The 56729-nt window shown below is 68.5% G+C and carries 52 protein-coding genes (2 of these 52 cut by a window edge); 22 read left to right on the top strand and 30 right to left on the bottom strand.

Features of this window, described 5'->3' with window-relative positions; all coding sequences use genetic code 11:
* Nucleotides 1–1327, bottom strand: partial view of a preprotein translocase subunit SecA gene (secA, locus tag ACIOVG_RS00800; protein WP_400868103.1) — the 5' end (the start) only. 1484 nt of this gene lie to the left of the window's left edge; only the first 1327 of its 2811 coding nucleotides appear in the window; it begins with the start codon at nucleotides 1325–1327; its stop codon lies beyond the left edge, outside the window.
* A 183-nt stretch (nucleotides 1328–1510) separates the two neighbouring features.
* Here secA and ACIOVG_RS00805 point away from each other — a divergent pair, with 183 nt between their 5' ends.
* Nucleotides 1511–2107 (top strand): PadR family transcriptional regulator, encoded by a 597-nt coding sequence (locus tag ACIOVG_RS00805; protein ID WP_400868105.1) that lies wholly within the window; start codon nucleotides 1511–1513, stop codon nucleotides 2105–2107.
* Between the two features lie 71 nt (nucleotides 2108–2178).
* Nucleotides 2179–3504, top strand: coding sequence for a hypothetical protein (locus ACIOVG_RS00810; protein ID WP_400868107.1), 1326 nt, complete (start codon nucleotides 2179–2181; stop codon nucleotides 3502–3504).
* A 67-nt stretch (nucleotides 3505–3571) separates the two neighbouring features.
* On the opposite strand, the gene hpf is transcribed toward ACIOVG_RS00810, so the two are convergent.
* From hpf to mtrA, 5 genes are all read right to left on the bottom strand, one after another.
* Entirely contained in the window at nucleotides 3572–4228 is a 657-nt protein-coding gene (gene hpf / locus ACIOVG_RS00815; protein ID WP_400868108.1) for a ribosome hibernation-promoting factor, HPF/YfiA family, read from the bottom strand.
* A 94-nt stretch (nucleotides 4229–4322) separates the two neighbouring features.
* A complete protein-coding gene (locus tag ACIOVG_RS00820; protein WP_400868110.1) occupies nucleotides 4323–5009 on the bottom strand; it encodes a ComF family protein in 687 nt (228 codons plus the stop codon).
* Between the two features lie 105 nt (nucleotides 5010–5114).
* Nucleotides 5115–6851 (bottom strand): GerMN domain-containing protein, encoded by a 1737-nt coding sequence (locus ACIOVG_RS00825; protein ID WP_400868112.1) that lies wholly within the window; start codon nucleotides 6849–6851, stop codon nucleotides 5115–5117.
* Nucleotides 6848–8533 (bottom strand): MtrAB system histidine kinase MtrB, encoded by a 1686-nt coding sequence (mtrB, locus tag ACIOVG_RS00830; protein WP_400868114.1) that lies wholly within the window; start codon nucleotides 8531–8533, stop codon nucleotides 6848–6850. The genes ACIOVG_RS00825 and mtrB overlap by 4 nt, the downstream gene beginning before the upstream one ends.
* Nucleotides 8534–8539: 6 nt before the next feature.
* Complete coding sequence (gene mtrA / locus ACIOVG_RS00835; protein WP_141872467.1) at nucleotides 8540–9220, bottom strand: MtrAB system response regulator MtrA; 681 nt, start codon at nucleotides 9218–9220, stop codon at nucleotides 8540–8542.
* Nucleotides 9221–9317: 97 nt separating this feature from the next.
* Here mtrA and ACIOVG_RS00840 point away from each other — a divergent pair, with 97 nt between their 5' ends.
* The 5 genes from ACIOVG_RS00840 (at nucleotide 9318) to ACIOVG_RS00860 (ending at nucleotide 14919) form a co-directional block, all read left to right on the top strand.
* Nucleotides 9318–10769 carry a glycerophosphoryl diester phosphodiesterase membrane domain-containing protein gene (locus tag ACIOVG_RS00840; RefSeq protein ID WP_400868117.1) on the top strand — a complete coding sequence of 484 codons (1452 nt, stop codon included), beginning with the start codon at nucleotides 9318–9320 and terminating at the stop codon, nucleotides 10767–10769.
* A complete protein-coding gene (locus tag ACIOVG_RS00845) occupies nucleotides 10766–11404 on the top strand; it encodes a DUF4129 domain-containing protein (RefSeq protein WP_400868119.1) in 639 nt (212 codons plus the stop codon). Before ACIOVG_RS00840 ends, ACIOVG_RS00845 begins: the two co-directional genes overlap by 4 nt.
* Entirely contained in the window at nucleotides 11401–12588 is a 1188-nt protein-coding gene (locus tag ACIOVG_RS00850; RefSeq protein WP_400868121.1) for a DUF4350 domain-containing protein, read from the top strand. The genes ACIOVG_RS00845 and ACIOVG_RS00850 overlap by 4 nt, the downstream gene beginning before the upstream one ends.
* Before the next feature lie 98 nt (nucleotides 12589–12686).
* Complete coding sequence (locus ACIOVG_RS00855) at nucleotides 12687–13610, top strand: AAA family ATPase (protein ID WP_400872627.1); 924 nt, start codon at nucleotides 12687–12689, stop codon at nucleotides 13608–13610.
* A 1-nt stretch (nucleotide 13611) separates the two neighbouring features.
* Nucleotides 13612–14919 (top strand): DUF58 domain-containing protein, encoded by a 1308-nt coding sequence (locus ACIOVG_RS00860; protein WP_400868123.1) that lies wholly within the window; start codon nucleotides 13612–13614, stop codon nucleotides 14917–14919.
* 28 nt (nucleotides 14920–14947) lie between these two features.
* On the opposite strand, the gene ACIOVG_RS00865 is transcribed toward ACIOVG_RS00860, so the two are convergent.
* Nucleotides 14948–15940 carry a stage II sporulation protein M gene (locus ACIOVG_RS00865; protein ID WP_400868125.1) on the bottom strand — a complete coding sequence of 331 codons (993 nt, stop codon included), beginning with the start codon at nucleotides 15938–15940 and terminating at the stop codon, nucleotides 14948–14950.
* A gap of 16 nt (nucleotides 15941–15956) precedes the next feature.
* Between ACIOVG_RS00865 and ACIOVG_RS00870 the strand changes: the two genes are divergently transcribed.
* Nucleotides 15957–16766, top strand: a complete 810-nt coding sequence (locus tag ACIOVG_RS00870) for an RDD family protein (RefSeq protein WP_400868127.1) — start codon at nucleotides 15957–15959, stop codon at nucleotides 16764–16766.
* Between the two features lie 34 nt (nucleotides 16767–16800).
* Here ACIOVG_RS00870 and ACIOVG_RS00875 read toward each other — a convergent pair whose 3' ends face one another.
* The 4 genes from ACIOVG_RS00875 to ACIOVG_RS00890 form a co-directional block, all read right to left on the bottom strand.
* On the bottom strand, nucleotides 16801–18015 hold the full coding sequence (locus ACIOVG_RS00875) for an ABC transporter permease (protein ID WP_400868129.1): 1215 nt from the start codon (nucleotides 18013–18015) through the stop codon (nucleotides 16801–16803).
* Nucleotides 18012–18818: an ABC transporter ATP-binding protein gene (locus ACIOVG_RS00880; RefSeq protein WP_400868131.1), complete on the bottom strand. Its 807-nt coding sequence runs from the start codon at nucleotides 18816–18818 to the stop codon at nucleotides 18012–18014. Before ACIOVG_RS00880 ends, ACIOVG_RS00875 begins: the two co-directional genes overlap by 4 nt.
* Nucleotides 18815–19741: an efflux RND transporter periplasmic adaptor subunit gene (locus ACIOVG_RS00885; RefSeq protein WP_400868133.1), complete on the bottom strand. Its 927-nt coding sequence runs from the start codon at nucleotides 19739–19741 to the stop codon at nucleotides 18815–18817. Before ACIOVG_RS00885 ends, ACIOVG_RS00880 begins: the two co-directional genes overlap by 4 nt.
* A 98-nt stretch (nucleotides 19742–19839) precedes the next feature.
* The gene (locus ACIOVG_RS00890; protein WP_400868135.1) at nucleotides 19840–20046 is read right to left on the bottom strand and encodes a DUF3499 family protein; all 207 of its coding nucleotides are present in this window, start codon (nucleotides 20044–20046) and stop codon (nucleotides 19840–19842) included.
* 80 nt (nucleotides 20047–20126) lie between these two features.
* Here ACIOVG_RS00890 and ACIOVG_RS00895 point away from each other — a divergent pair, with 80 nt between their 5' ends.
* The gene (locus ACIOVG_RS00895) at nucleotides 20127–20552 is read left to right on the top strand and encodes a hypothetical protein (RefSeq protein ID WP_400868137.1); all 426 of its coding nucleotides are present in this window, start codon (nucleotides 20127–20129) and stop codon (nucleotides 20550–20552) included.
* 25 nt (nucleotides 20553–20577) lie between these two features.
* Here the strand turns inward: ACIOVG_RS00895 and ACIOVG_RS00900 are convergent, their stop codons facing one another.
* From ACIOVG_RS00900 to manA, 4 genes are all read right to left on the bottom strand, one after another.
* Nucleotides 20578–21960: a DUF5719 family protein gene (locus ACIOVG_RS00900; RefSeq protein ID WP_400868139.1), complete on the bottom strand. Its 1383-nt coding sequence runs from the start codon at nucleotides 21958–21960 to the stop codon at nucleotides 20578–20580.
* Nucleotides 21957–25124: a glycosyltransferase gene (locus ACIOVG_RS00905; protein ID WP_400868141.1), complete on the bottom strand. Its 3168-nt coding sequence runs from the start codon at nucleotides 25122–25124 to the stop codon at nucleotides 21957–21959. The genes ACIOVG_RS00900 and ACIOVG_RS00905 overlap by 4 nt, the downstream gene beginning before the upstream one ends.
* Before the next feature lie 114 nt (nucleotides 25125–25238).
* Nucleotides 25239–25556, bottom strand: a complete 318-nt coding sequence (locus ACIOVG_RS00910; protein WP_400868143.1) for a WhiB family transcriptional regulator — start codon at nucleotides 25554–25556, stop codon at nucleotides 25239–25241.
* Nucleotides 25557–25740: 184 nt separating this feature from the next.
* Complete coding sequence (gene manA, locus ACIOVG_RS00915; RefSeq protein ID WP_400868145.1) at nucleotides 25741–26871, bottom strand: mannose-6-phosphate isomerase, class I; 1131 nt, start codon at nucleotides 26869–26871, stop codon at nucleotides 25741–25743.
* A 68-nt stretch (nucleotides 26872–26939) separates the two neighbouring features.
* Between manA and ACIOVG_RS00920 the strand changes: the two genes are divergently transcribed.
* Complete coding sequence (locus ACIOVG_RS00920; RefSeq protein ID WP_400868147.1) at nucleotides 26940–28355, top strand: O-antigen ligase family protein; 1416 nt, start codon at nucleotides 26940–26942, stop codon at nucleotides 28353–28355.
* Nucleotides 28352–29650: an O-antigen ligase family protein gene (locus tag ACIOVG_RS00925; protein WP_400868149.1), complete on the top strand. Its 1299-nt coding sequence runs from the start codon at nucleotides 28352–28354 to the stop codon at nucleotides 29648–29650. Before ACIOVG_RS00920 ends, ACIOVG_RS00925 begins: the two co-directional genes overlap by 4 nt.
* A 27-nt stretch (nucleotides 29651–29677) precedes the next feature.
* Here ACIOVG_RS00925 and galE read toward each other — a convergent pair whose 3' ends face one another.
* On the bottom strand, nucleotides 29678–30667 hold the full coding sequence (galE, locus tag ACIOVG_RS00930; protein WP_400868151.1) for a UDP-glucose 4-epimerase GalE: 990 nt from the start codon (nucleotides 30665–30667) through the stop codon (nucleotides 29678–29680).
* Between the two features lie 166 nt (nucleotides 30668–30833).
* Here galE and ACIOVG_RS00935 point away from each other — a divergent pair, with 166 nt between their 5' ends.
* Genes ACIOVG_RS00935 through ACIOVG_RS00945 form a run of 3 tightly spaced genes read left to right on the top strand, consistent with a single transcriptional unit; the run spans nucleotide 30834 to nucleotide 34287 of the window.
* Nucleotides 30834–32744, top strand: a complete 1911-nt coding sequence (locus ACIOVG_RS00935) for a glycosyltransferase (RefSeq protein WP_400868152.1) — start codon at nucleotides 30834–30836, stop codon at nucleotides 32742–32744.
* Nucleotides 32741–33703 (top strand): glycosyltransferase family 2 protein, encoded by a 963-nt coding sequence (locus ACIOVG_RS00940; protein WP_400868153.1) that lies wholly within the window; start codon nucleotides 32741–32743, stop codon nucleotides 33701–33703. Before ACIOVG_RS00935 ends, ACIOVG_RS00940 begins: the two co-directional genes overlap by 4 nt.
* A gap of 2 nt (nucleotides 33704–33705) precedes the next feature.
* Nucleotides 33706–34287, top strand: coding sequence for a hypothetical protein (locus ACIOVG_RS00945; RefSeq protein WP_400868154.1), 582 nt, complete (start codon nucleotides 33706–33708; stop codon nucleotides 34285–34287).
* Nucleotides 34288–34328: 41 nt separating this feature from the next.
* Here ACIOVG_RS00945 and ACIOVG_RS00950 read toward each other — a convergent pair whose 3' ends face one another.
* The 6 genes from ACIOVG_RS00950 to ACIOVG_RS00975 are packed head-to-tail and all read right to left on the bottom strand — an operon-like array spanning nucleotide 34329 to nucleotide 40522.
* Nucleotides 34329–35063 (bottom strand): ABC transporter ATP-binding protein, encoded by a 735-nt coding sequence (locus ACIOVG_RS00950; RefSeq protein WP_400868156.1) that lies wholly within the window; start codon nucleotides 35061–35063, stop codon nucleotides 34329–34331.
* Nucleotides 35063–35881 (bottom strand): ABC transporter permease, encoded by an 819-nt coding sequence (locus tag ACIOVG_RS00955; RefSeq protein ID WP_400868158.1) that lies wholly within the window; start codon nucleotides 35879–35881, stop codon nucleotides 35063–35065. The genes ACIOVG_RS00950 and ACIOVG_RS00955 overlap by 1 nt, the downstream gene beginning before the upstream one ends.
* A gap of 10 nt (nucleotides 35882–35891) precedes the next feature.
* The gene (gene glf, locus ACIOVG_RS00960) at nucleotides 35892–37028 is read right to left on the bottom strand and encodes a UDP-galactopyranose mutase (RefSeq protein WP_400868160.1); all 1137 of its coding nucleotides are present in this window, start codon (nucleotides 37026–37028) and stop codon (nucleotides 35892–35894) included.
* An 11-nt stretch (nucleotides 37029–37039) separates the two neighbouring features.
* Nucleotides 37040–38332 (bottom strand): lipopolysaccharide biosynthesis protein, encoded by a 1293-nt coding sequence (locus ACIOVG_RS00965; RefSeq protein WP_400868162.1) that lies wholly within the window; start codon nucleotides 38330–38332, stop codon nucleotides 37040–37042.
* Entirely contained in the window at nucleotides 38329–39222 is an 894-nt protein-coding gene (locus tag ACIOVG_RS00970; RefSeq protein ID WP_400868164.1) for a glycosyltransferase, read from the bottom strand. The genes ACIOVG_RS00965 and ACIOVG_RS00970 overlap by 4 nt, the downstream gene beginning before the upstream one ends.
* A gap of 49 nt (nucleotides 39223–39271) precedes the next feature.
* Complete coding sequence (locus ACIOVG_RS00975; protein WP_400868166.1) at nucleotides 39272–40522, bottom strand: glycosyltransferase; 1251 nt, start codon at nucleotides 40520–40522, stop codon at nucleotides 39272–39274.
* On the opposite strand from ACIOVG_RS00975, the gene ACIOVG_RS00980 reads away from it, so the two are divergent.
* Nucleotides 40424–41404: a glycosyltransferase family 2 protein gene (locus ACIOVG_RS00980; protein ID WP_400868168.1), complete on the top strand. Its 981-nt coding sequence runs from the start codon at nucleotides 40424–40426 to the stop codon at nucleotides 41402–41404. The genes ACIOVG_RS00975 and ACIOVG_RS00980 overlap by 99 nt on opposite strands.
* Nucleotides 41401–42300: a glycosyltransferase family A protein gene (locus tag ACIOVG_RS00985; RefSeq protein WP_400868170.1), complete on the top strand. Its 900-nt coding sequence runs from the start codon at nucleotides 41401–41403 to the stop codon at nucleotides 42298–42300. The genes ACIOVG_RS00980 and ACIOVG_RS00985 overlap by 4 nt, the downstream gene beginning before the upstream one ends.
* Here ACIOVG_RS00985 and ACIOVG_RS00990 read toward each other — a convergent pair.
* Genes ACIOVG_RS00990 through ACIOVG_RS01000 form a run of 3 tightly spaced genes read right to left on the bottom strand, consistent with a single transcriptional unit; the run spans nucleotide 42247 to nucleotide 45313 of the window.
* The gene (locus tag ACIOVG_RS00990) at nucleotides 42247–42645 is read right to left on the bottom strand and encodes a DUF2304 domain-containing protein (protein WP_400868172.1); all 399 of its coding nucleotides are present in this window, start codon (nucleotides 42643–42645) and stop codon (nucleotides 42247–42249) included. The genes ACIOVG_RS00985 and ACIOVG_RS00990 overlap by 54 nt on opposite strands.
* Nucleotides 42642–43364 carry a glycosyltransferase family 2 protein gene (locus tag ACIOVG_RS00995; protein ID WP_400868174.1) on the bottom strand — a complete coding sequence of 241 codons (723 nt, stop codon included), beginning with the start codon at nucleotides 43362–43364 and terminating at the stop codon, nucleotides 42642–42644. Before ACIOVG_RS00995 ends, ACIOVG_RS00990 begins: the two co-directional genes overlap by 4 nt.
* 26 nt (nucleotides 43365–43390) lie before the next feature.
* On the bottom strand, nucleotides 43391–45313 hold the full coding sequence (locus tag ACIOVG_RS01000; protein WP_400868176.1) for a DUF6541 family protein: 1923 nt from the start codon (nucleotides 45311–45313) through the stop codon (nucleotides 43391–43393).
* A gap of 109 nt (nucleotides 45314–45422) precedes the next feature.
* Between ACIOVG_RS01000 and rfbA the strand changes: the two genes are divergently transcribed.
* From rfbA to ACIOVG_RS01030, 6 genes are all read left to right on the top strand, one after another.
* The gene (gene rfbA, locus ACIOVG_RS01005; RefSeq protein WP_400868178.1) at nucleotides 45423–46295 is read left to right on the top strand and encodes a glucose-1-phosphate thymidylyltransferase RfbA; all 873 of its coding nucleotides are present in this window, start codon (nucleotides 45423–45425) and stop codon (nucleotides 46293–46295) included.
* A complete protein-coding gene (gene rfbB / locus ACIOVG_RS01010; RefSeq protein ID WP_400868180.1) occupies nucleotides 46292–47290 on the top strand; it encodes a dTDP-glucose 4,6-dehydratase in 999 nt (332 codons plus the stop codon). Before rfbA ends, rfbB begins: the two co-directional genes overlap by 4 nt.
* Nucleotides 47287–48699: a sugar nucleotide-binding protein gene (locus ACIOVG_RS01015; RefSeq protein ID WP_400868182.1), complete on the top strand. Its 1413-nt coding sequence runs from the start codon at nucleotides 47287–47289 to the stop codon at nucleotides 48697–48699. Before rfbB ends, ACIOVG_RS01015 begins: the two co-directional genes overlap by 4 nt.
* Before the next feature lie 87 nt (nucleotides 48700–48786).
* A complete protein-coding gene (locus tag ACIOVG_RS01020; RefSeq protein ID WP_400868184.1) occupies nucleotides 48787–49578 on the top strand; it encodes an NAD-dependent epimerase/dehydratase family protein in 792 nt (263 codons plus the stop codon).
* Complete coding sequence (locus ACIOVG_RS01025) at nucleotides 49575–50285, top strand: 2-C-methyl-D-erythritol 4-phosphate cytidylyltransferase (RefSeq protein WP_400868186.1); 711 nt, start codon at nucleotides 49575–49577, stop codon at nucleotides 50283–50285. Before ACIOVG_RS01020 ends, ACIOVG_RS01025 begins: the two co-directional genes overlap by 4 nt.
* A 1-nt stretch (nucleotide 50286) precedes the next feature.
* Nucleotides 50287–52164 carry a glycosyltransferase family 2 protein gene (locus ACIOVG_RS01030; protein WP_400868188.1) on the top strand — a complete coding sequence of 626 codons (1878 nt, stop codon included), beginning with the start codon at nucleotides 50287–50289 and terminating at the stop codon, nucleotides 52162–52164.
* 21 nt (nucleotides 52165–52185) lie between these two features.
* On the opposite strand, the gene ACIOVG_RS01035 is transcribed toward ACIOVG_RS01030, so the two are convergent.
* From ACIOVG_RS01035 to ACIOVG_RS01055, 5 genes are all read right to left on the bottom strand, one after another.
* Nucleotides 52186–52428: a DUF6752 domain-containing protein gene (locus ACIOVG_RS01035; protein WP_400868190.1), complete on the bottom strand. Its 243-nt coding sequence runs from the start codon at nucleotides 52426–52428 to the stop codon at nucleotides 52186–52188.
* A 4-nt stretch (nucleotides 52429–52432) separates the two neighbouring features.
* The gene (locus ACIOVG_RS01040; RefSeq protein ID WP_400868192.1) at nucleotides 52433–54034 is read right to left on the bottom strand and encodes a class I SAM-dependent methyltransferase; all 1602 of its coding nucleotides are present in this window, start codon (nucleotides 54032–54034) and stop codon (nucleotides 52433–52435) included.
* On the bottom strand, nucleotides 54031–54750 hold the full coding sequence (locus ACIOVG_RS01045) for an ABC transporter ATP-binding protein (protein ID WP_400868194.1): 720 nt from the start codon (nucleotides 54748–54750) through the stop codon (nucleotides 54031–54033). The genes ACIOVG_RS01040 and ACIOVG_RS01045 overlap by 4 nt, the downstream gene beginning before the upstream one ends.
* A 29-nt stretch (nucleotides 54751–54779) precedes the next feature.
* Nucleotides 54780–55673: an ABC transporter permease gene (locus tag ACIOVG_RS01050; RefSeq protein WP_400868195.1), complete on the bottom strand. Its 894-nt coding sequence runs from the start codon at nucleotides 55671–55673 to the stop codon at nucleotides 54780–54782.
* A 115-nt stretch (nucleotides 55674–55788) separates the two neighbouring features.
* Nucleotides 55789–56729 carry the 3' end of a hypothetical protein gene (locus ACIOVG_RS01055; RefSeq protein WP_400868197.1) on the bottom strand. The gene runs 1834 nt beyond the window's last position, so the window shows 941 of its 2775 coding nt (coding positions 1835–2775); the start codon falls outside the window, past its right edge — the gene reads right to left on this strand; it ends in the stop codon at nucleotides 55789–55791.

Consider the following 56729-nt stretch of genomic DNA (forward strand, 5'->3'; position numbering starts at 1 on the left):
TCTCGACACTGACGGTTCCGACCAGCACCGGCTGGCCGGCGGCGTGACGCTCGACGATGTCCTCGACCACCTGGGCGAACTTGGCGGTCTCGTTCTTGTAGACGAGGTCGGACTGGTCCTTGCGGATCATCGGCTTGTTCGTCGGGATCGGGATCACGCCGAGCTTGTAGGTCGACATGAACTCGGCGGCCTCGGTCTCGGCAGTACCCGTCATGCCGGCGAGCTTGTCGTAGAGACGGAAGTAGTTCTGGAGCGTGACCGTCGCCAGCGTCTGGTTCTCCGCCTTGACCGGCACGCCTTCCTTGGCCTCGATGGCCTGGTGGATGCCCTCGTTGTATCGACGTCCGACCAGGATGCGTCCGGTGTGCTCGTCGACGATCATGACCTCGTCGTTCATCACGACGTAGTCGGTGTCCTTCTTGAACAGGGCGAGCGCCTTGATCGAGTTGTTCAGGAACGAGATCAGCGGGGTGTTCGCGGACTCGTAGAGGTTGTCGATGCCGAGATAGTCCTCGACCTTCTCGATGCCGGGCTCGAGGACGCCGACGGTGCGCTTCTTCTCGTCGACCTCGTAGTCCTCACCGGCCTCGAGCGTCCGGGCGATCTTCGCGAACTCCGCGAACCAGCGGTTGGCCTCGCCCGACGACGGGCCGGAGATGATCAGCGGCGTGCGCGCCTCGTCGATGAGGATCGAGTCGACCTCGTCCACGATCGCGAAGAAGTGCTCGCGCTGCACGAGGTCTTCCTTGCGCCACGCCATGTTGTCGCGCAGGTAGTCGAAGCCGAACTCGTTGTTCGTGCCGTACGTGATGTCGGCGGCATACTGCTCACGGCGCACCGCCGGGGTCTGGCCCGAGACGATGATGCCGGTCGTCATGCCCAGCGCACGGAACACGCGGCCCATGAGCTCTGCCTGGTAGCTGGCGAGGAAGTCGTTGACCGTGATGACATGGACGCCCTTGCCGGCGATCGCATTCAGGTAGGCGGGGAAGGTCGCCACGAGCGTCTTACCCTCACCGGTCTTCATCTCGGCGATGTTCCCGAGGTGGAGCGCGGCGCCGCCCATGATCTGCACGTCGTATGCGCGCATGCCGAGCGTGCGCTTGGCCGCCTCGCGGACGGCGGCGAAGGCCTCCGGCATCAGCTGATCGAGCGACTCCCCCTTCTCGAACCGGGCGCGCAACTCTGTGGTCTCGTTGCGAAGCTCGTCGTCGGTGAGCTTGGAGATGTCCTCTTCCAGCGCTCCCACGGCCTTGACCACCTGGTTCAAGCGACGGATGATCCGTCCCTCACCGGCGCGCAGCAGCTTCTCAAGAGGATTGGCCACGGATGTCATCTCCCTGTTGGTGGGTCGAAAGCCGGCGGACGTGCAGACGATCGCCAGGCATATGTTGTCATGTTACCGGCCCGTGACCTGCACGTCGCCTGCACGCAGCCTCTCCGACCACCGCTGGATGCATTTCGAGTATGCATATACTCGGTATCGCATTCGTCTCGACGGGAGTTCATCATGTCCGTGCGCCAGAGCCTGCTCGCCATCCTGGATCAGGGCCCCTGCTACGGCTATCAGCTGAAGCACGAATACGACCGACGGACGGGAGCGACATCGTCGCTCAACGTGGGGCAGATCTACAACACGCTCGAACGCCTCGAACGGGACGGCCTCGTCCGCCGCGGTGAGGCCGACGAGCGGGGGCACGTGTACTGGCAGATCACGGAGGGCGGCTCCCTCGAGGTCGCCCGCTGGCTGGCCTCTCCGGTCGTGCGCAGCACCACGTCGCGAGATGAACTCGCCGTCAAGCTCGCCGTCGCCGCGACACTCCCCGGAGTCGACGTCACCGCGGTCATCCGCACGCAGCGCGCCGCATCCCTCGCGCAGCTGCGTTCCCTGCAGCAGACCAGTTACAGCGGCGAGAGGGCGGGCGGGCCGGAAGAGCTCGCCTGGTCGCTGGTGATGGACTCGATGCTCTATGCAGCGGAGGCCGAGACCCGATGGCTCGATCACGTCGAGCAGCGGCTGTCGCAGCATCCGGGAACCGCCGTCTCCCTCGCGCTCGCGACGGAGCGCCCGAAGCGGGGCCGACCGACGCGCGTCGGCGCGGCGTGATGCGCATCTCCGGCGTTCGCCTGGAGCGGATGCTCAGCCATCGCGGCACTCTCGGAAAGTAGGATCAGCACATGGCTGGAATTTGGGGCAGACGCAAGCGCGAACAGGAAGCACTCGCCGCTCAGGACGCCGATCTCGCGCGGCGCGCGGAGCAGGCACTGGTCGCAGCGGACGAGCGCATCCGGACCACGTCGGATGAGCTCTCGTTCGCCGAGGCCGAGCTCGGCGAATCGCTGACCGCGGATCTGCGCAAGGCCCTCGCCGCCGTGCGCACGCACCTGCGTGAGGCGTTCCAGATGCACCAGCTGAACCACGACGAGATCCCCGACACGCCTGAAGAGCTGCGCACGCGCAACGCGCGCATCATCCAGCTGTGCGATTGGGCGCAGGATCTTCTGGATGAGAAGACGGACGTGCTGGCCGCATCTGTCGCGAAGGTGCGCCGCGCGCCCGAGATCATCGCGCAGGTGCGCGCGGAGGCCGAATCGCTCAGCGCGCGGATCCCCCAGACCAAAGCGGCGGTCGAGCGCCTCTCCAGCCGGTACGCGGATTCCGCGATGACGCAGATCGCAGCGAGCGCGGAGGAAGCCGAGCAGCTCATCGCCTTCGCCGTTCACGGCGCCTCCGTGTCGGAGCGCCGGCGGGCGGCGAAGCAGAACGAAGAGGCGAACGTCGCGCTGGAGACAGCCACGGAAGCCACGCGACGCGCCTCCGCGCTCCTCGATGCGGTCGAGGACTTCGAGATCGAGGCGCTGCGCGCGGAGTCGACCCTCGCCGAGGTCGTGGCCGACTCCCGTGGCGACCTGATCGCGGCGCGCACCGCCCCGCAGGTGCCTGCTGTCACGTCGGCCGTGTCCGCCCTGCAGTCCGCGCTGGCGGCGCTCGCCCCATCCGGCGCGCGGAACGACCCGTTCGCCGAGCTCTCGCAGCTCCGCGATGCCAACACCGCTCTCGACGATGCGATCGCGACGGCCAAGCATCGCGCCGCCAACCCTCTGCCGTCCGTGCAGCAGGTGCAGCACGCGATCGATGACGCGGACCGGCAGCTGGGGGTCGCACGCGGTCTGATCGCCGGCCACCGCGGGTGGATCGGCGCGGATGCGCGCACGCGCCTCGCGGAGGCCGAACGGCTGCGCATCGACCTGACCGACATGCTCCCGGCCGAGGAGACCCGCGAGGCGGCACTCGCCGCTGCCCGCCGTGTCGCTCACCTCGCCTCGGAGGCCCTCCAGCTGGCCCAACGCGACATCGACTCCTCGCGCCCCCAGGACGACGGCTGGGGCGGCGGAGGCGGCTGGGGCGGCGGCGGACGACGCGGCGGAGGCGGCGGCGACATCGCGTCCGGCATCCTCGGCGGTCTCGTGATCGGCAGCCTGCTCGACGGCATCTTCGACTGACGCCCGGACATCACAGCGGCCCGGTTCCCCTCGGAACCGGGCCGCTGTCTCGTTCTCAGGTCTCAGCTCAGGATGCGAGGGCTTCCGCCGGCGGCGCCTGGGTGCTCAACGCGATCACGCCGTAGTCCCAGCCCTTGCGCCGGTACACGACGCTCGGGTGATCGCTGCGGACGTCGACGAACAGGAAGAAGTCGTGTCCGACGAGCTCCATACGGTCGACCGCCTCCTCGACGGTCATCCATTCCGCCTCGAAGCTCTTGGTGCGGATGACGACCGGCGAGTAGACCTCGTCCTCGGTGTTCTGCACAGGGACGTTGCCCGTCGCGACAGCGTGGAGGACCTCCACCGATGCCGGCTGCACGTCGATTCCCTCCAGGGCGCCACTGCCCTTCTCGAAATGCGCACCACGCGGGTGCTGTCGACCGTCGACTCGCTTCTCCTTGGCGCGTCGCAGTTGCTCCGACATCTTGTCGACCGCCAGGTCGAGAGCGACGAACTTATCGCCGTCCGTCGCCTCCGCTCGCACCACCGGTCCCTTGCCGACGAGGGTGAGCTCGACGGTCTCATCCGGAACATGGCCGTTGCGATACACGCGGTGCGTGACTTTCACATCCAGGCGTTGCGCTCGTCCGGCGAACGTCTGGATCTTGGCGATCTTCTCTTCGACAACGGTGCGGAATCGGTCAGTGATACCCACCCCGACGCCAACGATGCTCGTTTCCATTGCTGCCTCCTTGTCCCGGTCCTCCCGGCCAAGGGCGGACCGTGGTCGCCTTGTGACCCCTAACCGTAGTCCGCCCGCGGACGGATGTCACGGGTCATTTCCTCCGTGTCGTCGATGAGTCCTCGATGAGTTTTCGGTGACGCGGCGTGGCGGCGAGCGCGACGGCGGAGAGCACGTCGAATCCGGCGTCCGTGAGGGTGCCCGCTGCTTCATCGAGGGTCGATCCCGTCGTGATGACGTCGTCGAAGAGGACGATCCGTTCCCCTCGACCCCGACGAGTCGCGTGCATGCTGCCGCGCACGTTGTCGCGGCGGGAACGGGCATCGAGGCCCCGTTGATCGGAGCGTCGCGCGGCGATGGCGAGCAGACGGTGCGGGGTGGCGCCTGCGCGGTGGACGAGCAGCTCAGGCACGCGATATCCGCGCCGGCGGAACGCGGCAGGACTGGTGGGCACCGCGACGACCAGCGCATCGGGAGGAGAGACCGCGGCGAGCACCGTGCCCAGCGCGCCGCCGAGCGGGCGGGCGAGCGACGACTCGCCCTCGCCCTTGAGCCTGCGGATGCACCGTGCTGCCACTCCCTCGAAGGAAAGAGCCGCGCGCACGGCGAGACCCCGTGGGGTGCGGATGTCGACCGGACGCGGCAGGAGCTGAGCGCGGCACTGGCCGCACAACAGCTCCCCCGGCTCGTCGCAGCCCGCACACGACGCGGAGAGCAGGAGGGCAGCCGTCTCAGCGCCGATGCTCCGCAACATCGGTCCGTAGGTCGCGAGGGAACGCATACCCCGATCATCGTGGCCGGACGAGGGAACAGGGACAGGGGTGACCGCTCATCGAGGACAACCGGTCACCCGTTCCAGCGGTGCAGGTGGAGTGATCGCCGCAGGTCACTCCCCGGCGCGCGTCGCCAGCACGCGGACGCCCGAGGCGATCTCGCGCCACGCCGATCCGGCATGGGCGAAGAGGGTCGACTCCGCGTCCAGCACACGCACCCCGGTGATCGCGCTGGAGCCTGCCAGCGCGACGGCGTCCGCCGGTGCCGACTCGGCCGTCCCGGGCCCGCCGACCATCTGGGTGAGCAGCGGCGCTCCCTCACCGGGGATCAGCACCCCCAGGCGCGTGGACCCCAGCCACACCAGGTCATCGGCCGCACCATCGATCCTCGTCAGCTGTTTGACGGGACCGAGTTCGATCGGCACGCCGTCCTCCCTGACGATCGCTGCGACGACAACCCAATGCTGACCGCCCACCGTCACGACCGCCGCGATACGCGAACCGTCTGACGAGACCCGTATCGCCGAGATCGCCGATGCATTGGGCCAGGCTTTGGCGACGGCGTTGGGAGTCACATCGCTCCCCCACGCCTGCACGGCGGTCGGGTCGGCGGACGGCACGGTCCACGTGTATCCGAACGGGTCGATGGACGGCGGCACACTCCTGGCCGGGATGTCGAGCTCGTCCATCCGGCCGTTCCCGGCGAGGTAGATCCGCCCGTCTGCGAGCTGCACTGCTGCACGCGAGGAGTCGGCGGCGACGTCGATGGCGGTGATCTCCTGCGAGAGCCCGAGGATCTCCTCGCTGATTCCCGGGATCGGTGCTATCTGGTCGCCGACGATCGCGCCGAACGCATCATCGGTCAGGACGAGCGGACTGGAGTCGATGGGATCCTCGGTCAGCTTCACGATGCCCGCGTTGAGCGGACGGCCGTCCAGGGTGAATTGCACCTGTGAGACGTGCACCCCAGAGGCTTCGAACGTCTCCTGGAGCTGCGTGCGCATCCGGGCCAGCGTGGTCTGGTTCAGGCGGGTGGCCGGACCGGTCAGCGCGACCTCAGCCACCTGTGCGGGACCGATGGGCACCGCATCCTCCGCGAGCTGCACGTCGGCGGGGAAGGCCGATTGCACCGACTGCTCCAGCCACGGGCTGGGGGCACCGCTGATGAGGGCCTGCGTGACCGTCGTGGCGATGCTGGTGCGACGCGGGAACCAGCGCACGTCCGGCACGAGATGCGACCAATCCTGATCGAAGTACTGCAGCGGATAGCCGTCGAACACCAGGGAGAACCGCGATTCGTCGATCACGATGCCATCCGGCGCTTTCGCGATGCGCCATTCCCCGTCATCGAGGCGCTTCACGGTGAACGTCACGGTGGACGCGCCGACGGACTCCGAGTAGGCACCGAACTCGTCGACGTTCGCGACGAGGTCGAACTGCACCGTCACATCGCCCGTCGTCTCGTCCTCGGAGTCCGTCGAATCCTCGGAATCGCCGTCGGGGATGGTCGAGGTGATGGTCCGGGATCCGACCGCGGCGTCGATCGACACCCCCACCCCTGGTCGCCAGGTCGGCTGCAGCTCCGGAGTGAGGAACGTGCGCGCGATGCTCCAGTTCTCCGCGGGCGTGATCGCCGCCTCCAGGAAGCCCTCGACGATCTCCTGCGGACTCGCGCCCGGCGCCGGCCCCGAGGCGATGAACAGGATGTCGTTGTCCTCCGGCGCCTCGCCCAGCTCGAGTCCGACGTTCACGTCGCCGCTCATCGGCAGCCCGGCGCATGCGGGGAGCAACAGCGCCGCCATCGCCAGGGCGATGGCCCTCAGCACCCGCTTCTCCCGACGACGGGTCATGATTCATCCTCCCGGTCGAGAAGCTCTCTGGCGAGGTCGGCGAGGGAGATGGGCTGCGTGGCATCTCCGACCTCGGCCAGCGGTTCCTGCGGTTCGAGCGAGATCGGGCTCGCCCCCTCCAACACGGTGCCGTGACGCGGCAGCGTGAGCACGAAGTTGGTCCCGTCGCCGAGCTTGGACCAGACTCCGAGCGTCCCGCCGTGCAGCGTCGCGTCGCCGAGAGCGATCGACAGCCCCAGTCCGGTTCCGCCGATCGTGCGCTGCCGCGACGGGTCCGCGCGCCAGAATCTGTCGAACACGCGCTCCGCGTCGCCCGGCTCCATCCCCATGCCGAAATCGCGCACGCCCGCGGCCACGGCGTGCTGGTTGCTGTCGACCGTGATGACGATCGGTCGGCCCTCGCCGTGCTCGATCGCGTTGCCGATCAGATTGCGCAGCACCCTGCGCACGCGTCGCGGATCCATGTCGACCGGCGAGTAACCGCCGGGCGCGACCAGCCGCAGCTCGGTGCCGCGCCCCTCGGCGAGCGGACGCATCTGTTCGATGACGTCCTCTGCGACATGGGCGAGACTCGTCGCCTCCAGCTCCAGCTGCACGGACCCCGCGTCGTAACGGCTGATCTCGAGCAGGTCCGAGAGCAGGATGTCGAATCGCTGCACCTGGGTGTACAACAGCTCCGCCGTGCGAGCGGTGGTCGGATCGAATTCCTCCCGCTGGTCGTTCAGCATGTCTGCGGCGAGCCGGATGGTCGTCAGCGGTGTGCGCAGCTCGTGGGAGACATCGGAGACGAATCGCTGCTGCACCATCGACAGCTCGCCGAGCTCCTTGATCTGGGCCTCGATGCTGTCGGCCATGGCGTTGAAGGATCTGCCGAGCGTGGCCAGCTCGTCCTCTCCGTGCACTTCCAGCCGCACCCCCAGGTCGCCCGAGGCCAGTCGGGCGCTCGTCTCGGCCGCCTGGATGATCGGCGTCGACACGGTTCTCAGCACGATCCACGAGATCGCCGCCACGATCGCCACCAGGCCGATGCCGGCGATCCACAGTGTGCGCTGCACGAAGACGAGGGTCTGGTCGGCGTCATCGAGGCCATATGCGAGGTAGATCTCGAAACGTCCGGCCTGCGGCACCTGCAGCTGCTGCCCGACGACGATGCCCGGGACCTCCCTCCCCCCGTCGCTCGTCAGCGCGATCGACTGCCACGCCTGGAGGTAGTCGAATTCGGTCACCCTGTTTCGCAGCCCGTCGCTCAGCTGATTCGCGGTGAGGCCGCCGAGAGTGAATCCGTTGACTCCGCGGGCGTTCGGGCCCTTGTCTACGCGGAATCCCGCGAGCTGCTCAGCACTCGAATTACGGGCCAGCCCTTCCGTGATGCTCCGCCAGAGGTCTTGCAAGGCGGCAGGATCATCGCCGACCTCGGCGACGTCGAGCTTGCTCTGCGCATCATCGATGGCCCGCCTGGCATCTTCGAGCACGACGTTCTTGCGCGACACGAACAGGTCGTTCTGGATCACCAGGGCCATCGTCACGCAGGTGATGAAGATCGCCAACGACGTCGCGAGCAGCGTGATGGTCAGGGTGCGGAACCGCAGCGAACGACGCCAGAGCGCCGAGAGGACCGTCGGCCAACTGCGCCAGTCGCGCAGAACGGCGACCGCCGTGGTGGTCGTCGTCGTCACGGCCATCGTCGTCTAGCCGACGCTCCCGGCCCGGTAGCCGACGCCCCGCACCGTCATCACGATCTTCGGATTGTCCGGGTCGAGCTCCACCTTGGCGCGGAGCCGCTGCACATGCACGTTCACGAGGCGGGTGTCTGCCTTGTAGTGATAGCCCCACACCTGCTCCAACAGCATCTCCCGGGAGAAGACCTGCTGCGGCTTCGACGCGAGCGCGACGAGCAGCTGGAACTCGAGCGGGGTGAGCGCGATCGGCGCGGTTCCCCTGCGCACCTCGTGCGCATCGACGTCGACGGTCAGGTCACCCACCCGGAGCTGCTCGATCGTGGCCTGAGGGGTGGGGCGCAACCGGGTGCGGATCCGCGCGACCAGCTCCTTCGGATTGAAGGGCTTGACCATGTAGTCGTCGGCTCCGACCTCCAGACCGCGCACCACGTCGGCGGTGTCGCTTCTGGCCGTGAGCATGAGGATGGGGACGCCGGACTCCGCGCGGATACGGGTGCAGATCTCGATGCCGTCCATCCCCGGAAGCATGAGGTCGAGCAGAACGAGGTCAGGGCGCTGCGCGCGCCACTCGTCGACGGCACGTGCTCCGTCGGCGCAGAACACCGGTTCGAAACCCTCCGTGCGCAGCACGATGCCGATCATCTCGGCGAGCGCGGTGTCGTCGTCGACCACAAGAATGCGTGAGGTCATAACTGTTACCTTATGGCACCCAGTCCCGGGGTCCCCAGGTCTGCGCACCAGGCGAGGGGATATGACACGATGGGAGCGCACGACGGAGGGAATGCCTGTGAGCGGTCAGATGTGGACCCCTGCCCCGAAGAAGGGCATCATCCCCCTTCATCCGTTGACATTCGGAATGCTGCTGGGCAAGGCCTTCGCAGCCCTCCGACACAACCCGAAGGTGCTGTTCGGCTTCGCGGTCGTCATCCAGCTGATCGTCGTGCTGGCGACGGCGGGGGTCATGGGCGTCGTCCTGTTCACCAGCTTCGCCCGGTTGGAGACGGTCCCGGTCGGCTCGCCCGACTTCGACGCGGTACTGGCGGGAACCATCGCGATCAACATCGTGGCCGGCCTCGTGGTCGGTCTCGCCTCGATCGCCTTCACCGCGATCATGCAGGGCGTCGTCGCCGCGGACATCGGCTACGCGGCGATCGGCGTGAAGGCGACGCTGCGGATGCTGTGGAAGAAGATGACACCCGCCTTCTGGCGCCTCGCCGGCTTCTCGTCGTTGTCGGTGATCGCCGTGTTCGGGCTCATCGCGGTCGTCGCAGTGATCATCGGCGCGTTCATCGCCGGCGGCCTCGGCGGGAGTGCCGAACTCATCGGTGTGCTGGTGGTCGTCGTGATCCTGATCGCGCTCGCCTGCGTCCCGCTCGTAGTGTGGCTGTCGACCAAGCTCCTCCTCGTCCCCTCAGTCGTGGTGCTCGAGGGCGCGCGTTTCCGCGAGGCGCTCGTGCGTTCGTGGCGTCTGACCCGCGGCCGGTTCTGGGTCGCCTGGGGTGTGACATTCCTGATCAGCGCGATCATGGGTCTCGCCATGCAGGTCGTGAGCGTGCCCGTCACCCTGCTCAGCTCTCTGCTCGGATCGGTCGTCGCGCCGACGGGCGCCGCGGAGCCCAGTGCGATCGTCGGCTACGTGTTCACATTGATCGCACCCCAGATCCTCCTCCTCGTCCTCCAGGCGATCACACTCGTCGTGCAGAGCACCGGCTCCGCGCTGGTCTACCTCGACTGCCGGATGAGATATGAGGGTCTGGACCAGACGCTCATCTCCCATGTGGAGCGGCGCGATCTCGGGTGGACCGACGAGCAGCTCGGAGACCCCTACGTCGTCGACCCGAGCAGGGCCGTTTCGCACCTGCCACCGCCGCGACAGGTCCCCGAGCACGTGATGATGTCGACCGGCTATGCGACGGCGCCGCAATACGGGGCCGCCGCCTATCCCGGCCAGGTCCAGCCGGCTCCATCCGCACCGCCGTATGCGGGGCAGCCGCACCCCGGGCAGCCGTACTCCGGCCAGCCGTACCCGGGGCAGCCGTACTCCGGCCAGCCCGCTCCCCCGCTGACGTCGGCCTCGCCGGCGGCGGCTCCTCCCGCTTTCGCACCGCCCCCGCCGCCGATCGCGTCCGCACCCGTCCGGCCCCCGGCCACATCCCCGGCGCCGAGCGAGAGCCCGTGGGCTCCTCCGACCGACGGCAGCTGGACGGCTCCCGGTGGCGACGGTGACGGTTCGGCATGATCCGATCCTTCGACGTCTACGTCCCCGACGGCGACGAGGCGCGGCGCCGGGCCGAGGAGGAACTCTCGAATCCCCGCTACGCCGACGCGAAGCCGACCTGGTTCGACCTCCTCGCCCGCGACATCGGACGCTTCCTCCGCGACCTGTTCACCTCGGACAACGGTGCGAACGTCGGTCCTGCCGCACTCATCGTCGTCAGCGTGATCATCGTCGCGGCGCTGATCGTCGCCCTCATCATCTGGGGCAGACCGCGCAGTGCCAGAAGCATCCGCGCCGCGCGCGGCGATCTCCTGGGCGCCGCTGACGATCGGAGCGCCGCGCAACTGCGCTCGGATGCCGACCGCAGCGCACGCGACGGCGACTGGGACACCGCGACGATCCTGCGGTTCCGCGCTCTCGCACGCGGACTGCTCGAACGCGACCTGATCGACCCGGCTCCCGGAGCGACGGCGCAGGCCATCGCCCGCGCGGCGAGCACGGTGTTCGCCGACGAGAGCGCGGCGATGCGGCGTGCGGCGGTGTCGTTCGACGACGTCCGGTATCTGCGGCATCCCGCGACCGCCGAGAGCTACCGCGAACTGGCCGACACGGATGACCGATTGCGCGCACGCCGACCCGAGGCGGTGCTCGCATGACCCTCGCCGCAGACCAGACCGTCGCGCCGTCCACCGCCGTACGCCGTCCCCCGCGCTGGCGCACGTTGATCGGCTGGCTGATCGTCGCCGCACTGGTCATCGGCGTCGCCTTCATCGCCCTGCGTGTGAGTGCGAGCGCACCCGGCAGGCACGGAGGCCTGGACCCCGAGGGACGCAACGATGCCGGAGCTCTCGCGCTGGCGGAGATCCTGCGCGATCAGGGCGTCGATGTGATCGTGACTCGTTCGCGAGCGGAGGCCCGCGCGGCGATCGACGATGACACGACGCTGGTGATGGCGAATCCGTACACTCTCAGCGACGACGGTCTGACCGCGCTCATGGAGCCCGCTGACCGGGTGGTGTTCCTGTCGACCGGAAGCCGACTGCTCAGCCTGCTGCGCATCGGCGAGGATGCCCCGGGAACCTCACCCGCCGTCGCGGCGGAGTGCGAGGTCCCGGAGTTCGCCCGTGTCGGCGCCATCCGGCCCGACCGGCTCTTCACCCCTGCGGACGGCGTCGCGGCCTGTTTCGGAGAGACCACCGGTGCCGCGGTGCTCGTGGACGATCGGACGAACACGCGCCACGTCGTGGTGGAGGGCTCGAAGCTCTTCAGCAACGCCTATCTCGCCGAGGACGGCAACGCGGCCCTGGCGCTCGCCCTCCTCGCTCAGACCGATCGGGTCGTCTGGTACGTCCCGACGTTCGCGGACTCCGACATCGAGGGGCAGTCGGAGGACACCCTCGGCTCGCTCACGCCCGACTGGCTCACGCCGGTGATCCTGCTGCTGCTCCTCGCCGGCGTCGCCGCCGCGATCTGGCGAGGTCAGCGCTTCGGCCCGCTCGTCTCCGAGACCCTCCCCGTCACCGTGCGAGCCTCGGAGACGATGCATGGGCGCGCACGGCTGACGGCGAAGGCGGCCGATTCGGCACACGCCGCGGAGGCCCTCCGCGACGGAGCCCAGCGCCGACTCGCGCGTCGGCTCGGACTGGCCGCGCACGCGCCGTCGGACGAGGTCGCTGACGCGGCATCGGATCGCCTGCGCATCCCGCGCGGAACGCTCCAGGTGCTGCTCACCGGTCCTCTCCCCACCGACGACGCCGCGCTGATCGACCTCGCGCGACGACTCGCCGAGCTCGAGACCGCCGTCGACGCCACCACCCACACGACCAGGGACGACGGATGACATCATCCGACGCCGCACCCACCCATCCCGACGGAAGCCGAGGGCATCACGTGACCGCTGAGAACATTCCCGCCGACGACGCCGCATTGCGCCAGGCGATGCATCGCGTGCGCACCGAGGTCGACAAGGCCGTCGTCGGCCAGGCCGGCACCGTCACCGGACTGCTGGTGTCGCTGCTGGCCCGGGGCCATGTGCTCCTGGAGGGCGTGCCCGGCGTCGCGAAGACGCTGGTCGTGCGCTCCTTCGCCCGCGCGCTGGGACTCGACACCAAGCGCGTGCAGTTCACCCCCGACCTCATGCCCGGAGATGTGACCGGGTCGCTCGTCTACGACGCGCGCACCGGCGAGTTCGACTTCCGCGCCGGTCCCGTCTTCACGCACATCCTGCTCGCGGACGAGATCAACCGCACACCTCCGAAGACCCAGGCGGCGCTGCTGGAGGCCATGGAGGAGCGCCAGGTGTCGGCGGACGGTGTGAGCCGCACGCTTCCCGACCCCTTCCTGGTCGCGGCGACGCAGAACCCGATCGAGCACGAGGGCACCTACTCGCTCCCGGAGGCCCAGCTCGACCGCTTCCTGATGAAGCTCGTCGTCGGTATGCCGGAGCGCGATGCGGAGGTGTCCGTGCTCCGCCGTCACGCCGAGGGCTTCTCTCCCCGAGAGCTGACCGGCGTCGAGGCCGTCGTCAGTGCCGAGGAGATCCGCGCGGCGCAGGAGGCCGCGGGGCGCGTGGAGGTCACCGACGACGTGCTCGGCTACGTCGTCGATCTCGCCCGCGCGACCCGCCAGTCCCCGTCCGTCGAGCTCGGCGCGAGCCCCCGCGCGTCGACCGGTCTGCTGGCGGCGGCGAAGGCATGGGCCTGGCTCAACGCCTCCTCGGCCGTGACGCCCGACCACGTGCAGACGATGCTGGTGCCCGTGTGGCGCCATCGGCTCCAGCTGCGACCGGACGCGCAGATGGAAGGCGTCTCCGCCGATGCCGTGCTGACCTCGGTCGTGCAGCAGACCCGGGTGCCGATCTAAGGTGTTCGTCACCGGCCGCCTCGCCGTCGCTCTCGCCCTCGGCGTCATCCCGCTCGTCCTCGCCGGACTCGCAGGGTATCCGCCGTACGCCGTGGCGGGTGGGTGGGTCGCGCTCTGCGCCGTGCTCACCGGCCTCGACGTCGCGCTGGCGGCGAGCCCGCGGACCGCGACGGTGTCGCGTCGTGTTCCCGCCCGTGCCCGCCTGGGCGAACCGGTGCCCGTCAGCGTCGCCGTGCACAATCACGGTCAGCGCACCCTGCACGGGATCCTCCGTGACGCGTGGCAGCCGACAGCGGGCGCAGAGCCCACCAGGCAGACGCTGCTCATCCCGCCGGGCGAACGAGCCCGTGTCGCGATACCGTTGCTCCCCCGCCGCCGCGGCGAACTGGTGAGCGAGTTCGTGATGCTGCGCTCGCGCGGCCCGCTCGGCCTGGCCGGCCGCCAGGCCCGTCATGCGGTGCGCGGCGCCATCCGCGTGCTGCCGGCCTTCTCCTCGCGCAAGCATCTCCCGTCGCGGCTGGCCCGGCTGCGCGAGCTCGATGGCAACACCAGCATCCAGGTGCGCGGGCAGGGCACCGAATTCGACTCCCTCCGCGAGTACGTGCGCGGCGACGACGTCCGCTCGATCGACTGGCGTGCCACCGCCAGAGCCGGCATGACGATGCTGAGAACGTGGCGTCCGGAGCGCGACCGGCATGTCGTGATCATCATCGACACCGGGCGCACCGCCGCCGCCCGTGTCGGCGACGGCACGCGCGTGGATGCCGCGCTCGAAGCCGCCCTGCTGCTCGCAGCTCTCGCATCCCGTGCCGGCGACCATGTGCACCTGCTCATGTACGACCGGGTCGTCCGCGGCCGGGTGACCGGCGTCGACGGCACCGCGCTTCTGCCCGCCCTGACCGATGCGATGGCCCCCGTGCATGCGCGACTGGTCGACACCGACTGGCACGGGGCGTTCGCCGCCGTGCGCACGCTGACCACCCGCCCTTCGCTCATCGTGGTCCTGACCGCTCAGGACGCCGCGGAGTCCGCACGGGGGTTCCTCGGCGCGTTCCCGAACGCGTCCCGCGCGACGACCGTGCTGGTCGGATCCGTCACCGACGATGATGTGGCCGCTCTCGCGCAACAGCGCGGGTCGCGGGAAGAGGTCTACCTCGCCGCGGCAGCGGAGCGCACGCTGCGCGACGCGGAGATCGTGGCCGATGCGGTCCGTCGTGCCGGCGGAGAGGCGATCGCCGCCGATCCCGAGGCACTGCCGCCACGCATCGCGGACCGCTACCTGGAGCTGAAGGCCGCAGGACGGCTCTGACGCGAGGGCGTCATCGGACGCCCCGCCCTCAACCGGCGACCAGTCGCGGGGTTCCCGCTTCGTACTCGATCAGATCGCCGGTCTCGCCGCCCCGATAGGCGCGGCCGCCGATCACCACCATGTAGATCAGGAAGATCGCGAGGGCGGCGGCGCCGATGCCGATCTTCACCGGCCAGGGCAGCGCCCAGCCGGTCACGAATCCTTCGACGAGCCCTGCGAGGAACAGCGCGAAGACGAGTCCGATCGCCACCGTCGCCAGGGCGCGTCCTTCCGTCGCCAATGCGTCGCCGCGCGAGCGGGGCCCCGGGGCCACCCAGGCCCAGAAGACCTTGAGTCCGGCAGCGGCGGCCACGAAGATGCAGGTCATCTCGAGCATCCCGTGCGGGAGGATGTAGAGCACCATGACGTCCGCGCGGTCGTGGGCCACCATCACGGCACCAGACACCCCCAGACCCATCGCGTTCTGCATGAGCATGTAGATCGGCCAGATCCCGGTCACGCCGAAGAGCACGCACTGCATGGCGATCCACGCGTTGTTGGTCCACACCATTCCCATGAACACCGCAGCCGGGTTCTCGGTGTAGTACCCCGTGAAGCTCTCGTCGGCATACTGCTCGAGTGTGTCCGGCGGCCCGAGCGTCGCGATGAGGGCAGGATCGTTCCCGATCCAGGCGGCCGTGCCGACCGCGACCGCGATGAACCCCAGCGCGATGACGAGCGTGAGCCAGCGCAGTCGATACAGGGCGGCGGGCAGCTGCAGGACGAAGAAGCGTCCGATCTGCGTCAGGATGTTGTCGGAGGCCCCGGTGAGTCGCAGCCGTGCGCGCACGAGGATGGTCGACAGATACGCTCCCTGCGGCGAATCCCCCACGGAGGTCTTCAGCTCGGCGAGATCGGCCGACGCCGCGCGGTACCGCACGATGAGCTCGTCGACGCCCTGGCCGTCGAGCCGCGCGCGGCTGAGCTCGTCCAGCCGCTGCCACTCGGCGCGGCGTGCATCCGTCAGCGCATCAGCATCCACCTGATTTACTGTACTCATGTCCACGCCGATCGATACCTCCGACGAGGTGCTCTCCGGAGAAGCCGTCGCGATCGATGTGCAGCCCGTCGGGTTCCTGCTGCGCGCGCTGGGCGCTCTCATCGACATGCTGCTCGGCTTCGCCGTCTTCCTCCTGTGGATCTTCCTGCGCCTCTGGCTGACCGATGCCGGAGTGCTCGATGAGGCGACCGATCGGATCGCGACCGTCGCCGCGCTCGTGGTCAGCTTCGTCGTGCTGCCGATCACGATGGAGGTCGCCTTGAAGGGGCGCAGCCTCGGCAAGCTCGCCGTGGGCGGCCGCATCGTGCGCGTCGACGGTGGAGCGGCCGGCTTCCGCCACGCCTTCATCCGCGCGCTGCTCGGGGTGCTGGAGATCTACATGACCTTCGGCGGCCTCGCCGTGCTCACCGGGGCGTTCAACGCGCGCTCCCAGCGACTCGGAGATCTGGTCGCCGGCACCTACAGCCAGCGCGTGCGCACTCCACAGCTGGTCCCGCACGTGCCGGTGCTGCCGGCAGGGCTGCAGGCGTGGGCGCAGATCGCCGATGTCGCACGCCTGCCCGATCGCCTGGCGCGCCGCATCTCCCAGTTCCTGCAGAGCGCGTCGCGCATGGTGCCGGCCGCCCGTGATCGCGTGGCGAGGGATCTGCTCGCCGAAGCCGCGCCCTTCGTCTCCCCCCTGCCTGCGGCCCCGCCCGAGCAGGTGCTGGTGGGGATCACGGTGCTGCGTCGCGAGCGCGAGCGTCGGGCACTCGAGAACGCCGACCGCCGCGCCGAGAAGCTCACGGGTCGTCGCGTCGGCGTCTGAACCGGGGTCGCCCTCGTGATGACGGTCCGCCGGATCAGAACCGGATCGCGTCGATCACCTTCACCCGCAGAGCCACGAGCGCCGGGATGAACCCGGACACGGCTCCCACGATCACCGACGCGACCAGGCCGACCAGTGCCGCGCGCATCGGGAACGGCGGGACGTCCTGGATGCCGTAGAACAGCGAGGTCACCACCCAATCGGAGCGGAGGACCGCGACGACGATCGCGATCCCGACCACTCCCGCGACCGTCGTGGCCACCAGGCTCTCGAGGAAGACGGAGAAGAAGACGCGACCCGAGGTCGCGCCGAAGGCACGACGCACACCGATCTCGCGCACGCGCTGCCGCATCGCCACCAACTGGATGTTGATCAGGCTGAGCGCCCCCAGCGCGAGGATCAGCGCCGCGATTCCACCGGTGATCATCTCGAACGTCGCCTGCACGTCGAGCGCGCCCGGCTGCGCGGCCCAGTCCGAACGACTCACCGATACGGTCTGCCCCTCGGGCAGCCCCGCACGCAGGTCCATCGCGAGCACCGGCCCGATCGCATCCGCCTGGTCGGCACCGACCCACACCTCGTACTGCGGCCACGCCCCCTCCGGGAGCGCGTCGACGCGCGCGCGGTAGGCGTCGTAGAGCATGTCGACGCGGAGCTCCTCATCGCCGAAGCCCTGCCGCGGGACGACTCCGACCACCTGGTAGGTTCCTCCCGCTCCCCCGGTGAGGGACAGCGTCGGATGCTGGGCGAGCGGCATCCGTCCGATCCGGTCCCACAGCGCCTCCGTGATCACGACCGGCGGAGCGAGAGCCTCGAGATCCGAATCGACGAACCAGCGTCCTTCCAGGAGAACCTCACGATGGATCTGCGGGTACAGCGGGTCGATCAGCCGCGCAGCGACATCGGTGACGCCCTCGGGCAGCTGCACGCCCTGCGTCATGCTCCCGACGATGCGCCCCGTGTGACTGAACCCGAATCGCTCCGAGACACGGGCGAACCGCTCGTCGAAGTCATCGAAGTCGACAGGCGTGCCGTCGTCGTTGTTGACGTTGACCACGATCGTCGCCGCCCGCCCGCCGAAGCGATCGGACTGCTCGGTCTGGAACTGCCTCTGGTACTCCGAGATCGCGACGACCGCGGTGAGGGCACCGACCGAGACCGCGATGCCGATCAGGCTCAGCAGCACCCGGAGCTTATGGACGCGGATCTCCGCCCACGCATCCGACAGCGCGCCCAGGAAGCCGCTCATGCGTCCACACCGTTCGCGGTCGGCAGCGGCGGCAGGATCGCCGGGGCGTGGGATGCGACAGCGGGCTCCGGCGCCGCGGGCACGGGCGCCGACAACGTCGAGGCTTCGAAGGCACGGCGCAGATCGGCTTCCTCCAGTCGTCCCGCGTCGAGCCGGTAGTGTCTGCGCGCCCTGGCGGCGACGTGGAGATCGTGCGTGATCGTCACCAGCGCCGCATCCGTCTCCGTCGCGACCTCGTCGAGCAGCGACATCACCGACGCCCCCGTGTCGATGTCCAGGGCACCGGTCGGCTCGTCGGCGAGGATCAGCACGGGCTTGCGCACCAGTGCACGTGCGATGGCCACTCGCTGCTGCTCTCCACCCGAGAGCCGATCCGCGATCTGCTCGATCCGATGGCCGAGACCGACCCGCTCCAGCATGTCGGCCGCGATCTGACGCCTGTTCCAGAACATGCGTCCCTTCGCGTGCCCGAGCGGCATCATGACGTTGTCGAGCGCCGTGCGGCCCGGCAGCAGGTTGAACTGTTGGAACACGAAGCCGACGTTGTCGCCGCGCACTCGGTCGAGTCGGCCGGAGCGCATCCTGCGCACCTCGCGCCCTTCGAACGACACCGAGCCGGATGTCGGAGCATCCAACATCCCCAGGATGTTCAACAGGGTGGACTTGCCCGACCCCGAGCGTCCGACGATCGAGACGTGGTCCCCGGCCCCGACGGACAGACTGATGCCCCGGAGGATCTCGAGGCGCGAGTCATCCGGGAGGAGGACGCTCTTCTCGACGTCCTCCAGAACGACGAGGGTCACCAGCTCATCCCGCTGTCGCACTGTTCGACGCCCGGGGACACCTCGTAGCAGAACTCCTCGACCGGCGCCACGAAGCCGGGGACGAACTGACGGATGCTGTCGCCCTCGGCGAGCCCCTCGGTCACCTCGACCATCGCACCGTCGTTGACGCCGAGCGTGACAGCACGCTTCTCCGGCTCCGATCCGTCACCGGCATCGACCCAGACGTTCCCGGACCCGGCACCGCCCTGCACCGCCGTGACCGGCACGACGAGGGCATCCTCGACCTGTCCGAGGGCGAGGTCCATGGTCGCGGGAAGTCCGGCGAACACGGTCTGATCGAACGGGATCGCGCAGCGCACGCTCGCTGTCCCCTCTGCGGTGACCTGCACCCGCACCCCTGTGCAGCTGAACGGAGCGGGACCGCCGGTCACGGTGACAGTGGCCTCTGTCGGGGCATCCACCAGGCGATACAGCTGCACGGGCTCCACAGTCGCCAGGAGGTGGTAGCGCGAGGGCGTCAGCTTGTAGATCTCGGTGCCGACCGATGTCGTCTGGCCCTTCACGAGTGCGATCTCGGAGACATCACCCGCCTCGGGCGCGACGATGTCGATGTCCCTGCGCGGATCGTCCTGACGAACGGTGAACAGCTTCTGGCCGGCCACCACGGCCGCTCCCTCGCCGACGTGGACCTCGAGCACGGTTCCGTTGATCTCTCCGCGCACGGCGATCACCTCGTCGCGGGCGATGTTCCCGTTCAACGTCAGCGCGTTGACGACGGCGCCCCGCTCGACCGCGATGACCGGGTCGGTGATGCCCGCCTCCGGGCTCACGATGCTCTCGACGCGGTCAGGGAAGAACGCGATCTTCACCAGCGCGGCAGCGCTCGCCCCGAGGACGATGACGAGGAGCAGGGGGAAGATCCAGCGACGCCAGACGATCACGACAGCCTTTCCTGGCGCGCCGCCGTGGCACGTCCGCCGTCAGGATATCCAGACCGTCATCCGGCACGCCCCGCCGTGTCCGCGTGTCGAGGAAGGGGTCAGGCGCGCAGTGCCTCGTGTCTCACCACGAGCCATCCGGATGGCACGGAGAGACGATCGGCGTGCGGCGCGCAGAGATCGTGCGCGTGGGGGTGGTCCGCGAGGCCCAGAGGTCCGAGTGCGGCCATCTGGTCGCCGTAGTCGTACGTGAGGGTCGCCACGGCTTCCCGCGCGCATCCGACCTTCGAGCAGAGTCGTCCGTTCATCTCCGCCAGCGTACGTCCTGACCTGGCAGCCGCCAGGATGCCGCGCCGCGACGTCCAGCGCCAGCGCCTAGACTTTCGACATGCCTCGTCGACGCAGTGCCCCCTCCGCCGCCCCGCGGCGCGGCGCGCGCCACGGCCGTCACGGCCGCCTCGGACGCAGCGAAGTCGTGCGCCCGCCGCTGGCGCCTCTGGACGGACGGATCGATCGCTTCGATCTGACCGTGGGGACCGCCGTGGAGTTCCTCCGCGGCACCTGGCCGGAGCTCCAGGACGTCCGCTTCGAGATCGGAGCGATGCCGGGCTTCGAGGCCACCGAGGAGGTGCCCCGCTGGCACCTCGATCGCGAACAGCGCCGTATCGTGCTCTTCCGCCTGCCGATCGAGCGGATGCTCCCTCCCGGGCACGACGACAACGCCCACCGACGGATGGCCATCGAGAGCGCCGTCTTCCGTGCCGCGGCCGAATACGTCGGACGCGAGCCGTGGGATCTCGGACACGACCACTGATCGCTCCCGCGGACGGCGGCCACGGTCAGGGATAGACCGTGATGCTCTCCGCTGCCCCGGCGCTCGGTTGCACGGGCCACCCCGCCAGCGCACCGTCTGCGCTCATCGTGATCGCGGCGTGCACCGTTCCCGTGGTGCGCAGCAGATAGCTCGTGCGCTGTGTGACCGCGGTGTCGACCGATCCGTTCGCCGGAACCGTGACCTCGGTCGCCGGCTTCCCATTCGTCGGTTCGAGGGTGATCGTGGCGTCGGCATCGGTGTCGTTCACCAGCTGGAGCCGAGGACTCGGACCAGCGGGAACCGCCACGAGTGCGTCGGAGTCGATCTCCGGCGCTGGCGTCATCCACGAGAAGTCGGACCCCCGGACGAGTGCGTCCTGCTGTCGGATGGCCGAGACGATCGGGGCGTCCGCATCGATCTGCACGCTGTACATGCCCGGCTCCAGCCCGCTCAGCGAGACCTCGGCGGGTTCGCCCGCGGTCAGAGACACGGTGAACTCGTTCGCGATGCTGCTCGCCCCCGAGGCACGCACCGTGACGCGCGCTTGCGCCGCATCCTCCGGCGACAACAGCCGCAGCACCGTCATGTCTGCGTCGTCTCCGTCGGCTGCGAAGGATCTCACACCGGCGAGCACAGGATGCAGCTGCGGACCTGCGACCGCCTCCTGCAGATCGACGCCGGCCGGGTCCAGTGTGCGCACCAGCGACGACTGCAGCACGGCGCGTACCGGTGCGCCGTCCGCCGTGACCTCCACCACGGGGAGCGCGTTGCCCGCCGCGATCGAGGTGAGCGGGAGTGCCACCTGCGTCCCCGCGGGGACGATGACGGTTCGCGTGCCGCGACTCGTGCCGTACACGGACAGCGTGACGGTGGACGGCACCTGTGCCGCGTTCGTCAGGATGATGAGGTCGGAAGTACCCGTGTCGACGGTGCCGCCGACAAGCCAGGACTCCAGTCGCGGTGTGCCGCAGGGCAGCGCGGCGAACCCCCGCAGATCGTCCGCCTCCACCGTGGCGGATTCCGTCGCGGCGACCAGCGGAGCCGTCCGTTCCTCGACGGCGCCGGTGACCGTGCGCACCTCGCCCGCGCCGACGAGATCGGGCACCTGCAGCGTCCCGATCTCGGGTGCACCGGACGTGCCGTCGACGGTGACCGTGGGCGATGCGGCTGACCACATGGCCAGCGGGTTAGCGGTGTCCCGCCCGAGAGCCCTCAGATCACCGTTGCAGACCAGCACGCTGTCGCCCGGCAGCGGCGTCACCTGCACCTGCGCAGGATCGTGGCGCACCTCGGGCCAGGGCGCATGGATCGCCGTGACGACTCCGACCACGCAGGCCACGGCGACGGCAGCGCCGGCGACCAGACGGGCACCGGTCGCGGCGACGCGGACTCCTCGGTTCATGCTCATCGGTCCTCCTCCGCGTCACGGTCGCGCGCCACGGAATCGGCGGTGCCGGCACCCGGCTGCGCAGCCTCCTCGTCCTCGTCGAGCTCCTCGAGGGCTCCGTCCGGGGCGTGTTCGTCCGATTCCGCGGTCGCCGGGGCCGCGGTCGCGCTCAGGGCGCTGTCGGCATCGTCCTCGGTTCGTGCCTCGGCCGCTGTCTCGGTCCCCGGGTCTGCAGGCGCGTTTGAATCTGCGCCGGCAGGCGCGTTCGGGTCTGCGGCTGCAGGCGCGTCCGAGTCTGCGACAGCAGGGGCGTCGGAATCTGCGACCGCGAAGGCGGGCGCCTCCTCGTCGAACTCCTCCGCATGTCGAGGCAGGATCAGCGGCTCCTCGGGGGCGCGACCGACGATACGCGACTGCGCACGCGCCGCGCGGCGCGAAGCCCTGGTCGGCACGGACAGAAGCAGCGCGGCGAGCATGACGAGCAGCTGCACCGTGGTCACGAGTCGTGCCGTCCCCTGCTGCGCGGCGCTCAGCGTCGTGCGCGGCTCGACATCCGCTTCGACGCGCCAGAGCACGCCGCGTTCGGTCGTGCCGGCGTGGACGAATCCCGCACGCTGGTCGATCGACGCGATGGCGGAGGTGCGCAGGGATCGCGCCTTGTCGCCCTCGCCGCCGTCCTTCTGCGCCAGCAGCACGTAGGCGATGCCCTGCGCTGCCAGCTCTGATGGCGCGTCGAAGTCGCGCGCAGAGAGCAGGTCGACCGAGAGCGTCGAGATGTCTGTCCCCTGCGGCTCGGTGGCGGTGGACAGCATCGTCGTCTGCGATCCGAGCGTCTCGCTCGCGCCCCACACCACATCGACGGCGAGACCGCCGTTGTTCTGAGGCGTGAGCACGAGGGTCCCGACCGGTCCGTCCGAGGCGGCCTGCGCAGCGACGTAGGCGGGCAGCGTCGACTGGGGGCCGTTGGTGAGTGCCGAACGATCCGCATGGAAGGCGGTGAGCGCCGGCGTCGCACACAGGACCAGCGCGAGCACCGCGACCGTCGCGGCTGCGACGCGCAGCCGCGGGAGGGTCAGCGCCGTGTCCAGGGTGACCAGCGCGGCCCCCACCACTCCGATCCAGGCGAGGCTCAGCCCCGTTCCCGGCCAGATGGCGACCGGCACGCCCTCGGCGAAACTCACGGTGATCCCCACGGCGAGGAATGCGGTGGCGAGCCCGGCAGCCGCGACGACGAGCAGGGTGATGCCCGCGCGCCATCGCGGTGCGATCGCCGCTGCCAGGGCGAGGAGGGCCAGCGGCGCGCAGAGCACGGCGGCCCACGACCCCAGCGGCAGCAGCGAGAACTGCGCCCATCCGGCGAGATCGGCGGTCGGGAAGCCCATGGCGATCGCGAGTCGGCCCGCGGCATCCGCCGACGCCGTGCTCCCGGTGACGAATCCAGGGTCGGCCAGCAGTGCGAGAGGGCTGCCGTGCGCCAGCTGCCAGTATGCCAGCGGGGCGAACAGCGCGACGGTGGGGATCGGGAGCCAGAGCAGGCGCCCAGCGCCGCGGAACTGCGCAGTCCCCAAAGTGATGCCGAGCGCGACGACGAAGAGCAGTGCGAGCGCGGGTGCCGTAGAGGGCGCGCAGGCGACGACAGCGGCGAGCAGCAGCGATGCCGCGCCCGCCGCCCCCCACGAGCGATGCGCGACGGCCGCAGCGTGGAACAACCACGGCAGCAGCAGATGCACGAGCACCGCGGCCGGGCGTCCCTCGACCAGCGCTGTGAGGAACGTCGGTGCGAGAGCCCAGGCGACACCCGCGAAGATGCGCAGGCCGGCGCGGTCGGTCACTCGGGTGGCCGCGAACCATCCGCCCAGCACGGCGAGCGGAAGCGCGAGAATCCAGAGGAGCACGAGGGAGAACGTCGGAGCGGCCGGCCACAGCGAACCGAGGATCGCGACGAGGGCCGCGAACGGGTCAGCCGGCCCGACGAGGTCGACACCGACACCGCGCAGCCCCCAGGCGGCGTCGTTCCACAACGCCGCGACGGTCTCGCGCAGCGGTAGCAGTCCCCCACCGCCGATCGCGGGCCAGGCGAGGAGGGTGGTGAACGCGGCGATGCTGACGACCAGCGCAGCGAGGACCGCCCATGCCCCTCCACCGGAGAAGAGCCGCAGCTCGCTGACGGCGCCCTCCTCGCTTCCGTGACCGTCGTCGAGACGCCGACGCAGTTGCGAGCCGGTGACGCGCAATGGGGCGATGCTCGCCCAGGACGACGTCCGCGACGAGCGGATCCGTCCGCGGGAACGGGCGATCGCGCCGAATCGCGCCATCGCGGTCAGCGCGGCCCCCCATTCGGGAAGGACGGCCTCCGGGCGCTTGCCGATCAGATGGGTCGTCGATCTCCACAGCGCGAGCGGCAGCAGGCTGAGCCAGTGCAGCGGCACGGCGATCGCGGGAGCGTACGCCAATCGGCGATGCAGCTGTGCGAGCCGCGTGACGAAGGCACGACGCGCGGATCCCGCGGGAAGTGCGGCGGGGCCGCCGGGCGAGACGGCGACGCGTGCACTCGGCGCCAGCACGACGCGACCGCCGATGAGGCGCGCGCGCACGCCGAGATCGAGACCCTCATCCGCACCGGCCAACGCCGGATCAGGGCGCAGTGTGTCACGCACCTCGGCACGGATCAGCATCCCGCGGACGTCTGCGCCGAGCGCGTCGTCTGCGCCATCGTGCTGACCCTGGTCGAGTTCACCGGCAGCGAGCTCGACCGATCGGCCCAGTGCGGTCATGCTCACGCCCAGCGAGACGATCTCGCGATCGTTGTCGGTGGCCACCAGCTTGGGGGCGATGATCGCCGCGGACGGGGAGCGTTCCAGCATTCCGGTGAGCCGCTCCAGCGCGCGAGGGTGCGGGGCGGTGTCCTGCGCCAACAGCCAGATCGCCGCGTCCTCCGCGACCCGGGGACGAGCGAGCTCGACCGCCTCCGCGAACGAGGTCGTGCTGCGGGCCTCGATGATCCCCTCGACGGTAAGCGCGACCGCGTCGCTCTCCCGAGCCGAACTCGCATCTCCGCACATCACGAGGGTGACCGCGGAGACGGGAGTTGTCTGGGAGCGCAGGGCTTCCAGTGTGCGGAGGAGCTGCGCGCGGGACGAAGATCCGGCGCGCGCGACGATGATGGCGTGAACTCGGGCTGGCATGACGTGGTCAGCCTATGCGCGGGGCGGCGGACGCCGAGGCACTGCCCGCGGCGCGCCTGCGAAGCCGTGTCCGCGGATGCTCAGAAGTTCCGCGGGGATCGCTCACGAACAGGTTCAGCTTGCGCGGCGCTTGAGCTTGCGACGCTCGCGCTCGGAGAGGCCGCCCCAGATCCCGAAGCGCTCATCGTTGTTCAGCGCGTACTCGAGGCATTCGCCTCGGACATCGCACGAGGTGCAGATGCGCTTGGCATCCCGCGTGGAGCCGCCCTTCTCGGGGAAGAACGCCTCGGGGTCGGTCTGCGAGCAGAGCGCTTCGCTCTGCCAGCCGAGAGCGGTGTCGTCGTCGGACTCCGGCTTGCGGACTCCCGGCACTCCGAGGTTGATCGGATCGACGAACCAGTTCTCCGGTACGTCTGAACGGTATCCCGTCATCTCGATCTCCCAACCCTGTCTCCGCCCCCCGGCGGGCCGTGCATACCTAATTACACCCGTGTCATTCGCTCCGGTCAAGTCGCGGATAGTAAACCCTCAATCATCTCTTGAAGGTTCTTGACGATACGTCGGCGTGTCGCTGCGATCGCTCCTCGGGCGACACGCCGGCGGAGGCAGAGGGCGCTCAGCGACCGGGTGCGGCGATGAACGCCTCGCCCGCCCCGCTGAGACGCAGCTCGGTCTCATCGGCGGACACGAAGGCCGCGGTTCCCACCGGCACCGTCCGCATCGCCCCGGACGCCGTCGCGACCGTGACATCGCCGGCAGTCGCGAGCACCATGGTGTCGCCGGCGACCGCTCGCACGACCGGCTCCCCCGTCAGCGTGACCCGGTCGAGCGCGAAGTCCGCGACCGGCACCGGGTAGGACGTGACGGCACCGTCGGCGACCGGGCGCAGCACGGGCACCTCAGCCGGCACCGGGTCCAGGATCGAGAGCAGTTCGGGAACATCGATGCGCTTGGGAGTGAGTCCCCCCCGCAGAACGTTGTCGCTCGCGGCCATGATCTCCACCCCGAGTCCCTCGAGGTACGCATGCAGCAGCCCCGCGCGGAGGAAGAGCCCTTCACCGCGACGGAGGACGACGTGATTCATCAGGAGGGCGACGACGACACCCGGATCTCCCGGATACGTACGGGCGACCCCGGCGATGGCCTGGATCGCGGTGTTCCACTCCCCCGCCTCAGCGCGTTCGGCCGCGGCCGCCACCGCGGCGATGATCTCGTCCACCTCCGACTGCGCAGCGCTGCTGAGCAGCCAGCTGATCGTGTCGCGGAGCACATCGGCGTCACCGGACAAGTGCGCGCGGAGTGCCGACACACCCGCACCATCCCCGAGTGCGTCGAGCAGGGCCAACGTGTCGGAGACGGGACGCAGCCCGCTCAGCGACTGGAACGTCTCGCTCAGCGCGACGATCAGCTCCGGCTTGTGGTTGTCGTCCCGGTAATTGCGGGTCGGGTCGTCGAGCGCCTTGCCGCTCTCCGCCGCCCACCCCTGCTGCGCCTGCGCGATCGTGGGGTGCACCTGGATCGACAGCGGCTGCGCGGCGGCGAGCAGCTTGAGCAGGTACGGGAGCGTGCCGCCGGTGATCGAGTCCAGAGTGCCGTCCCCCTCGACGTCCGCCGGGTCGCCGGGGTGATCCCCGAACCAGACCTCCGCCTCCGGAGCCCCCGACGGCGAGCGCCCTTCCAGCTCGGCCAGGAACGAGGTCGAACCCCAGGCGTAGTCGCGGGGGGTGTTCGTCAGACTCAGCAGCATGCCCCCAGCGTAGAGCTGTCCAGCCGTGTTCAGCGACGTGCAGGGCCCGGCGCGGTAGCCTGAACGCGATGGCTCAGTACACCAAGCATCCGGTCGCGGCCCGGCCCACCGCGCCAGAGCGCGAGTCGACGGGGCATCTGCTGCTGCGCGGTTATGCGATCCTCGTCCTGATCGTGACCTTCGCGCACTCCGCCGTGTACAACCTCCTCGGGATCGCGGGGGCGGGCGTCGTCCTCATCCTCTTCACGCTCGCCACGCTCGCCATCGGCGTGCCGATGATCGCCCGGAACCGCCCGCAGCCCTTCCGCTGGCGTCGTCTGCCCTGGACCGCCCTCGGCTATGTGACACTCGCGCTGGTCTCGGTGGCATGGTCGCAGTGGCGCGGCCCGACGCTGATCACGTGGGGGCTGCTCGCGGCGGTCACCGTCAACGCCCTCTTCCTGGTGCATGTGCTCACGTGGAACGAGATCATCCGCGCGCTCTCCTCGGCCTTCAAATGGATCCTCGGGCTGTCTCTCACGATCGAGCTCTGGGTGTCGCTGGTCCTGCACGGACCGCTTCTGCCGAACTTCCTCACCCTGCCGGACGGAAAGATCGATCCACAGTGGTACTGGGTGCGCGACAACCTGTTCGACGGAGGGCGCATCCAGGGCATCGTCGGCAACGCGAACCTCCTCGCCATCATCTCCCTCTTCGCGATCATCACCTTCGGGGTGCTGTTCGCCGCACGAGCTCGGTGGCGCACCACGCTCGCGCTGTGGATGCTGTTGGCGGCCTACTTCCTCATCCGCACGTCATCGGCGACGGCGTTCGTGTGCGCCGCGGCCGTCCTCGTGGTCCTGGTGGTGGCTCTCGCTATGCGTCGAGCACGCACCCCGGGAGCGCGCACCCGGGTCTACACGGTCGCGATCGGAACCGTCGTCATCGGCGGCGCTGCCGTGTGGCTGCTCCGCGAGCCCCTCCTCGCGCTGCTCGGGCGCAGCGCGGACCTCACCGGCCGTTCCGAGAAGATCTGGACGAAAGTGCTCCAGCGCGCCGGTGAGCACCCGATCTTCGGCAACGGCTTCTCCAGCCCATGGATCCCCACCGACCCGGCCTTCGATCACTGGATCACGGACCACGGCATCACGGTCTTCCACGCGCACAACATGTGGCTGGACGTGCTCATGCAACTCGGCGTGGTCGGGGTGGTGCTGATGGCCGTCGCATACCTGAGCCTGCTCTGGCGTTCCTGGTTCTTCGCAGTCGACCGTCCTCGGTGGGACCTCGAAGCTCACCGCCCCTATTCGCCACTCACTCTTCTGCCGAGCCTGTTCACGGTCGTCCTGCTCGTGCAGGGCCTGTCGGAGTCCACGCCGATCATGCTGTGGGGATGGATGCTGGTGGTGCTGCTCTCCTTCAAGCTCAAGTCCGTCCCCCTGGTCGGCATCGGCGAACGCGATCTGGTGTTCGAGCGCGGCACACGACCGCGGCGCGTGCCGTGACGCCGGCGCATCGCATCGCCCGGCTGCTCGGCTCCGTGGAGATGGCACGCGCCTTCACCCTCGCGGTGCTGGGCGCGGTGTTCGGTTCCTATGCGATCGAGCAGATGACGTCGCCGGTCACACTCTCCACGATCGTCGCGCTCCTGTGCGTGTTGGGGGCGGGGATCCTGTGGGTGCGGCGCGACGAACTGTCTCCGCTGCGGATCGCCCCGTCATCGCTCATCGCGTTCCTCGGCTGGGCGCTGGTGAGCCTGGTGTGGACCACCGACAGATCGGACACGTTCTTCGGGTGGCTGTCGCTGTTCGGCTTCGCGTTCCTGGCGCTCGCGGTCGGTCACGTCAGGGACACTCTGCAGACCGTGCGAGCGATCGGCGACACGCTGCGCGTGCTGCTCACCGTCTCGCTCGGTGTCGAGATCCTGTCGGGGATCCTCCTCGACGTACCGTTCACATTCCTCGGGATCCAGGGCAACCTCGCGGAGGGTGGTCCCATCCAGGGCATCTTCGGCAGTCGTAACATGCTCGGATTCATCGCCGTGCTCGCGCTGATCACCTTCGTGATCGAGTGGCGCACGCAGTCGGTGAACGCCCCTCGCGCGGTCGCCTCGATCGCCCTCGCCGGCTCGCTCGCCTTCCTGTCGTCCTCACCCACGGTGCTGGTGCTCGCCGCCGCGGTCGGCGTCGTCACGGTCGCGCTCACCATCGTGCGCCACGCGTCAGCCGAGCGGCGCAACCTCGTGCAATGGATGCTCGGGATCCTGGTGGCGCTCGCACTCACCGTCGCGTTCGCATTGCGCCACCAGATCATCGCGCTCCTGGATGCCGGCTCGGACTTCTCGATCCGCGGGAACCTGTGGAACACGATCCTCGACTTCGTCGCCCTCAAGCCGATCCAGGGGTGGGGATGGTTCGGATCCTGGGCCCGCGGTGAGTACCCGTTCACCTATATCAACTTCCAGCTCGACGATCACCATCAGAGTGCACTGAACGCGTTCTTCGATGTGCTGCTGCAGTTGGGGGCCGCCGGGCTCGTGCTGTTCCTGCTGCTCGGCGGGGTGGCGTTGATCCGCTCCTGGCTCGTCGCCAGCGTGCGCCGATCGGTCGTCTACGCCTGGACGCCGATCACGCTGGTCACGCTCGCGGTGGACTCGATGTTCGAGAGCTTCACCCTGGTCGGCGCCGGCTGGTTCCTGCTCGTGCTCTGCGCGCTGCGCGCCGGTCAGTCGAGGTCGTGGCGGGAGAACATCGATGCCGCGCAGACCGGCGCCATCCCGACGCTCCGCCCGCAGGAGTGAGCGGGAGGTCGGGCAACCGCCCCCGCGTCAGCTCAGCGTACGCAGCTTGTCCGCCCAGGAGAGGGCATCTCTGACGCCGTCGTCCACGGACCGCTCCGCGCTCCAGCCGAGCAGATCCGCCGCGCGTCCCACGATCGCGAACGCGCCCGCCTGATCGCCGGGGCGACGCGCCGTCTCCACGACCGGCAGCGGCTCCCCCGTGACCCGCTCGAAGGCGGCGACCAGTTCACGCACCGTGACTCCCTCGCCCGTGCCGAGGTTGATCACCCGATACGGCTGATCGGCAGACGTCACGGCATCGAATCGCTGCACGGCCGCGACATGAGCCAGGGCCAGATCCCACACGTGGATGTAGTCGCGCAGTCCGGAGCCGTCACGCGTCGGCCAGTCGGTCCCGGTCAGGGTGAACGGCTCTCCCGCGGCCTTCGCGCGCATGATCATGCCGAGCACGTGCGAGGGCGTGGGGTTCTGCAGCCCCGTGCGCAGCCGGGGGTCGGCGCCGATCGGGTTGAAGTAGCGCAGAGCGACAGCGCGCAGGTCCCCCGCCGCGGCCGCATCATGGAGGATCTGCTCGACCATGGCCTTCGTGGTCGCGTAGGGGCTCGACGGAGCGACTGCTCCCGATTCGTCCACGCCCTCGCCGCTCTCGCCCGCGTAGACCGCTGCGGAGGAGCTGAACACCACGCGCTCGACCCCGGCGTCGCGCAGGCTCTGCAGCAGGACGATCGTCTTGCCCACGTTGGAGTCGTAGTAGCCGAGCGGATCGGCGACGGACTCCGGAACGACGATCCGCGCTGCGCAGTGGATCACCGCATCGATGTCCGGGTGATCGGCCAGCACACCGGCCACGAAAGCGCGATCGGCGATGTCGCCGACATAGAGCCCCCGGCCTTCGCCGAAGTCGCGACGCCCCGTGGAGAGATCGTCGATCAGCACGGTATCGATCCCGGCTTCGATGCATGCCGTCGCGACTGTGGACCCGATGTAACCGGCGCCGCCGGTGATCAATACCTTCATCGCGGTCATCCTATCGCGGCCCCTTCTCGCGACCCCCTCCCGCATCGGGGCGGCCCGACTCTCCGCAGATCCGAAGGTGACGGGCGGTAGGCTACTCTCTGCTCGTCGAGTCCGCTGTCCCCTGCAAAGGCGACAGTCGGCGCAACAACATCGGAGAAACTGCCCCGTGGCCCACGTCCTGCAGAACGTCGTCTTCCCACTCGATCGCGATCCCGATCTCCTGCCCCTGTACGCGGACCCCGAAACCTGGTCCGTGATCGAAGACGAGCCCGTCCGCGTCTCCAACCGCGCGCACCTGGGGAACATCCTGGGTCGGCATCGGGCGCGGATCGTCGCCGGCCGCCGCGTGTCGCTCGGCACCTACTTCAACGCCTTCCCGGCGTCCTACTGGCAGCACTGGACCAGCGTCCGCCAGGTCCAGCTCACCGTGCGCACCACGGGCCCGGCCACGATCCTGGTCTATCGCTCCAACGGCTCGGGCATCCGTCAGCGCGTCGCGACCCGCGAGGTCACCGGCGAGTCGTCCACGTCGTTCGACCTGGACCTCACGCAGTACAGCGACGGCGGGTGGATCTGGTTCGACATCGTCGCCGACGAGAAGCACGCGGTGCTCGAGGGCGCCGAGTGGACGACCGAGCACGACCCCGCGCGCAGCGGCAAGGCCTCTCTGGGCATCACGACCTACAACAAGCCGGACTACTGCGTCGAGACACTGCGCGCGCTGGCCGCATCGCCGGACGCGCTGGAGTTCGTCGACCGGATCTTCCTGGTCGACCAGGGCACCCAGCTCGTCGCAGACCAGGACGGTTACGACGAGGTCGCCGCGCAGCTCGGAGACACCCTGCAGGTGATTCGGCAGGCGAACCTCGGCGGATCGGGCGGATTCGCCAGGGCGATGCATGAGACCCTGCAGCGTCCGGAGAGCGACTTCGTCCAGCTGCTGGATGACGATGTCCGCCTCGAGCCCGAGTCCCTGCGCCGATCCATCGTGTTCGGACAGTTCGCGACGACACCGGTGCTCGTCGGCGGGCACATGTTCGACCTGCTCGACCGCCCCAAGCTGCACGGCTGGGCGGAGGTCGTCGACGAGGCTCCCTTCATGTGGCGCAACCTCTTCCAGGAGAAGATGCCGCACGACTTCGGTGTTGCCAACCTGCGTCAGTCCCCCCTGCTGCACCGGCGGATGGACTCCGACTACAACGGCTGGTGGATGTGCCTCATCCCGCTCGACGCGATCCGCGAGGTGGGCCTGTCCCTGCCCGCGTTCATCAAGTGGGACGACGCCGAGTTCTGCCTGCGCGCGGGCAAGGCGGGCTTCCCCACCGTGTCGATGCCCGGGGTCGCCCTGTGGCACGTCTCCTGGGTCAACAAGGACGACTCGATCGACTGGCAGGCCTACTTCCATGCGCGCAACCGCATCGTCGCCGGGCTCCTGCACTCGAACGCGCCGCGCGGAGGGCGCCTGCTGACCCACAGCCGCCGCGTCGACCTCAAGCACCTGATGATGATGCAGTACTACCCCGTCGCGCTGCGGGCTCAGGCGCTGCGCGACGTCCTGTCGGGCCCCGCGCACATGCGGAAGGGGCTGGCGACGGCTATGCCCGGCGCGCGCGCCCTCGCTGCGGACTACCCGGAGACGGTGGTGCATCGCGATCCCACCACCGTGCTCCACTCACGCCGTGGTCGACAGGTGTACAAGCAGCTCTCGAGGAACGATCTCGACAACCCGACCGGCATGCGTCTGCGCTGGTTCACGCTCTCGACCCTCGTCAGGCACTGGCTCCACGACCCGCACCCCTCGAACGTCGTTCAGCCGGAGGTGGAGTTCGGCAAGGAAGAGGCGCAGTGGTGGCGACTGCCGGCGTTCGACAGCGCCCTGGTGAGCGCGGCGGACGGCTCGGGCAAGAACATCTACGTGCGAGACCGCCGCAAGTACCGCCGCATGCTGCGTGAGACGGTGCGCCTGCACTCCGAGCTCCGCCGTCGTTGGCCCGAGCTCCAGCGTCAGTATCGCGAGGCCCTCCCCGGCCTCGTCTCCCCCCAGTCCTGGCAGCAGATCTTCGAGGAGAAGGCATGACCGCGGCACCTGCTGCATTCGAACCGGCGACGGCGACGATCGTGATCGTCACCTACAACAGGTCGCACCTTCTCTCCGGCCTGCTCACCAGCATCGAGGCGATGGATCCGAAGCCCGGCCACGTCGTCATCATCGACAACAACTCGGCGGACGACACCACCGAGGTGGTCGAGTCGTTCCGCGAGCGCGTGGGCGCCGAACTCGTGTACCGCCGCCTGGAGACGAACACCGGCGGTTCCGGTGGATTCAGCGAAGGCATGCGGACCGCGTACGAGCTCGGATCCGAGTGGATCTGGATGATGGACGACGACGTCGAGGTGCTGCCGGACGGTCTCGCCAGGATGGGCGCCTGGGCGCCGCGGTTCAAGAGCATCCAAGGGCGCCGCTACGACTACGACGGCAGCGAGTTCTACTGGCAGTACCGCATCGCCGAGCGCATGGGCATCCCGATCCCCTTCGCGCCCTCCGGCTTCGACGACTCCGGGTTCAAGGAGATGAACAGCGGCTGCTTCGAAGGCATGTTCATCCACCGCTCGATCGTGCAGCAGATCGGGCTCCCCGATCCCCGCTTCTTCATCTACTGGGACGACCAGATGTACGGCTGGCTCGCTTCGCGCAAGACCACCGCGGTGATCGTGGATGAGTTCGTGCTGCGTCGCACCCGCGAGATCAAGCAGTGGGACATGGGCATCCGGCACATGAACGCCTCGAGCAACGCCTACCGCTACTACATCATGCGCAATCGCGCGTACATCAAGAACTACTACCGCGCGCACGATGCCTACAACCCGGTTCTGTTCGGGCTGGGCACGTCGATGACGTTCGCGAAGGAGCTCATCCGCCTCGTGTTCGTCGAGCGGACGGTACGCGGCACCAGCAACCTGTTCCGCGGGCTCAGGGACGGCGGCCGACTCGGCCGTGACCGGAGCTGGCAGCCGATGGCACCTCTGGAGGCGTGACGATGAGCGATCAGCAGCCCGAACTGCGGTGGGCCCCGATCCCGCCGGCGCCGAAACGCGGCGGCCGGATCTGGCTGATCATCGGTCTCTCGGTGCTGGCGGTCGCCATCGTCGCCGCCCTGCTGTTCCTCTTCCTCCCTCGCGGCGGCGCGGCGGAGCCCACGCCCTCCCCCACGACGTCGCCGTCTCCCAGCGCCTCCGCCTCGTCCTCACCGACGCCCGAGCCGAGCGCCACCGACACCCCGGAGATCACCCCGCCCCCTGTGGACGACCCCGACCTCGAGACGTTCACCGCACTCGTCCAACCTCGCCTGGACGATGCCCAGACGGGGCTCGGGTTCCTGTCCGGCATGTCTGGCGCCGAAGCGGCGCAGGTCGTCGACTCGCTCCAGCAGGATGCGGAGGTCCTCTCGGACTCCGTGGCACCGAGCTCGATCGCCGCACAGTGGTCCGATGCGGTCTCTGACTACACCTCCACGCTGGTCGCGCTGCGATCCGCGATCGACGGCGGGAACTCGACGACAGCACCTTTGGACGCCGCGACGAACGCGCTGCAGAAGGTCCGTGCCCTCGTCGGACTCTGAGCCACGACGCGGCACAGCGCCGGGGAGCCCGCTGGGGGGCGTCAGACCCCGTAGTCGGAGTTGTAACGGTCGAGGACGTCGGCGATCGGCGCGTCCAGAACCAGCGCGCCCTTGTCGAGGTACAGGCCCCGCGTGCAGAACCGGCGGAGATCCCGCTCGTTGTGACTCACGAAGAAGAGGGTGCGTCCCTCGGCGAGCAGCTCGTCGATGCGGGCATAGCACTTCTCCCGGAAGGCCTTGTCTCCCACCGCGAGCACCTCGTCGACGAGGAGGATCGGCTCGTCGAGCTGCGAGACGACCGAGAACGCGAGGCGCACCTTCATACCGTTGGACAGATGCTTGTAGGGAGTCTCCTCGAACCCGTGGAGCTCTGCGAACGCGATGATGTCGTCATAGCGCCGCGAGACCTCTTCGCGCGACATGCCGTGCAGCCCTGCCGTCAGGCGCACGTTCTCGCGCACCGTCAGATCTCCGACGAACCCGCCCGTGATCTCGATGAGCGGAGCGACCCCGCCGTTGACCGCGACGGTGCCCTCGTCCGGCAACAGCACCTTGGCCACGAGCCGCAGCAGCGTGGACTTGCCCTGGCCGTTGCGTCCGACGACGCCGATCGATTCGCCGGGACTCACGGTGAAGGAGACGCCGCGCAGCGCCCAGAACTCACCCGGACGCGAGCGGCGCGAGGCGCCGGCGAACAGGTCCTTGAAGCTGCGGCTTCCCCGCCGATTGCGGCGGAACCGCACGCCGAGCCCCTGCACATCGATCGCCGCCGTCATCACAGCTCCTTCAGCACAGGACGCTCGAGCGTGCGGAAGGCCCACACACCGAGCGCGAGGATCGCCAGGCTCATCACCACGCTGATGACCAGTGTGAACAGATTCCACTGGTCCGGGAAGAAGGCCATTCGATAGAGCATGAAGATTCCGGCGAGAGGGTTGAAGGCCCCCAGCGTCTGCGCGATACCCGGCAGGTCGGTGACGTTGTAGATGATCGGGGTCGCGTAGAACATGGCCCGCAGGATCAGGGCCGTCGTCCGCTCCAGATCGACGTACATGACGCACAGCGGTGCGATGAGCAGTCCGAGACCGACGAGCAGGATGGTCTGCAGCAGCATCGCCACCGGCATCCAGAGCACGCCCCAGCCGATCTGCACCACCTGGTTCGGGTCGGTCTCCATGACCAGGCTGATCACGATGAACAGCACCAGCACGGGGAGCGAGAACAGATACTCGATCCCCTTGCTCAGCACGATGCGATTCACCCAGATCGTCCGCGGGATCGCCGTCGACCGCACCAGCCGAGCGTCCTTCTTGAAGGCGCGGGTGAAGTCGCCCACCGAGGAGTTGAACCACACCCACGGCAGCAGAGCGCTGATGAGGAACACGATGTACGGTTCCTCACCGACGTCGCGGTGGAACACCTGCGTGAAGACGAACCAGTAGATCAGGCTCATCACCAGCGGATCGAGCACCGACCAGAGGTACCCGAGGAAACTCGTCGAGTACCTCACCTTGAGGTCGCGAGCGGACAGCAGCCACAGCGAATGCAGATAGCGCCGGGGCGTCCCGGGCGCCCCGACAGCAGCGTGACTCACGATGACGAGTCTAGGAGAGAGTGTTGTTCCAGAGCGACAGCGCCGAGCCGATGGCCATGTGCATGTCGAGGTACTGGTACGTGCCGAGGCGTCCGCCGAAGTGGACGTCCTTCTCACCCTTCGCGAGCTCACGGTAAGCCAGCAGGCCGTCGCGGTCGGTGGGGGTGTTCACCGGGTAGTACGGCTCGTCCTCGCGCGTGGCGAACCGGGAGAACTCCCGCATGATCACGGTCTTGTCAGACTCGTAGATGTCCCTGCGCTCCGGGTGGAAGTGCTTGAACTCGTGGATGCGCGTGTACGGCACGTCCATGTCGGGGTAGTTCATCACGCTCGTGCCCTGGAAGTCGCCGACGTTCAGCACTTCCTGCTCGAAGTCCAGCGTGCGCCAGCTCAGCGCGCCCTCGGTGTAGTCGAAGTACCGATCCACGGGCCCGGTGTACACGACGGGGAGCTGTCCGACGGTGGCCCGGCGGTTGAGCGGCTGCGACTCGTCGAAGTAGTCGACCTCGAGCTTGACGTCGATGTTCGGGTGATCCGCCATGCGCTCGATCCAGGCGGTGTACCCGTCGGTCGGCAGGCCCTCCCACGTGTCGTTGAAGTAGCGGTTGTCGTAGGTGTAGCGCACGGGAAGGCGGCTGATGATGTCACCCGAGAGCTTGTGGGGATCGGTCTGCCACTGCTTCGCCGTGTAGTCGCGGAAGAACGCCTCGAACAACGGACGGCCGACGAGCGCGATGCCCTTCTCCTCGAAGTTCGCCGCCGTCTTCGCGTCGAACTCCCCCGCCTGCTCCTTGACGAGCGCACGCGCCTGGTCCGGCGTGTAGGCGGACTGGAAGAACTGGTTGATCGTGCCGAGGTTCACCGGCATCGGGAAGACCGTGCCCTTATGCGTCGTGTAGACGCGGTGCACATAGTTCGTGAAGGAGGTGAAGCGGTTCACGTACTCCCAGACCGTCGCGTTGGAGGTGTGGAAGAGGTGGGCGCCGTAGCGGTGGACCTCGATCCCCGTCTCGGGCTCCGCCTCGCTGTATGCGTTGCCTCCGATGTGGTGGCGGCGGTCGATGACGGTGACCTTGCGTCCTGCCTCAGCGGCACGCTCGGCGATGGTGAGGCCGAAGAAACCCGACCCGACAACGAGAAGATCCATACTCTGCTTTCCTAGCCCGCATCCGACGCGGTCTCATCCAGCGTAGCCGCTGACACCGGATCCGACGCGCGCTCCCACTCCTTCGCCGCCCGCAGCAGCACCACAGTCCGGTACGTGGCCACGAGCAGCGCTGAGAGCGCGATCACCGAGACGACGCCCAGAAGACCGGCGACCAGCAGCGCGGGGATCATCAGCGGGATGCTCACGCACGCGGCCACGATCGACGACCGGGCCAGCTCCCGTTCGCGCCGCAATGCGACCAGCCCGGCCAGCCCGACGATCTGGGCGACGCACTCGGCGGCGAACCCGATGCCGGCGATCAGCGCCACCTCGAACGGGATGACGGCTTCTCCCAGCGTGAGCGGGATCGAGATCGGCGTGGCGAGGAGCGCGAAGCACGTGCCGCCGATCGCGCCCACGCCGAGGCCGACCCAGAGCGAGCTGAGAGCCCTGCTGCGGGTGTGCGCGCGTCCCGCCTCGGGCACCCAGCTCTGCACGGCCTGCAGGATCGGCGCCAGGACGATGATCCCGTAGCGGTAGAGCTTGTCGACGGCCGCGAACACCGGGAGCACCGGCTTCATGAAGATGTCGACGAGGAGAACGGGGAGCATCGTCGCGAGGTTCCCGAACAGCACCGTCGCAAGGCCGGCGACCTGGGTCCTCATGGTCGTCGCCAACTCGTCGCCGCGCGTGCGGCGCAGCGTGGCTCCGTCCTTGCGAGTGAGCGCGTACACCAGGCCGCCGACGACGCCCAAGGTCGTCGCGCCCGCGACCGTCCACAGATACGACACGAGCGTGGGAACGAAGACGACGGCGACCAGCGCGGCGACCTGACCGAGCACGGCCGGAAGCGCGTCGAAGATCAGCATCGCCGCGGGCCGGTTCGTGCCGATGAAGTACCAGGCGGCGCCGATACCGGGCACCGCGTACGCGATCGTCGCCAGCACGGCCGCGAGCGGGTCAGCTCCGAGTGCGATCCCCAGCGCCACGGCGAGCGGGGTCACGATCAGCAGCAGCGGCACTCTGGCCACGAGCGAGTCGAGGAGGAACTGGCGACGGTCGGCCTTCGGGAGCGCGGAGACCGTGCTGGGACCGGTCGCCCCCCAGCCGAAGGCGACGCAGATCGACGCGAACTGGCCGATCATCTGCAGCACGAACAGCCGCGCCCACTCATCCGTGCCGATCGTGCGGATCAGCAAGGGGATCGAGACGATGCCGACGGCCGTCGCGGCGATCACCGAGATCGAGAAGTACGCGCTCCGCCGCAGCAGATCGTGGCGGACCAGCGCAGAGATCCGGCTCACACTCGTCGCCCGAACCGCGAGCGCTGCGCGTCCGAGATGCGACCGAGCACGCCGCGTCGTCCATCACGCCAGCCGGCTCTGACGGCACTCAGCTGTGTGAGGCGGTCAGGGGCGAGCAGGCTGCCACCGACAACCATCTCGGCCAGCTTGCGGTTTCGACGCCGCATCCAGGCTCGATCCTCCGCGCCGTAGCGGCGGGAGAGCCAGACGCTGTTGCGCACCATGTAGTAGGTGCGCCACGGCGAGTGGTAGAGCACATGGCGCTGTTTGCCCCCGAGGATGAGAGGTCGCCCGAACAGCTGGAGCGGCACGGCTTCGCCGAGGGCGTGCGCCATCTCCAGGTGTTCATCGACGACGAACCGGTACCCGGCAAGGCGGGCGCGCACCCTGAACTCGGAGTCGACCGCGTCGATGAAGAGGTCGGTGTTGAATCCGCCCAGCTCGTCGAAGACCGCCAGCGGGATGACCTGGCCCGACTGGATGGGATCGAATGGCTCGCCGTCCGACCCGCGCAGCACGGGCGCCCCTCCGACGACCCCGGGCACCCCGGCTGCGACTCTCACTCCGTGCGCCGTCGCCTGTTCGATGAGGGCGAGCAGGCGACGCACGTGCCCGTCGGCGAGGCGGGAGTCCTGGTCCAGGGTGACGACATACTCCGCCCCGCGCTCACGAGCACGATCGACGGCGACGTTCAGCGCCGACGCGATCCCGCCGTTCTCCGCGAGCGAGATCACCTCCACATCGCCCTCGAAGGTCAGATGCTGCGCCGTGTGCGACCCGTCATCGACGAGCACCACGGCATCCACCTGCTCGACGAGTGAGGCGACGGTCTCCTGAAGATCGTCAGGAGCCCCGAACACAGGAACGACGGCGACGATTCGAGCGGTCATCGGCGAGTGTTCTCCTGAGAGGTGAGGGGGCGGTCGAGATGATCGTAGATCATGCGCCTGGCAGCAACTCGGAGTACAGCAGCCGCAACCGCTCGTGGAACGCACGCACGCCGTACACACCGTCCGCCCACAGCTGCGCCTGCTCGGCACGCTCATCGTCGGGCGCGCGCAGCTGTGCGATCACTTCCTCGCCGAAGCGAACAGGGTCATCTGTGATGCCGGCGAACAGCGACGTGGCCGTGATTCCTTCCGCGCCCACGGTCGTGGAGACGACCGGCACTCGTCGCAGCATCGCGTCGAGCGTCTTGAACTTGACGCCGGCCCCGGTCTGCAGCGGAGCGACGAACACGCGCGCCTGGGCATACCAGGGATCCAGGGAATCCACGAAGCCGGTGAGCTCGGCACGCGTCGCCCGTTCGACCGCGCGTTCGAGCGGAGGCTGCGCATTGGCACCGGCGATCACGAGGCGCGCCTCCGGTACGGCCGCGATGACGGCTGGCCAGATCCGCTCAAGGAACCAGCCGATCCCCTTGGCGTTGTCCGGCCGATCGAGGGCACCGGTGAAGAGGACCACGGGGGCATCGGGGTCGACGTCGCGTCGGATCGGATCCGTCGGCCCGAGTCCCGGATGCACCACCTCGACCCGCGTGGATGGAGCGAGCCGGCGTGCGAGATCCGCGTCCTTCTCACTGAACACGAGCAGCATGTCGAGCGCGCGGAACGACCGCGCCTCCTGCTTCCTGCTGCGGCGGGCTGCCAGAGCGTATGCCACCTTCATCGCCGGGTTGCCGGCAGCGGATGCCGCACGCTCCCACCGCTGCGTGATCACGTCGTGCGCGATCCCGACCAGAGGGACGCCAGGGATCCGGGAACGGACGTACGGGGCGAGCGCGATCATCTCCGACCAGTGGAACTCGATGATGTCGGCAGCCGCGAGATCGCTCCACGGCGCCCTGCTCGTCTGGAAGAGCCGACGGTACGGCCAGGCGACCGCGCTCCCCTGCCACGCCGACTCGATGTCGTACAGGGTCTTCAGGCGACCGGTGCCGCCGGGCCCCACACCCCGCAGCAACTCGGCGGGCGCGCCGTCGGAGGCGTGCGGCAGAGCGGCGCGGTTCAGCGGGGTGTCCGGAGCGAGGAGCATGACGTCGGCGAACCGGCGGAGCGCATCCACGTGCCTCCAGACGTACTGCCCGCCCGCATGGGCGACGGAGGGGAACGGGATATACTTCGTGACGCTCGTGATGCGCGAAGTGTGACCGGACCGGCCCCGCGCGCGAGAACTGTCCGCCGCGGTCATGCTCTCAGCCTAGGCCACCCGCCCTCGTCGTCAGGATCCCCCATCAACGACTACGTCGCTCTCGTCATCGCGTACCGGGATCATCAGCTGGTGCGCGCCGTCCTCGAGAGGCTCTCGGCCCAGACGATTCCGCCGTCCGAGGTGATCATCGTCGACAACGGCGGCACGCTCGACCCGCAGGACCTCACCGGACCGCTGCGTGAGCGGACGCGGCTGATCCCCCGCCCCGACAATCCCGGCTACGGGCCGGCCGTCAACGAGGCACGCTCTCTGGCCGGATCCGCGCTCCTCGTGCTGACACATGACGCGGTGTTCGACGAGACCCTCGCGGCGCAGCTGCTGGATGCGCTCGCTGACACGCCGGACAGCGGTGCATCGGCCCCTCTGCTGCGCTACGCCGCAGACCCCTCCCGCGTGTTCTCCGCCGGCGGCGTCCTCACCTCCGGCGGCCGAGCGCTGCACCGCACCGCCGAAGACGGCGTCACGCCGCACCCGGTCGACTGGGCGGACGGAGCGATCATGATGTACCGACGCACAGCCCTCGACGCGATCGACTGGATCTCCGAGGAGTACTTCCTCTACTTCGAAGACGTCGACACCGCGTGGCGCATGCGGCAGGCGGGGTGGAGCACGCTCGTCGTCCCTGCGGCGAACGCCTTCCAGCAGCCTGGCACCCACCCGATGTACCTCGGGATCCGTAACATGACCCTGTTCGCCCGGCACGCGCAGATCCCCCTGCTCCCCCACCTCGGCGCGGTCGCGCGTCGTGTCGCCGAAGAGGCCGCCGCGCGCGTCCTTCGAGGCCGCCGCCCCGAGCTGGTCGCCGCCTGGCGCGGCTGGCGCGACGGGCGGCGCGGCCGAGGAGGGAAGCCCGCCTCATGACCGCGCCATCCACACTCGACGTGCTGCTGCCCTACTACGGCGATCATCCGCAGTTCCGCGACGCGGTGCGCAGCGTCATCGCCCAGAGCGATCCGCACTGGCGACTGGTGTGCGTCGACGACGCGCATCCGACCTCGACCGCCCGCGAATGGATCGAATCGCTCGGCGATGAACGCATCCTCCACGTCCGCAACGACGAGAACCTCGGCGTGGCGGGGAACTTCTCACGATGCCTCGCTCTCGCCGAGGCGCCCTGGTTCACCGTGATGGGCAGCGATGACCTCATGCGGCCCGATCATCTCGCCGAAGCACGCCGGCGCATCGAGCGTCGACCGGACGTCGACATCGTCCAGGGCGGGGTCGTGGTGATCGACGAGAACGGCACAGCGGTCAGTCCGCTCGCTGATCGTGTGAAGGCGCTGTTGCGGCCTCGGGTCTCCGGCGGCGAGCGGACTCTCCGCGGACAGGAGCTCGCTGCGACGCTGACACGCGCAGACTGGGCATACTTCCCCTCCCTGATCTGGCGCACCGATCGCGCCCAGCGGCTCGGATTCCGGCCGGAGTACGAGATCGCTCTCGATCTCGGCCTGCTCCTCGATGTGGCGATCGACGGCGGCACGATGCTGCTCCACGACGAGCGGACCTTCGAATACCGCCGCCACCGCGCCTCGGTGTCGATGACGGCGGCGCGCACCGGCGAGCGGTTCGCCCAGGAGCGTCGGTTCTTCCTGGACTATGCGCGACGGTTCCGGGACATCGGATGGAGACGGTCGGCACGGATCGCACGTCTGCACGCCGTGTCGCGTCTGAACGCGCTCAGCGAGCTGCCTGGCGCCGTCCGGTCAGGAGGGGCGGCCGCCGGCCGGCGGATCCTGGCCCACGTCCTTCTCCCCTGAGGTCTGCGCGGCCTCGAGGGCATCCAGTCGTGCACCGATGATGGCGACCTCCTCAGCCAGGCGGCGCGCCTCCGCCTCGCTCTGCGACAGCTCCCAGGAGAGGTGGAGAGTCACTCCGAGCAGCACGGCGATCGCGGTCGCGAAGAGGAGGTTGACAGGCAGCTGGACGCCGATGGCCTCGGTGGCGGCGGTGAGCAGACCGGGGAACAGGCCGAGCGCGAGTAGAACGATCCCGAGGAGCAGCCACAGGACGGCGTACTTCTCACGGAGCTGGCGCGTGAGCAGCATCCAGAGCACGGCCACGATGATGAGGACGGCGATGCCGATCCCGATGTAGGCGATCATGCGGACCGCTCCTTTCGTGGCGTCCGCGTCAGCGCCAGGGCGAGCGCGAAGGCGCTGCGGAGGAGGTAGACGGTCGACCCCCACGCTCCCTGGCTGGGAGTGCCGTGCTGGCGCGCGCGCATCGCGACGGGGACCTGTGTCACGGTGAGGCCGGAGTGCAGGGCCGCGACGAGCGAATCGAGCGTGTCGCCCAGATACTCGGCCGGGTAGTAGCTCACGTACTGCGCGATCGCAGCCGCGTTGGCCGCCCGGAATCCGCTGGTCACGTCGGTGAGACGGGTGCGAGCGACCCGTGACACGAACTTCGCGAGCACCACCATCGCCCAGCGCCGCGGTCCCCGCACCTCGTAATCTCCGGTGTCGGCGAAGCGGGCTCCGATCGAGATGTCGGCATGCTCGAGGCCGCCGAGCACGGCGGCGATGTCGGCGGGATTGTGCTGCCCGTCCGCGTCCACCTGGATCGCACGGCCGTACCCCCGACGTTGCGCGTAGGTGAATCCCGTGCGCATGGCACCGCCCACACCGAGGTTGAAGGGCAAGGAGAGCACCGTGGCCCCCGCGCTTCGCGCCACATCTGCGGTGTCGTCGACGGAGCCGTCGTCGATCACCACGACGTCGTAGTCCGCGGAGGCCGCCCGGATCTCGCGAACCGTCGTTCCGACGTTGCGGCTCTCGTTCCACGCGGGGACGAGCACAAGCGTGCGATCAGAAAAGGTCATCGTGCTCAGATCCTAACCGCCGTGTGTCAACCCAGCCCGCAGGCGGTGACGCGGTACAGACGCGCGTCGCCCTGCTCGTCGACCAGTTCCACGGCCTCCGACTCTGCCAGATCATCGAGCCCCGGATACACGTGGGACTCCCCGTGGACCTCGCGGTCGCCGAAGTCGAGGACATGCGTGATGCCGAGGTCCGTGACAGCCGTGCACACGTCCGGGTCTGTCGCCGCGTCGTCGAGCCCGTCGTTGACGATGTGCCCCTCCTCTGTGAGGTACATGAGCATGTGCGGCATGAGCACACGCCTGCCGCTGAAGGCGAACGCCAGACCGGTTCCCGTGTAGGGGTTGCCCGCGATCACCGCGTCCTCGGGGACCTCGGCAGGGAGGCGCTCGAGGAGCGCGAGCTCGTCCGGCGACAGGAGGCGGGAATCCGACGTCATGACGTAGTTGGAATGCGCGGCCGCCTGGGCCACAGGCATCGCGGGGAACTGGGCGACGAGCGCGACGACAGCGGTCGCGGCGACCGCGATGACCGCTGTCGCACGGGGAGCGAGCGTCGTCGGGAGCAGGCGCGCGGACAGTGCTGCAGCGCCGGCGAGCCCCGCCGCGGCGAGCGGAACGAGAGCCACAGCGAACAGCGCCGCCAGACGCGGCCAGTTGTTGTACCACCCCCCGGTGAGGGCGTCACGAAGCGGGCCGATCGCCAGACCGGAGACCACGACGAACAGACCGGCTCCGATCGCCCACATCCCCGCCGCGATCCAGAGGTCCGCCGTGCGCTCCCTCACGAGTCGCACGATCCCGAAGATCACCCCGACGGCCACCACGATCGAGCTCACACCGATGAACATGCTGACCGAGAAGACCTGCCACACCGCTCCCAGCGGCGACAGCGCGGTCGGCCATCCCCTGGCCTCGGCTACCGGGCGCAGCACCTTCAGGAGGACTCCGCCCACGACCAGATACCCGAGGGCGGAGACGACGAGCAGCGTGCGCGTGCGACCGGAGCCGGCCGAGCGCCACAACCGCAGGAACAGGAAGGCGAACATCGGCACGGACAGCGCCAGCCATCCGATGAATCCTCCGGGATGCGCGAGCACCAGGCCGGGCAGGCATCCGGCGAGCGCGAACAGCCACCAGCCGAGAGCGAGTCCGTCCTGCGCCGGCGTGCGCACGACGGCGAGCGTCACCGCGAGCAGGGACGGCAGCAGGGCGAGCGAGAGCTGATACGGGTACAGGACGCCGTAGTCCATCATCAACAGCGGGAACGCCGGGATCGCAGCCACGACCACACCCGTGGAGAGCAGCATGGCGCGTGTGGCGCCGAACAGCGCCCCGGTCAGCGCCAGCGCTCCCGCCGGCCAGACCAGCGCCGAGATCACGAGCGTGAGCGCCTGGACCGCGACCGGGATGGTCGCCCCGGTCAGCTGCACCAGGAGCGCTGCCGCGGCATGCCAGACGGCGGGGTAGAAGCTCATCGCCCCGGTGAGCCCCCCGACGTCCAGCGAGGAACCCGAGCCGGACTCCAGGATGTAGCGGATGGCGTTGAGGTGGAAGACGTTGTCGAACGTCTGGGAGATCGCCTCGGCACCGCCGAACGCCGCCAGCACACGCCAGCCGATGAGCACCGCCGCGAAGGCGAGCGCGACCGCCACCCACGCCGTGCCGGCGGCCGGGGTACGCACGCGCGGCACCAGCGGGCGGCGAAGGGCTCGGCGGACCAGCAGGATCCCTGCCGCGAGCAGGATCGTCACGAGGGCGACGGGCAGCAGAGACCAGCGCATTCCGACGAGCGGGGCTGCCGTGCTGGCGATCGCGATCACACTGAAGGTGAACGGAGCGGCGGTGCCGACGAGCCACAGCCCGCGAAGTCCGATGACGAACGCGAGCCCACCGCCGATCACGATGATCAGCAGGGTGAGGACGATGGAAGCGAGGGCGACGGTGAGCATCGTCTCAGGGCCTGTCTGTGGGGTGGTCGGTCGAGGGCCTGAACAGGATAGCCGTCGCGCCTGAGCACTCCCCACTCGGCCAGCGAAGCAGGTATGACAACATAGAGGGGTGAAGGGCATTATTCTCGCCGGTGGTTCTGGGACCCGGCTGCATCCAATCACCCTCGGCGTCTCCAAGCAGCTGATCCCTGTGTACGACAAGCCGATGGTCTACTACCCGCTCTCGACGCTGATGCTCGCCGGTATCGATGACATCCTCGTGATCACGACGCCGCACGACGCCGCACACTTCGAGCGCCTGCTGGGTGACGGATCGCAGTTCGGCATCCGGATCACGTTCGCGCAGCAGCCATCGCCCGATGGTCTCGCGCAGGCGTTCACGATCGGTGCGGACTTCATCGGCGATGACAGCGTGGCGCTGGTCCTCGGCGACAACCTGCTGTACGGCCCCGGCCTCGGCAGCCGCCTCCAGCGGTTCAAGGACATCGACGGCGGTGCCGTGTTCGCCTACTGGGTCGCTGAGCCTTCCGCATACGGCGTCGTGGAGTTCGACGAGGAGGGTCGTGCCGTCTCCCTGGAGGAGAAGCCCGCGTCGCCGAAGAGCAACTACGCCGTGCCCGGCCTCTACTTCTACGACAACGACGTCGTCGAGATCGCCCGCGGCCTGGCCCCCAGCGCGCGCGGCGAGTACGAGATCACCGACATCAACAGCGCCTACCTGGAACGCGGCAAGCTCCAGGTCGAGGTACTCCCCCGTGGCACGGCCTGGCTGGACACGGGAACATTCGACCAGATGACGGACGCTGCCGAATACGTGCGCACGATGGAGCGGCGCACCGCGCTGAAGATCGGCGTTCCGGAGGAGGTCGCCTGGCGACAGGGCTTCCTGGATGACGACGGGCTCCGCACGCGTGCAGAGGGTCTCGTCAAGTCCGGCTACGGCACCTACCTTCTCGACATTCTCCGGAGAGGACACCAATGAGTCGTCTGCTTGTCACGGGTGGAGCCGGCTTCATCGGCTCCAACTTCGTCCACCATGTCATCGAGTCCACCGACCACGAGGTGACCGTTCTCGATGCCCTGACCTACGCGGGCAACCGTCGCTCGCTGGAGGGGCTGCCATCGGACCGGCTGACGTTCGTGCACGGCGACATCACCGACGCTCCTCTCGTCGACCGGTTGTTCGCCGATGCCGACGCCGTGGTGCACTACGCCGCGGAGTCCCACAACGACAACTCGCTCAACGATCCGCGTCCGTTCCTCGACACGAACATCATCGGCACCTACACGCTCCTCGAGGCCGCCCGCCGTCACGGCACCCGTTTCCACCACATCTCCACCGACGAGGTGTACGGAGACCTGGAGCTGGACGACCCGGAGCGCTTCACGGAGTCGACGCCGTACAACCCGTCCTCGCCGTACTCCTCGACGAAGGCCGGATCCGACCTGCTGGTGCGCGCCTGGGTGCGCTCCTTCGGGGTGCAGGCGACGATCTCCAACTGCTCGAACAACTACGGCCCCTACCAGCACGTCGAGAAGTTCATCCCGCGTCAGATCACGAACGTGATCCGCGGCATCCGACCGAAGCTGTACGGCGCGGGCGAGAACGTCCGCGATTGGATCCACGCGGACGACCACTCCTCGGCCGTGCTCACGATCCTCGACAAGGGGACGATCGGCGAGACGTATCTGATCGGCGCAGACGGCGAGAAGAACAACAAGGACGTCGTCGAGCTCATCCTCACGCTGATGGGGCAGCCGGCCGATGCCTACGACCACGTCACCGACCGTGCCGGCCACGACCTGCGCTACGCGATCGATTCCTCCAAGCTCCGCACGGAGCTGGGCTGGTCGCCGCAGTTCGGGGACTTCGAGAGCGGGCTCTCGGCGACGGTCGACTGGTACCGGGCGAACGAGGACTGGTGGGCGCCGTCGAAGGATGCCACCGAGGCGTTCTACGCGGGGAAGGGCCAGTGAGCCTGGAGTTCGGCAAGCAGCTGCAGGCTCGGACCACCACGATCCCGGGACTGCTCCTCTTCGACCTCCCCGTGCACGGCGACGCGCGCGGATGGTTCAAGGAGAACTGGCAGCGGGAGAAGATGACGGCCCTCGGGCTGGACGATTTCGGCCCGGTGCAGAACAACATCTCGTTCAACGATGCCGCGGGCACCACGCGTGGCATCCATGCGGAGCCGTGGGACAAGTGGGTGTCGGTCGCCACCGGGCGCATCTTCGGCGCCTGGGTCGACCTGCGCGAGGGCCCGACGTTCGGTGCGGTGTTCACCGCCGAGATCGACCCGGGAACAGCGATCTTCGTGCCACGTGGTGTCGGCAACTCCTACCAGACGCTCGTACCGGACACGGCCTACACGTATCTGGTGAACGACCACTGGTCGCCCACCGCCGACTACGCGTTCCTGAACCTCGCCGACGAGACCGCCGCCATCGAGTGGCCGATCCCCCTCGCCGATGTGGAGATCTCGGAGAAGGACAAGGCCCATCCGCGCCTGTCCGACGTCGCCCCCGTCGCGCCGAAGAAGATCCTCGTCCTGGGAGCGAACGGACAGCTCGGACGAGCACTGCGCGCGCATTTCCCGGCATCGTCGCACGTCGAGTACGCCACCCGCGACGACATCGACCTGACGGATGCGAACCTCTCGCAGGCCCGCCGCTGGCGCGACTACGGTGTGATCGTCAACGCTGCCGCGTTCACCGCGGTCGACCTGGCGGAGACCCCGTCCGGTCGCGCGGATGCCTGGGCGTCCAACGCCACGGCGCCGGCTGCGCTCGCGCGGATCGCCACCGAGAACGGCATCACGCTCGTCCACGTCTCCAGTGACTACGTGTTCGACGGCTCCCATGCCGGCGCCTACTCCGAGACCGAGCCGGTGCGCCCGCTCGGGGTCTACGGGCAGACGAAGGCGGCCGGCGATGCCGTCGTCAGCACCGTTCCTCGGCACTACATCGTGCGCACGTCGTGGGTGATCGGCGATGGCAAGAACTTCGTCCGGACCATGGCATCACTGGCCGAACGCGGTATCTCGCCGCGGGTGGTCGGGGACCAGATCGGCCGGCTGACCTTCACCGACCAGCTCGCCGCGGCGATCGCGCATCTGATCGAGAGCCGCGCGGAATACGGCATCTACAACGTGACGGGTGCGGGAGAGCCGCGTTCCTGGGCTGACATCGCTCGTGAGGTCTATCGACTCACGGGGCACGATCCGGCGGCAGTCACCGACGTGTCCACGGACGAGTACTTCGCCGGCGCGGCCGGTCCGGTCGCGCCTCGACCTCTCAACAGCGTGCTGGACCTGACGAAGATCCGTGCCGCCGGGTTCGACCCGGTCGACGCGGACGTGTCGCTGGCGAGCTACCTGGCCGACTGAGCCAGACGCACCTCCCCCGCTCCCTGGCCTGCGCGGGCCGCCACCGTAGACTGGCGAGGACGAATCCTGCCAAAGAAGAAGGTCTCCATGCGTTCTGCTCTGATCGGTTTCACCGGATTCGTCGGGTCGAACCTTCTCGACGCCCACCCGTTCGACGACCTGTACAACTCGAGCAACATCTCGGAGATCGAGGGGCGGGAGTACGACCTCGTCGTCAGCGCAGGAAATCGCGCCGACTCCTTCCGGATCAACAACGACGGCCCCGGCGACCGCGCCGAGATCGATGCGCTCGTCGACACGGTGCTCCGCGCGCGCATCAAGAAACTCGTCCTGGTGTCCACCGTCTGCGTGTACCCCGAGGGCGGCGCTCCGGATGAGGCCACTCCCCTCTCCGAGGCAGGGCTCACCCCCTACGGCGCCAACCGGCTCCACCAGGAGCGTCGGCTCGCCGCCGAGATCGACACGACCATCGTGCGGCTCCCGCAGCTGTACGGTGCGCGCCTGAAGAAGGGCGTCGTCTACGACCTGGCGAACGACTATCGGGTCGAGCACATCCGCCCCGCGAATCGATTCCAGCATTACGACGTGCGACGGCTCTGGGGCGACATCGACATCGCGCTCGCGCAGGGACTGGACGCGCTCAACATCGCCACCCCGCCGCTGACGAACGAGGTGCTCGCACGCGAGGTGTTCGGGATCGACATCGCAACCCAGGTGCCCGCCGAGCCGGAGTCGGTCTTCGCGCAGATGTACACCCGGAACATGACCACACGACACGCTGAGCTCTTCGGAGGCGAATCGCCGTACCTGGTGACGGAGGCAGAGGAACTGTCCTCTCTGCAACGCTTCGCCGACGAGCTGCGGCAAGAGAGGAGATGACCGTGTACAACGGACATTCGGTATCGGCGATCGTCACGTGCGCCGGCAAGGGCACCCGGTTCGGGAGCAACAAGCTGCTGGTCGAGCTCGGAGGGATGACCGTCCTGGAGCGCACCGTGCGCGCTGTCGCGCAGCCGTTCATCGACGAGCTCATCGTCACGATCAGCGCAGAGAACGAAGAGACGTATCGGCGGATCCTGATCGACGAGGCGCAGCTGCCCGTCACGCTCGTGATCGGCGGCGAGGAACGCCACCTCAGCGCGAAGAAGGGCCTCAAGGCCACATCGGGCGACATCATCCTGGTGCATGACGGCGTGCGCCCGTTCGTGACCGAGAAGCTGATCCGCGAAGTGCTCGACGCCGCCATCGCCAACGGTGCTGCGATGCTGGGCACGCCCAGCACGGTGCAGGTCAAGCTCGTCGGAGACGACGGCTTCATCGAAGGCTCGCTGGACCGCTCTCACTCCTGGCTCGGACAGACCCCGCAGGCCTTCCGCCGCAAGCTGCTGAAGAAGTCGTACAAGCGCGCGGTGAAGACCGACTACCAGCGTGTGAGCGATGACGCCGACCTGGTGCACGAGTTCATGGGCGTCCCCGCCCGGATCCTGCTCGGCGACGTGAACAACATCAAGATCACCACCCCTCAGGATCTCGGGACCGCGCGCCTGATCGTGGACCACCTGATCGCCACGGAAGAGGATGCCTGATATGGCGGAGCCCGCTGTGAAGGTCTCGGTCGTCATCGCGACCTATCGATCCGGAGAGGGACTGGACAGGCTGATCGCCTCGCTCGATGCGCAGTCGCTGCCCACGACCGAGTGGGAAGCGATCTTCGTCGACGATGGATCTCCCGACGACACGTACGACCGTCTCACCGAAGCGGCCAGAACCCGCCCCCACTTCCGGCTGACGCGCATCGAGAACTCCGGCTGGCCGTGTCGCCCGCGCAACACCGGCATCGAGTTGGCCACCGGCGAGTACGTGGCGTTCATGGACCACGACGACGAGCTGTATCCGGATGCGCTCCGGCTCGGACACGCGTACGCCAGCGCCCACGGCGCGGATGTGCTCAACGGCAAAGAGGCTCGTACCGATGACGCCGGATGGGCGATCGACCAGTTCCCCGGCGACATGCCCCAGGTCCTCGATCAGGGGCTGCCGTACGGCGCCCTGACCCCGACGAATCCGCACAAGCTCTATCGTCGCGCGCTGCTGATGGACCATGGCATCCGCTTCCGCGAAGGCGGCAGAGTGCTGTGGGAGGACATCTTCTTCAACGTCGCGGTGCTCGCGAAGGCGAAGGTGGTCTCCACGCTGGCCTCCACTCCGTACTATCACTGGTTCACGACCGCGGGAAGCGGCTCGACGACGTTCCGACGCGCGCGCCCCGAGTGGTGGTACTGGCTCAACGAGGTGATCGTCGCGATCGATGAAGGCCTCGATCAGCCCGAGCATGCCCGCGAACGCGCCCTGCTGCGAGAGCACCAGTACCGCTCCCGTCTCATGGATGCGTTCAACGCCTACTACGTGGAACGTTCGCCGGAGGCGCGGAAGCTGATCTTCGAGCACGGTCACCGGATGCAGGCTGAACACTTCTCACCCGAGGACGACGCTTGCCTCGACACGAGTTGGAAGCTGCGCGCGCAGCTGCTGCGTGCCGGGCACCCTCATTCCCTCGACCGCCTGATCCGCGAAGACCCGATCATCGGACCGGTCCCCCGTGCCACCGCCCTGCGTTGGGAGGACGGACGGCTCCACCTGGAGCTCGGCGTCGAGTGGAAGGACGGCTCCGGCCGTCATCATGCCCTCCGCGCTGCCGACTCCCGGTTCTACAAGGTGCTCTCCGCACCGTTCCGCGAGCTCTTCACGGATGAGCAGCTCGATGTGACGTCGGAGATCGATTCGGCATCCGTCACCGTCGGCGTGCGCTCTGAAGCCAGTCGTGTCACCTGGCAGGTTCCCAGCGAGAGCAGCATCTGGCGTCGCGAGACCTCGGATGCGGCGTTCGGCGTCCATGCCACGGCGGTCATCGATCCGCGTGATGCGGCGATGGGCGCGCCTCTCACGCCGGGCACCTGGGACCTCACCGCGCGGTGCGCACTCGGCCACCAGCGCCGCCAGCCGATGCTGCGCGGCTCCGTCGCCCCCGCCGTGCGTCTGACACCCGATGGGGCTGTCGCCGCCTACGCCGTGGGCGCAGAGCGCTTGATCCTCGATCTGGCGCCCACGAACATCGCGAGCCTGGTGCGTCCGACGGGGCGGGTGTCCGTCGTGGCAGGACGCGTCTCTGTCGAGGTCTCCGTCGACGAGATCGCCGAGGCCGCGAGCGATGTGGAGACCACCGTGCGCGTCGACGTCCGCTCCCCGCTGCAACGGATCGCTGCCCGCGTGCGCGACCTGCTGTCGCGCACGTCCACTCCCTGGGCCGAACGCCCGGCGGCACTCCGTGTGCGCGACGGCAAGGCGTGGCTGGAGATCGAGACGGCCCTCCCGGCGAAGGTCGCGCTGGGCGCGCGATTCCCCGGCGGCGAGAGGGTGTATCAGCTCACGACGAGCGGCATCCGCCGCATCCGCGGGAACGGCTGACGGACCGGTCGGCCCGCTCGACTACTTCTGGACGAGCGGGTTGTCCTGCCGCAGGCGCTCGAAGACCGCGTCGTACAGCTCGGCCACGCGACGGTTGTCCTGGCGCATCTCACGGATCTGCGCCTCGAGGTCTGCGACCCGCGCCACGAGTTCGGCCGTCGCTTCGGCGGCGACGGGAGCCGGCTTGTCGGGATCGAACCGCTGCAGTTTGCCGTAAGCGGTGGGGGCCACCAGCATGGCCAGCTTTCGCAGGAACTTTCTCATCTGCTCACTCCTTGATCTTCTTCGCGCGCTCATTGCGCTCGCGGATGAATCGCTGATCGCCTGCAGAGACGCGACCATCCGTGCGACGGATACGGGTGGAGCGCACGGTGCGCACCTGACGGCCATCTCGACGACGCCACTTCTGGAGCGGGTCGGTGACGAGAGGATGTCCTTCGAGCTCGGCGTCGATCCACTCCTGGGGCAGATGCCAGGTGGACGGCTTCCCGTGCTGGTACTGGCGGCTCATCGTGTCGTCCGAGACGACATCCGCGAAGCCGCGTCCGCGCAGCACCAGATCCAGCAGCAGATACACGTTCTGACGATTCGTCTTCGTGAGGGTCTGGAGGCTGTGGTGCGCGAACACGCACCACTCCTCGCCGGTTCCCAGCATCCATGCGCCGAACTCGAAGACCGAGGCGCGATCGTTGAGGTTGAGGTAACGGAAATCCACCCCGTCGCCCTCTTCGCCGGCAGCACGGGCGATGCGCAGCGCCTCATGGCTGTAGTCCACGCCGACCACACGGTGACCTGCCTGCGCGAGCTCGCGACTCCATCTGCCATCGCCGCAACCGAGATCCAGGATCCGGGCTCCGGCTGGCACATCCTTCAAGAAGTCCTTGATGGGTCGACCCGCCGCTCCGACGCCCACCGGTGTGTCGAACGCGAGGTAGTGCTTGTCCCAGTACACCCGTCCGCGGTTGAAGACCCCGAACCAGGTCTCGAAGCGGGAGCGCGTCGCCTTCGGCGTGACGAACTTGAAGGTGGGGTCCGGGATCTTCCAGCCCGCACCGTAGGCGTAGGACAGCCAGGCGGTGGGATTGGCCGGCTCGGGAAGGTCGACCCCCTCCACCGTCCTCTGCCGCGTGGGGATGAGATCCTCCGGCGTGACTTCCGGTCCCCGCAGTGCGAACGGCTGGCAGTACAGCCCGTCGCGGAAGAAACCCGTGAAGATGTCGACGTAGTGATCCGGCTCGCCGTCACTGTTGAAGAATTCGATCTCGAGATGCGTGAGGCTGTGCCGCACGACCGTGTAGCCCCGGGCAAGGAGTGCGCGCTCCATGCGATAGGACTCCAGGCCGATGTCGAGGGGGTTGTCGGCATGACTGTAGTACGCGAGGTCGAGGTCGTCGTCGTGCGGGAGAAGACCGCCGTCGCGGATCACGCCGAGCAGAGTTCCCCCGACGATGTAGACCTCATGACCGTCGGCCTGCAGATCGTCGACGAGCCTGCGTCCGTTCTTCAGCAACTCGGCCGCGACGTCTTCGTGGCGCCCGTCGAGCACCGGTCCGAGACGGTCCCACTTGGTCATCGCGAGCCAGCGACCGCGGGCGTCCGTGAGGGACAGACGCGTGGTGCTGCGACCGAAGCGCACATCCTCGACGACGTCGATCAATCGGCCGGTGGCGGAGTCCGTGAGCGAGACCGTGGTCGTCCCGCTCAGACGGATGGCGAGGGCAGCGGGCCACCGCAGGGCGATCACGCCGTCGACCGCATAGGGAACGCTCGCCGACCAGACGCGGTGACCGTCGAATCGCACGTCGATGACCTTCGCATCCTCGAGCGCGAAAGGATCGAGGACGAGCGTCTCCTGCGTGACCTCCATCATGCGGACATGGCCTCCACGGCTTCCGCAACCGGGCCGTCGAAGACCTTCTTGCCCTTCTTGATGACGACTCCACGCTGGCAGAGATCCTGCACCATGTTCACGTTGTGGCTGACCACGAGCATCGTCACGCCGCGTGACGTGAGCTCCTTGATCTTGGCCGAGCATTTGGCGCGGAACGGCGCGTCTCCCACCGACAGCACCTCGTCGACGAGCAGGATGTCGAGCTCGACGTGGATCGCCACCGAGAACGCGAGACGCATGAACATTCCGGAGGAGTAGTGCTTGACCTCCTGATCGATGAACTCGCCGATCTCGGAGAACTCCACGATCTCGTCGAAGCGTGCATCGATCTCATCCGCCGACATTCCGAGGATCGCGGCGTTCAGATAGACGTTCTCCCGCCCCGAGAGCTCGGGATGGAAACCGGCGCCGACCTCGATCAGCCCTGCGACGCGCCCGCGCGTGAGGACTCGACCGCTGTCGGGTTCGAGCACTCCGGAGATGAGCTTGAGGGTCGTGGACTTCCCCGAGCCGTTCAGGCCCATGATCGCCACGGACTCCCCCTCGCCGACCTGGAAGCTGATGTCGTCGAGCGCGGTGAACTTGTCCGCACGCACCTTCTTGCCGCGGATCCATCCCACGAACGCCTCCTTGAAGGAGTGCGTGTTGCGCTTGAGGAAGCGCTTGGAGACGTGATCGACGATGATGCTCGGCATAGCGGCCGTCTGGGAAATGATCTGAGACATCACAGGTCCTGTGCGAAAGAGCGTTCGAAGCGGCGGAAGGTGATCTGACCGATGATCAGCATCACGACGCAGATGATCAGGGTGACCAGGAGCGCCGACCCGAAGTCAGGAAGGAGGCTCGGGTCAGCAGCGCCGGCTGCCGGGGGCTCGGTGGTCCCCGCCCAGAACCCCTGGTGGAAGAGCTCCACGGCGACCGTCAACGGGTTCCAGGTGTAGACGGTGAACATCCACGGATGGTTGATGAGGGCCTGCTGCACGAGGATCCAGCTGTACAGCACGGGAGAGGTCCAGGTGGAGAACATCTTGATCAGGTCGACGAAGTTCTGCGCGTCGCGGAAGCGGACGTTGAGAGCGCTGAAGAAGAGGCCGAGGCCCAGCGCGAAGAACAGGATGATCGCGGTCGCGAGCAGGATCCCCCCGATGCCGATGAGACTCGGCGTCCACCCGACGAGCATGCACGCCAGGAGCAGGATCGCGACCTGCGGGAGGAAGTGGATGAACGCGATGATCGAGGAGGCGACCGGGAAGAGCTCGCGGGGAAGATAGATCTTCTTCACGAGCGCGCGGTTCTCGACGATCGAGGTCGTCGCGTTGCCGAACGCCTCGTTGAAGAGGTTGACGGCGACGACACCGGAGAACAGATAGATGGGGAAGTTCTCGATGTTGTGATTCAGCTTCAGAATCACGCCCATCACGAAGTAGTAGATGACGAACTGCGCTGCGGGTTTCACATAGGACCAGACCCAACCCAGTACCGAGTTCCGGTATCGGGTCGCTGTCCCCTTGCGCACCAGCAGTCGGAGGAGGTAGCCGCGACGGAAGACGTCGAGAATGCCCTTCCCCCGACCGGGTACGTCGTAGTCGCTGAGGTCGAGGGGCGTGCCAAACGTCAACTCAATCGCCCTTTCCAGTTACGAACGCGGGAATCGGGTCCGCGAAGCATCCTCGCGAGTATATCCGACGCGCTCCTCGCCCAGCCTGAGTGCGGCCGGAGCGCCGCCTCACCGCCTACGCCTTCGGCATGCCAGCGATGGTCCGGTCGTCGAGCACCAGCGGGGACACCGCCGCCTTCTGGTCAGCGGCCGCCACCAGCTTGCCGCCGGCGACGCCGTAGACGACTCCGGCCGCGGAGGTCAGCCAGACGGTGGTGAGCGGAGCCGCAGTACTGAGAGTGACGGTCTTGCACGCCGCGGGGGTCAGCGTCGTCGGCACGAAGCCGCCCAGCGCCGACGCCGCCACCGGCCTCAGCACTCCCTGCGAGCCGACATAGGTGGTTGTGCCGCAGCGCACGAAGACGCTCAGGGTCACGGACGGATCGACCCCTCTGGTGGCCGCAGCCTGTGGCGAGACGATCTGATAGCGCGCCTGGATCCCCAGGTCGGCGGCGACACCCCAGTTGGGGATGCGCTGACGCGTCGCGCCGTTCAGCAGCGTGACCGCCGACTCGTTCGAGGCCCTCACCAGCGCGCCCTCGGTGGGCACCACCGCGACGGCGAGCGCATCCAGATAGGCGGGCGCCACACGGTGGACGACCGGAGCGGAGCCCGCTGCGGCACGCGTCACGCTGGCGGCATCGGGCAGACGGAGGAATCCTCCGCCGACCGCGACCGCGGTGCGTGCGCCGTCACCGACGAAGACCGGCGTCTCCGTCACCGTACCTGCGGTGCGCCCGGCGCACAGCTGCGCCGAGAGCGCAGTGGAGCGATTGCCGCCAACCTGGTTCGCCGACACGGCCATGAGCTTGCCGGATGTGGCGACGTACGTCGTCGCGGCGCAGGTGGCGAACGGCGTGAGCGCGTCGCGCTTGTCCATCCCGACGATGCTCTCCGGACCCACGACTGCGGTCGTGGACGGCAATCCGTACTCGGCCGCCATGCCCCAGCTGGGCAGGTGGACGAGAGTCTTGCCGTCGACCAGCCAGACCTCCGAGGTGCCGTTGACCCGGATGA

This window comes from Microbacterium sp. NPDC087591, from assembly GCF_044743625.1.
Classification (GTDB): Bacteria; Actinomycetota; Actinomycetes; order Actinomycetales; family Microbacteriaceae; genus Microbacterium.

What these genes read in the sequence shown, in the direction of transcription:
- ACIOVG_RS01030 (WP_400868188.1), top strand. Translation starts at nt 50,287, where the DNA reads ATGGCGGAGCCCGCTGTGAAGGTCTCGGTCGTCATCGCGACCTATCGA.
- ACIOVG_RS00850 (WP_400868121.1), top strand. Translation starts at nt 11,401, where the DNA reads ATGACCCTCGCCGCAGACCAGACCGTCGCGCCGTCCACCGCCGTACGC.
- ACIOVG_RS00905 (WP_400868141.1), bottom strand. Translation starts at nt 25,124, where the DNA reads ATGCCAGCCCGAGTTCACGCCATCATCGTCGCGCGCGCCGGATCTTCG.
- galE (WP_400868151.1), bottom strand. Translation starts at nt 30,667, where the DNA reads ATGAAGGTATTGATCACCGGCGGCGCCGGTTACATCGGGTCCACAGTC.
- ACIOVG_RS01040 (WP_400868192.1), bottom strand. Translation starts at nt 54,034, where the DNA reads ATGATGGAGGTCACGCAGGAGACGCTCGTCCTCGATCCTTTCGCGCTC.
- ACIOVG_RS00980 (WP_400868168.1), top strand. Translation starts at nt 40,424, where the DNA reads ATGGGCGACGGAGGGGAACGGGATATACTTCGTGACGCTCGTGATGCG.
- ACIOVG_RS00825 (WP_400868112.1), bottom strand. Translation starts at nt 6,851, where the DNA reads ATGACCCGTCGTCGGGAGAAGCGGGTGCTGAGGGCCATCGCCCTGGCG.
- ACIOVG_RS00995 (WP_400868174.1), bottom strand. Translation starts at nt 43,364, where the DNA reads ATGACCTTTTCTGATCGCACGCTTGTGCTCGTCCCCGCGTGGAACGAG.
- ACIOVG_RS00820 (WP_400868110.1), bottom strand. Translation starts at nt 5,009, where the DNA reads ATGCGTTCCCTCGCGACCTACGGACCGATGTTGCGGAGCATCGGCGCT.
- ACIOVG_RS00920 (WP_400868147.1), top strand. Translation starts at nt 26,940, where the DNA reads ATGGCTCAGTACACCAAGCATCCGGTCGCGGCCCGGCCCACCGCGCCA.
- ACIOVG_RS01045 (WP_400868194.1), bottom strand. Translation starts at nt 54,750, where the DNA reads ATGCCGAGCATCATCGTCGATCACGTCTCCAAGCGCTTCCTCAAGCGC.
- glf (WP_400868160.1), bottom strand. Translation starts at nt 37,028, where the DNA reads ATGGATCTTCTCGTTGTCGGGTCGGGTTTCTTCGGCCTCACCATCGCC.
- mtrB (WP_400868114.1), bottom strand. Translation starts at nt 8,533, where the DNA reads ATGGCCGTGACGACGACGACCACCACGGCGGTCGCCGTTCTGCGCGAC.
- ACIOVG_RS00940 (WP_400868153.1), top strand. Translation starts at nt 32,741, where the DNA reads ATGACCGCGGCACCTGCTGCATTCGAACCGGCGACGGCGACGATCGTG.
- ACIOVG_RS00950 (WP_400868156.1), bottom strand. Translation starts at nt 35,063, where the DNA reads ATGACGGCGGCGATCGATGTGCAGGGGCTCGGCGTGCGGTTCCGCCGC.
- rfbB (WP_400868180.1), top strand. Translation starts at nt 46,292, where the DNA reads ATGAGTCGTCTGCTTGTCACGGGTGGAGCCGGCTTCATCGGCTCCAAC.
- hpf (WP_400868108.1), bottom strand. Translation starts at nt 4,228, where the DNA reads ATGGAAACGAGCATCGTTGGCGTCGGGGTGGGTATCACTGACCGATTC.
- manA (WP_400868145.1), bottom strand. Translation starts at nt 26,871, where the DNA reads ATGCTGCTGAGTCTGACGAACACCCCCCGCGACTACGCCTGGGGTTCG.
- ACIOVG_RS01000 (WP_400868176.1), bottom strand. Translation starts at nt 45,313, where the DNA reads ATGCTCACCGTCGCCCTCGCTTCCATCGTCCTCACCCTGCTGATCATC.
- ACIOVG_RS00970 (WP_400868164.1), bottom strand. Translation starts at nt 39,222, where the DNA reads ATGACCGCTCGAATCGTCGCCGTCGTTCCTGTGTTCGGGGCTCCTGAC.
- ACIOVG_RS01025 (WP_400868186.1), top strand. Translation starts at nt 49,575, where the DNA reads ATGACCGTGTACAACGGACATTCGGTATCGGCGATCGTCACGTGCGCC.
- ACIOVG_RS00845 (WP_400868119.1), top strand. Translation starts at nt 10,766, where the DNA reads ATGATCCGATCCTTCGACGTCTACGTCCCCGACGGCGACGAGGCGCGG.
- ACIOVG_RS00855 (WP_400872627.1), top strand. Translation starts at nt 12,687, where the DNA reads ATGCATCGCGTGCGCACCGAGGTCGACAAGGCCGTCGTCGGCCAGGCC.
- ACIOVG_RS00975 (WP_400868166.1), bottom strand. Translation starts at nt 40,522, where the DNA reads ATGACCGCGGCGGACAGTTCTCGCGCGCGGGGCCGGTCCGGTCACACT.
- ACIOVG_RS01020 (WP_400868184.1), top strand. Translation starts at nt 48,787, where the DNA reads ATGCGTTCTGCTCTGATCGGTTTCACCGGATTCGTCGGGTCGAACCTT.
- ACIOVG_RS00870 (WP_400868127.1), top strand. Translation starts at nt 15,957, where the DNA reads ATGTCCACGCCGATCGATACCTCCGACGAGGTGCTCTCCGGAGAAGCC.
- ACIOVG_RS00805 (WP_400868105.1), top strand. Translation starts at nt 1,511, where the DNA reads ATGTCCGTGCGCCAGAGCCTGCTCGCCATCCTGGATCAGGGCCCCTGC.
- ACIOVG_RS00985 (WP_400868170.1), top strand. Translation starts at nt 41,401, where the DNA reads ATGACCGCGCCATCCACACTCGACGTGCTGCTGCCCTACTACGGCGAT.
- ACIOVG_RS00875 (WP_400868129.1), bottom strand. Translation starts at nt 18,015, where the DNA reads ATGAGCGGCTTCCTGGGCGCGCTGTCGGATGCGTGGGCGGAGATCCGC.
- ACIOVG_RS00895 (WP_400868137.1), top strand. Translation starts at nt 20,127, where the DNA reads ATGCCTCGTCGACGCAGTGCCCCCTCCGCCGCCCCGCGGCGCGGCGCG.
- ACIOVG_RS00900 (WP_400868139.1), bottom strand. Translation starts at nt 21,960, where the DNA reads ATGAGCATGAACCGAGGAGTCCGCGTCGCCGCGACCGGTGCCCGTCTG.
- ACIOVG_RS00810 (WP_400868107.1), top strand. Translation starts at nt 2,179, where the DNA reads ATGGCTGGAATTTGGGGCAGACGCAAGCGCGAACAGGAAGCACTCGCC.
- ACIOVG_RS00910 (WP_400868143.1), bottom strand. Translation starts at nt 25,556, where the DNA reads ATGACGGGATACCGTTCAGACGTACCGGAGAACTGGTTCGTCGATCCG.
- ACIOVG_RS00990 (WP_400868172.1), bottom strand. Translation starts at nt 42,645, where the DNA reads ATGATCGCCTACATCGGGATCGGCATCGCCGTCCTCATCATCGTGGCC.
- ACIOVG_RS00890 (WP_400868135.1), bottom strand. Translation starts at nt 20,046, where the DNA reads ATGAACGGACGACTCTGCTCGAAGGTCGGATGCGCGCGGGAAGCCGTG.
- ACIOVG_RS01035 (WP_400868190.1), bottom strand. Translation starts at nt 52,428, where the DNA reads ATGAGAAAGTTCCTGCGAAAGCTGGCCATGCTGGTGGCCCCCACCGCT.
- ACIOVG_RS00945 (WP_400868154.1), top strand. Translation starts at nt 33,706, where the DNA reads ATGAGCGATCAGCAGCCCGAACTGCGGTGGGCCCCGATCCCGCCGGCG.
- mtrA (WP_141872467.1), bottom strand. Translation starts at nt 9,220, where the DNA reads ATGACCTCACGCATTCTTGTGGTCGACGACGACACCGCGCTCGCCGAG.